Source organism: Streptomyces javensis, assembly GCF_039525925.1.
GTDB classification, from domain to species: Bacteria; Actinomycetota; Actinomycetes; order Streptomycetales; family Streptomycetaceae; genus Streptomyces; species Streptomyces asiaticus.
On sequence record NZ_BAAAIF010000027.1, the window covers coordinates 1 to 43,441 of the forward strand.

General features: G+C 72.5%; 40 protein-coding genes. 25 read left to right on the plus strand and 15 right to left on the minus strand.

Translation table 11 applies throughout. The features are described from left to right. Positions 1-398: 398 nt before the first annotated feature. A complete protein-coding gene (locus ABD329_RS23575; RefSeq protein ID WP_198282292.1) occupies positions 399-1,475 on the plus strand; it encodes a S1 family peptidase in 1,077 nt (358 codons plus the stop codon). 169 nt (positions 1,476-1,644) lie between these two features. On the opposite strand, the gene ABD329_RS23580 is transcribed toward ABD329_RS23575, so the two are convergent. Together ABD329_RS23580 and ABD329_RS23585 are read right to left on the minus strand one after the other, a co-directional pair. Beyond that, a complete protein-coding gene (locus tag ABD329_RS23580; protein WP_344316851.1) occupies positions 1,645-2,088 on the minus strand; it encodes a subtilase-type protease inhibitor in 444 nt (147 codons plus the stop codon). Positions 2,089-2,598: 510 nt separating this feature from the next. After that, positions 2,599-3,060: a PPOX class F420-dependent oxidoreductase gene (locus tag ABD329_RS23585; protein WP_246618660.1), complete on the minus strand. Its 462-nt coding sequence runs from the start codon at positions 3,058-3,060 to the stop codon at positions 2,599-2,601. Positions 3,061-3,298: 238 nt separating this feature from the next. Here ABD329_RS23585 and ABD329_RS23590 point away from each other — a divergent pair, with 238 nt between their 5' ends. The 3 genes from ABD329_RS23590 (at position 3,299) to ABD329_RS23600 (ending at position 9,092) form a co-directional block, all read left to right on the plus strand. Further along, complete coding sequence (locus tag ABD329_RS23590; RefSeq protein WP_198278684.1) at positions 3,299-6,835, plus strand: DNA polymerase III subunit alpha; 3,537 nt, start codon at positions 3,299-3,301, stop codon at positions 6,833-6,835. Continuing rightward, complete coding sequence (locus ABD329_RS23595) at positions 6,832-7,926, plus strand: DNA polymerase Y family protein (protein WP_344316852.1); 1,095 nt, start codon at positions 6,832-6,834, stop codon at positions 7,924-7,926. Before ABD329_RS23590 ends, ABD329_RS23595 begins: the two co-directional genes overlap by 4 nt. A 272-nt stretch (positions 7,927-8,198) precedes the next feature. Next, positions 8,199-9,092 carry an esterase/lipase family protein gene (locus tag ABD329_RS23600; protein ID WP_198278685.1) on the plus strand — a complete coding sequence of 298 codons (894 nt, stop codon included), beginning with the start codon at positions 8,199-8,201 and terminating at the stop codon, positions 9,090-9,092. A gap of 207 nt (positions 9,093-9,299) precedes the next feature. Here ABD329_RS23600 and ABD329_RS23605 read toward each other — a convergent pair whose 3' ends face one another. Next, on the minus strand, positions 9,300-9,716 hold the full coding sequence (locus tag ABD329_RS23605) for an organic hydroperoxide resistance protein (RefSeq protein ID WP_078559105.1): 417 nt from the start codon (positions 9,714-9,716) through the stop codon (positions 9,300-9,302). 119 nt (positions 9,717-9,835) lie between these two features. Between ABD329_RS23605 and ABD329_RS23610 the strand changes: the two genes are divergently transcribed. After that, on the plus strand, positions 9,836-10,351 hold the full coding sequence (locus tag ABD329_RS23610) for a MarR family winged helix-turn-helix transcriptional regulator (protein WP_198278686.1): 516 nt from the start codon (positions 9,836-9,838) through the stop codon (positions 10,349-10,351). Positions 10,352-10,362: 11 nt separating this feature from the next. Here the strand turns inward: ABD329_RS23610 and ABD329_RS23615 are convergent, their stop codons facing one another. Continuing rightward, positions 10,363-11,262: a LysR family transcriptional regulator gene (locus tag ABD329_RS23615; protein WP_198278687.1), complete on the minus strand. Its 900-nt coding sequence runs from the start codon at positions 11,260-11,262 to the stop codon at positions 10,363-10,365. 129 nt (positions 11,263-11,391) lie between these two features. Here ABD329_RS23615 and ABD329_RS23620 point away from each other — a divergent pair, with 129 nt between their 5' ends. The 4 genes from ABD329_RS23620 (at position 11,392) to ABD329_RS23635 (ending at position 15,345) form a co-directional block, all read left to right on the plus strand. Further along, entirely contained in the window at positions 11,392-12,228 is an 837-nt protein-coding gene (locus tag ABD329_RS23620) for an SDR family oxidoreductase (protein WP_198278688.1), read from the plus strand. A gap of 237 nt (positions 12,229-12,465) precedes the next feature. Continuing rightward, the gene (locus ABD329_RS23625; protein WP_198278689.1) at positions 12,466-13,719 is read left to right on the plus strand and encodes an MFS transporter; all 1,254 of its coding nucleotides are present in this window, start codon (positions 12,466-12,468) and stop codon (positions 13,717-13,719) included. A gap of 54 nt (positions 13,720-13,773) precedes the next feature. Then, positions 13,774-14,685 carry an MBL fold metallo-hydrolase gene (locus tag ABD329_RS23630; RefSeq protein WP_198278690.1) on the plus strand — a complete coding sequence of 304 codons (912 nt, stop codon included), beginning with the start codon at positions 13,774-13,776 and terminating at the stop codon, positions 14,683-14,685. Between the two features lie 36 nt (positions 14,686-14,721). Beyond that, positions 14,722-15,345, plus strand: coding sequence for a TetR/AcrR family transcriptional regulator (locus ABD329_RS23635; protein ID WP_198278691.1), 624 nt, complete (start codon positions 14,722-14,724; stop codon positions 15,343-15,345). Positions 15,346-15,626: 281 nt separating this feature from the next. On the opposite strand, the gene ABD329_RS23640 is transcribed toward ABD329_RS23635, so the two are convergent. Beyond that, complete coding sequence (locus ABD329_RS23640; protein ID WP_198282126.1) at positions 15,627-16,715, minus strand: lytic polysaccharide monooxygenase; 1,089 nt, start codon at positions 16,713-16,715, stop codon at positions 15,627-15,629. A 220-nt stretch (positions 16,716-16,935) separates the two neighbouring features. Between ABD329_RS23640 and ABD329_RS23645 the strand changes: the two genes are divergently transcribed. From ABD329_RS23645 to ABD329_RS23665, 5 genes are all read left to right on the plus strand, one after another. Next, positions 16,936-19,170 carry a carboxyl transferase domain-containing protein gene (locus tag ABD329_RS23645; protein WP_344316853.1) on the plus strand — a complete coding sequence of 745 codons (2,235 nt, stop codon included), beginning with the start codon at positions 16,936-16,938 and terminating at the stop codon, positions 19,168-19,170. A gap of 98 nt (positions 19,171-19,268) precedes the next feature. Beyond that, positions 19,269-20,594, plus strand: coding sequence for an ATP-grasp domain-containing protein (locus ABD329_RS23650; protein WP_344316854.1), 1,326 nt, complete (start codon positions 19,269-19,271; stop codon positions 20,592-20,594). Further along, the gene (locus ABD329_RS23655) at positions 20,591-22,714 is read left to right on the plus strand and encodes an IucA/IucC family protein (RefSeq protein WP_344316855.1); all 2,124 of its coding nucleotides are present in this window, start codon (positions 20,591-20,593) and stop codon (positions 22,712-22,714) included. Before ABD329_RS23650 ends, ABD329_RS23655 begins: the two co-directional genes overlap by 4 nt. Positions 22,715-22,804: 90 nt before the next feature. After that, on the plus strand, positions 22,805-24,670 hold the full coding sequence (locus ABD329_RS23660) for an IucA/IucC family protein (protein ID WP_198282016.1): 1,866 nt from the start codon (positions 22,805-22,807) through the stop codon (positions 24,668-24,670). Beyond that, positions 24,667-25,947 carry a type III PLP-dependent enzyme gene (locus tag ABD329_RS23665; RefSeq protein ID WP_344316857.1) on the plus strand — a complete coding sequence of 427 codons (1,281 nt, stop codon included), beginning with the start codon at positions 24,667-24,669 and terminating at the stop codon, positions 25,945-25,947. Before ABD329_RS23660 ends, ABD329_RS23665 begins: the two co-directional genes overlap by 4 nt. A gap of 7 nt (positions 25,948-25,954) precedes the next feature. Here the strand turns inward: ABD329_RS23665 and ABD329_RS23670 are convergent, their stop codons facing one another. Further along, the gene (locus ABD329_RS23670) at positions 25,955-26,398 is read right to left on the minus strand and encodes a VOC family protein (protein ID WP_198282229.1); all 444 of its coding nucleotides are present in this window, start codon (positions 26,396-26,398) and stop codon (positions 25,955-25,957) included. A gap of 5 nt (positions 26,399-26,403) precedes the next feature. Further along, positions 26,404-27,285 carry an AraC family transcriptional regulator gene (locus tag ABD329_RS23675; RefSeq protein ID WP_198282228.1) on the minus strand — a complete coding sequence of 294 codons (882 nt, stop codon included), beginning with the start codon at positions 27,283-27,285 and terminating at the stop codon, positions 26,404-26,406. 340 nt (positions 27,286-27,625) lie between these two features. Here ABD329_RS23675 and ABD329_RS23680 point away from each other — a divergent pair, with 340 nt between their 5' ends. Further along, positions 27,626-28,399, plus strand: a complete 774-nt coding sequence (locus ABD329_RS23680) for a sulfite exporter TauE/SafE family protein (protein WP_198279936.1) — start codon at positions 27,626-27,628, stop codon at positions 28,397-28,399. On the opposite strand, the gene ABD329_RS23685 is transcribed toward ABD329_RS23680, so the two are convergent. Genes ABD329_RS23685 through ABD329_RS23695 form a run of 3 tightly spaced genes read right to left on the minus strand, consistent with a single transcriptional unit; the run spans position 28,381 to position 30,124 of the window. Continuing rightward, positions 28,381-29,091: a type 1 glutamine amidotransferase gene (locus tag ABD329_RS23685; RefSeq protein ID WP_198279935.1), complete on the minus strand. Its 711-nt coding sequence runs from the start codon at positions 29,089-29,091 to the stop codon at positions 28,381-28,383. The genes ABD329_RS23680 and ABD329_RS23685 overlap by 19 nt on opposite strands. Then, positions 29,088-29,297 carry a DUF397 domain-containing protein gene (locus tag ABD329_RS23690; RefSeq protein ID WP_198279934.1) on the minus strand — a complete coding sequence of 70 codons (210 nt, stop codon included), beginning with the start codon at positions 29,295-29,297 and terminating at the stop codon, positions 29,088-29,090. The genes ABD329_RS23685 and ABD329_RS23690 overlap by 4 nt, the downstream gene beginning before the upstream one ends. Beyond that, complete coding sequence (locus ABD329_RS23695) at positions 29,276-30,124, minus strand: helix-turn-helix domain-containing protein (RefSeq protein ID WP_198279933.1); 849 nt, start codon at positions 30,122-30,124, stop codon at positions 29,276-29,278. Before ABD329_RS23695 ends, ABD329_RS23690 begins: the two co-directional genes overlap by 22 nt. 153 nt (positions 30,125-30,277) lie before the next feature. On the opposite strand from ABD329_RS23695, the gene ABD329_RS23700 reads away from it, so the two are divergent. The 3 genes from ABD329_RS23700 to ABD329_RS23710 are packed head-to-tail and all read left to right on the plus strand — an operon-like array spanning position 30,278 to position 31,124. Then, positions 30,278-30,436 (plus strand): hypothetical protein, encoded by a 159-nt coding sequence (locus ABD329_RS23700; RefSeq protein WP_166484080.1) that lies wholly within the window; start codon positions 30,278-30,280, stop codon positions 30,434-30,436. A gap of 41 nt (positions 30,437-30,477) precedes the next feature. After that, a complete protein-coding gene (locus ABD329_RS23705) occupies positions 30,478-30,708 on the plus strand; it encodes a FitA-like ribbon-helix-helix domain-containing protein (RefSeq protein WP_198279932.1) in 231 nt (76 codons plus the stop codon). Further along, positions 30,705-31,124 carry a type II toxin-antitoxin system VapC family toxin gene (locus ABD329_RS23710; protein ID WP_198279931.1) on the plus strand — a complete coding sequence of 140 codons (420 nt, stop codon included), beginning with the start codon at positions 30,705-30,707 and terminating at the stop codon, positions 31,122-31,124. Before ABD329_RS23705 ends, ABD329_RS23710 begins: the two co-directional genes overlap by 4 nt. Positions 31,125-31,152: 28 nt before the next feature. Here the strand turns inward: ABD329_RS23710 and ABD329_RS23715 are convergent, their stop codons facing one another. Continuing rightward, entirely contained in the window at positions 31,153-31,767 is a 615-nt protein-coding gene (locus tag ABD329_RS23715; protein WP_198279930.1) for a hypothetical protein, read from the minus strand. Between the two features lie 243 nt (positions 31,768-32,010). Here ABD329_RS23715 and ABD329_RS23720 point away from each other — a divergent pair, with 243 nt between their 5' ends. Both ABD329_RS23720 and ABD329_RS23725 read left to right on the plus strand, forming a co-directional pair. After that, positions 32,011-33,171, plus strand: coding sequence for a sensor histidine kinase (locus tag ABD329_RS23720; protein WP_309142857.1), 1,161 nt, complete (start codon positions 32,011-32,013; stop codon positions 33,169-33,171). Beyond that, entirely contained in the window at positions 33,171-33,830 is a 660-nt protein-coding gene (locus ABD329_RS23725) for a response regulator transcription factor (RefSeq protein WP_198279928.1), read from the plus strand. The genes ABD329_RS23720 and ABD329_RS23725 overlap by 1 nt, the downstream gene beginning before the upstream one ends. On the opposite strand, the gene ABD329_RS23730 is transcribed toward ABD329_RS23725, so the two are convergent. From ABD329_RS23730 to ABD329_RS23740, 3 genes are read right to left on the minus strand one after another with little or no spacing between them, the layout of a single operon-like run. Continuing rightward, positions 33,821-34,921 carry a LacI family DNA-binding transcriptional regulator gene (locus ABD329_RS23730; protein WP_425574373.1) on the minus strand — a complete coding sequence of 367 codons (1,101 nt, stop codon included), beginning with the start codon at positions 34,919-34,921 and terminating at the stop codon, positions 33,821-33,823. The genes ABD329_RS23725 and ABD329_RS23730 overlap by 10 nt on opposite strands. 49 nt (positions 34,922-34,970) lie before the next feature. Then, positions 34,971-36,743 (minus strand): glycoside hydrolase family 35 protein, encoded by a 1,773-nt coding sequence (locus ABD329_RS23735; protein ID WP_344316877.1) that lies wholly within the window; start codon positions 36,741-36,743, stop codon positions 34,971-34,973. A gap of 5 nt (positions 36,744-36,748) precedes the next feature. Then, positions 36,749-38,059: an MFS transporter gene (locus ABD329_RS23740; protein WP_425574374.1), complete on the minus strand. Its 1,311-nt coding sequence runs from the start codon at positions 38,057-38,059 to the stop codon at positions 36,749-36,751. Positions 38,060-38,219: 160 nt separating this feature from the next. On the opposite strand from ABD329_RS23740, the gene ABD329_RS23745 reads away from it, so the two are divergent. From ABD329_RS23745 to ABD329_RS23755, 3 genes are all read left to right on the plus strand, one after another. Next, positions 38,220-38,966, plus strand: a complete 747-nt coding sequence (locus ABD329_RS23745) for an SAM-dependent methyltransferase (protein WP_198282423.1) — start codon at positions 38,220-38,222, stop codon at positions 38,964-38,966. A 37-nt stretch (positions 38,967-39,003) separates the two neighbouring features. Beyond that, positions 39,004-40,116, plus strand: coding sequence for a methyltransferase domain-containing protein (locus ABD329_RS23750; protein ID WP_344316860.1), 1,113 nt, complete (start codon positions 39,004-39,006; stop codon positions 40,114-40,116). Positions 40,117-40,177: 61 nt separating this feature from the next. Then, on the plus strand, positions 40,178-40,768 hold the full coding sequence (locus ABD329_RS23755; protein WP_344316861.1) for a TetR/AcrR family transcriptional regulator: 591 nt from the start codon (positions 40,178-40,180) through the stop codon (positions 40,766-40,768). Between the two features lie 131 nt (positions 40,769-40,899). On the opposite strand, the gene ABD329_RS23760 is transcribed toward ABD329_RS23755, so the two are convergent. Then, complete coding sequence (locus ABD329_RS23760; protein WP_344316862.1) at positions 40,900-41,829, minus strand: GNAT family N-acetyltransferase; 930 nt, start codon at positions 41,827-41,829, stop codon at positions 40,900-40,902. A gap of 217 nt (positions 41,830-42,046) precedes the next feature. Here ABD329_RS23760 and ABD329_RS23765 point away from each other — a divergent pair, with 217 nt between their 5' ends. Together ABD329_RS23765 and ddaH are read left to right on the plus strand one after the other, a co-directional pair. Further along, a complete protein-coding gene (locus ABD329_RS23765) occupies positions 42,047-42,427 on the plus strand; it encodes a GntR family transcriptional regulator (protein WP_344316863.1) in 381 nt (126 codons plus the stop codon). A 125-nt stretch (positions 42,428-42,552) separates the two neighbouring features. Further along, on the plus strand, positions 42,553-43,341 hold the full coding sequence (ddaH, locus tag ABD329_RS23770; protein ID WP_344316878.1) for a dimethylargininase: 789 nt from the start codon (positions 42,553-42,555) through the stop codon (positions 43,339-43,341). Positions 43,342-43,441: the final 100 nt, after the last annotated feature.

A 43,441-nucleotide genomic window follows, 5' to 3' on the forward strand; every position in this document is an offset into this window, starting at 1 on the left:
ACGTGCACACACCCCGCAAAACGAAGCCAGCGAAACGGCAAACGAACAAAACGTCCAACCCACGGCCCCGCCGCACAGGTTAAAGATCAAGCTAGGGGCTCCCAGGATCCCATGGGGTGATCCGCCCGGTTTGACGGCTCGTCCGGATACCTGATTCGGTGCCCGTACACCTCGAAGGTGTGCGGGCACCGCCATGTCCGGACATGAGTCCGCAGTGTAAATTTCACGCCCATGACGTGAACGCGCCCTTGTGCGTGCCCGGTGGTGATGGGAATACTCGGCGGCGCAAATTGGCATGGACGCGCCCCCGGGTGGGGAGAAGCGCTATGCCGTTACGCCCTCCGGGCCCTGGCACCCCACTGCCGACGGGCCCAACCCCCCCACTGGAAGGCAGAGAGTTGAAGCACCGCCGCATACCCAAGCGTCGTGTCGCCATCGCCGGAGCCGGCATAGCGGCCCTGGTCGCCACGGGCATCACCCTTCAGAGCGCCAACGCCGCCCCCGGCGAGCCCCAGCCCGACACCCTCTCGGTCGGCGCCGCCGGAAAGCTCGCCAACACCCTTACCTCCTCGCTCAAGAGCGACACGGCGGGTTCGTACTACGACGCCAAGGCCAAGAAGCTTGTCGTCAATGTGGTCAACAAGGGCGTCGTGGACAAGGTCCGCGAGGCCGGGGCCGAGGCCAAGGTGGTCACCAACACCCTGGCCGAGCTGAGCAAGGCGCGCGAGACGCTGAAGCAGAAGGCCACCATCCCCGGCACCTCGTGGTCGGTGGACCCCAGAAGCAACAAGGTCGTCGTCACCGCGGACAGCTCCGTCAAGGGCACCCGGATGGCCACCCTCAACAAGGTCGCCGACGCGCTCGGCGACAAGGTCGAGGTGAAGCGCTCGGCCGGGAAGTTCTCCACCTTCATCGCCGGTGGCGACGCCATCTGGGGCGACGGTGGGCGCTGCTCGCTCGGGTTCAACGTCGTCAAGGGCGGCCAGCCGTACTTCCTGACCGCCGGTCACTGCACCGAGGCCATCAGCAGCTGGTCGGACTCGCAGGGTGGCGAGGAGATCGGGACCAACGAGGGCAGCGAGTTCCCGGGCAACGACTACGGCCTGGTCAAGTACACCAAGGACACCGACCACCCGAGCGCGGTCGACCTCTACAACGGCAGCTCCCAGGAGATCACCAAGGCCGGTGACGCCACCGTCGGCCAGAAGGTGACGCGCAGCGGCTCCACCACCCAGGTGCACGACGGCGAGGTCACCGGCCTCAACGCGACCGTCAACTACCAGGAGGGGTCGGTCGAGGGGCTGATCCAGACCAACGTCTGCGCCGAGCCCGGCGACAGCGGCGGCGCGCTCTTCGCGGGCGACACGGCGCTGGGTCTGACCTCCGGCGGCAGCGGTGACTGCTCCTCGGGCGGCGAGACCTTCTTCCAGCCGGTGCCGGAGGCGCTCCAGGCGTTCGGCGCCGAGATCGGCTGATCCAGTCGGTCCGGTCGATCCAGTCGGTCCGGTCGATCCAGTCGGTCCGGTCGATCCGGTCGGTCCGGTCGATCTGGCTGATCCCCGGTCGATCCGGCCGCGAGCGGAAGCAGGCCCCCGGACACCCGTGGACGGTGTCCGGGGGCCTTCCCCTTTCCCGGTCAGCTCATCAGAACTCGAAGACCAGCGTCGGGGCCGCGCTCTTGAAGCAGTTGTTCGCGAAGGTGTGCTCGTACGACACCCGGCGGCCGTCCCAGATCCCCTCGGCGGTGACCGTGATGGGGTGCCATTCCTTGGTGCACACCCGGCCGGACTCCGCCCCGGTCCGCAGCTGACCGAACATGCCGCCCACGGAGCGGAGTTCGGCGCAGGCCTGAGTGGGGGCCGGGTGGGTACCGGTGGGGGTGGGGCGACAGCTCAGAGTCACCGCCCGCTGGACCTCGGTGGTGGCCGCGTCGGCCCCCCAGCCGACGGTCAGGACCAGCGCGGACGGCGGATACAGGCTCTGCGGCTTGGCGGGCGCGGCGTGCGCCGCGCCGCTCGTGCCGATCCCCAGCACGGCGCTCACGGCCAGTGCGGCTCCCAGCCCGATCGCCCCAGTAGTCTTCCGCATTTCGAACACTCCCTTGCTCGTCGTTGCAGATACCGGACGGAGTTCTACGCGGTGCGCGTCAGGAACGCACGTCGATCGAGCACTTCCGGTCGCTACAAGTAGTCGTTCGGTGGCTTATTGTCGCGTGCGGTGGATGTCCGGGTGCGGAACGCCGCGTGGCGACCGGGTGCGCGGAGCCGCGCGCATTGCGCCCTTCGAGGGACCCCGTCCGCCGTCTCGCGCTCCCGCGGATGGCGTGCTCAGCGAGGTGCCGAGATGCTCAAATCGATTCAAGGTTGCTCAGGTGAGCAAGATCGAGTGATGTTTGTGATGCCTCTGGGATGAGGGCTGTCGCATGTCGCGCCAGGGCGAGAACCTGCCAGGGCAAGCCGACCGGCGGAGTGGGGTCGGAGCCCGGAATCCGCAGCTCCCTCGGGGCCGTCCCAGGGGGTGTCCGGCGGACCGCGCGGCGGAGCCGCGTGTCGATGCCTGGGAACGGCCCACCGCAGGCGTCAAGGCCCGTCGGGCCCCCTAGCCGCCCTGGCCCAGCTCTCCGCTCAGGGGGCCCGTCCGGCTCCCCCAGCCGTAGCCGCGCTCCGCGCGCAACCGCACCACCAGCCGCCGCTCGGCCACCATCGCCGCGCGGAACTCCTCCCAGTCCGGATGCTCGCCCTGGATCGCGCGGTAGACCTCCACCAGCTCATCGGCGGTGGCGTCATGGGGGTCGGCGGCGACCGGCGTCAGCTCGGCGTCGCCCTCGGCCACCAGATAGGAGTAGTGGTCCCCGCTGGTGACGTAGAAGCTCGCGCGCGGATCGCGGCGCAGATTGCGGGTCTTGGCGCGGTCGTCGGTGACGGAGATCCGGATGAGGCGCGTCGCGGGGTCATAGGTGAAGGCGACATTGGACAGCTGCGGCCGTCCGTCCCGCTTGAGGGTGACGAGCGCGCCGGTGCGCTGCTCCCGTAGCAGATCGAGCAGGGATCCCTCCGTCATGGTGATCAGCATACGCATGGGCCGGTGGCCCGCCTACCGATTCGTCCCACCCGCTTCCGCGTGCCGCGTTCACAAGGCGACACGCGGGGTTAAAGGGTGTTTTGGGTGCCTATGGTGGAGAGAGGAGTGAGAGGGAAGTGCCACCCAAACCGACTCGTACGCGTGTTCGAGAATGGGGTTATGGTGGGGCGTGGGACATGTGGGATCGGTCAGGGGGTGTGAGCAGCGGGAGGTGCGGATGCCAGGCTTTACGCATCTGCACACCGCGTCCGGGTTCTCCATGCGGTACGGCGCCGCGCATCCGGAGCGGCTGGCGCAGCGTGCCGCCGAGCGCGGCATGGACGCGATCGCGCTGACCGACCGCGACAGCCTCGCCGGAGCGGTGCGGTTCGCCCGGGCGTGTGAGCGCGCGGGGGTGCGGCCGCTGTTCGGAGTGGACCTCGCCGTACGGGAGGAGGCCCCGGAGCCGGGGCGCACCGCCCGGCGCCGTACGCCGGTGCGCGGCGGGGCGTTCATCGACGAGTCCGCGCCCCGGGTGGTCTTCCTCGCCCGGGACGGCGCGCCCGGCTGGGCCGCGCTGTGCGGACTGGTCTCCGCCGCCCACGCGGGGCTCGCCCACCCCGGAACCGCCCGGACGAACGGCGAAGGACCGCCCCTGCTGCACTGGCGCGATCTGGTGAGCGACCCCGGCGCGCTCGCCCCGCTGACCGCGCTGCTCGGCCCGGACTCCGACGTCGGCCGGGCCCTGGCCGCCGGACGCCCCGACCGGGCCGCCCGGCTGATCGCCCCCTGGCGCGAACTCTTCGGCGACGCGCTGCGGCTGGAGGCCGTGTGGCACGGCCGCACCGGCACCGGCCCGGGCTCGCTGCGGCTCGCCGCCCGCACCGTCGGCTTCGCCGCCGAGCAGGGCGTCCCGGCCGTGCTGAGCAACGCCGTCCGCTACGCCGACCCGGGGGAGGGGCCGGTCGCCGACGTCCTGGACGCGGCCCGCCGGCTCGTCCCCATCGACCCGCGCACCCCCGGGGCGCTCGACAGCGGCGAGCGCTGGCTCAAGGGCCCCCGGGACATGGCGAAGGCGGCCGAGCGGATCGTGGAGGCGGCCGGGATGCGGCGGGACGCCGCGCACCGGCTGCTGGAGGAGACCCACCGCACCGCCGCCGGGTGTCTGGTCGACCCCGAGGACCACATCGGCCTGGGCAGCGTCCACTTCCCCGAACCCCGGCTGGTCGGGGCCGGGCGGCGGAGCGCCGAGCGGGTGCTGCGGTCGCGCTGCGCCGCCGCCATGGTGCTGCGGGGGTACGACCGCGACCGGGCGCGCTGGGAGCGGCTGGAGGACGAGCTGCGCACCATCGAACGGCTCGGCTTCGCCTCGTACTTCCTCACCGTCGCGCAGGTCGTCGACGACACCCGGGAGCTGGGCATCCGGGTGGCCGCCCGGGGCTCCGGCGCCGGATCGTTCGTCAACCACCTGCTGGGCATCGCCCATGCCGACCCCGTGGCCAACGGTCTGCTGATGGAGCGCTTCCTGTCGGTGCGGCGCGCCGCGCTGCCCGATATCGACATCGATGTGGAGTCGGCGCGCCGGCTCGACGTCTATCGCGCGATCTTCGAGCGGTTCGGGGCGGAGCGGGTCGCGACCGTCTCGATGCCCGAGACCTACCGGGTGCGCCACGCCGTACGGGACGTGGGCGCGGCGCTCGGCATGGACCCGGCCGAGGTGGACCGGCTCGCCAAGTCCTTCCCGCACATCCGCGCCCGCGATGCCCGTGCGGCGCTCGCGGAACTGCCCGAGCTGCGGGAGCTACGGGAGGCGACCGCCGAGCAGGAACGTTTCGGCAGGTTCTGGGAGCTGGTCGAGGCGCTCGACGGGCTGCCCCGTGGCATCGCCATGCACCCCTGTGGGGTGCTGCTCTCGGACGCCGGGCTGCTGGCCCGTACGCCCATCGTGCCGACCAGCGGCGAGGGCTTCCCCATGTCGCAGTTCGACAAGGACGACGTGGAGGAGCTCGGACTGCTCAAGCTGGATGTCCTCGGGGTGCGGATGCAGTCCGCGATGGCGCACGCGGTGGCGGAGATCCGGCGGGCCACCGGGCGTGTCGTGGACATCGACGACCCCGAGCAGGTGCGGCCCGGCGATTCGGCCACCTACGACCTGATCCGCTCCACCGAGACCCTCGGCTGCTTCCAGATCGAATCGCCCGGCCAGCGCGATCTCCTCGGCCGGCTCCAGCCCACCTCCTTCCACGATCTCGTGGTCGACATATCGCTCTTCCGGCCCGGTCCGGTCGCCGCCGACATGGTCCGGCCCTTCATCGACGCCCGGCACGGCCGCAAGCCCCCGCGCTATCCGCATCCGGATCTGGAGGACGCGCTGCGCGAGACATACGGGGTCGTGGTCTTCCATGAGCAGATCATCAAGATCGTGTCGATCATGACCGGATGTGAGCGGGACCTCGCCGACGAGGCCCGGCGCGCCCTGTCCGACCCCGAGCGGCAGGGGCGGGTGCGGGCCTGGTTCCACGCGGAGGCGGAGAAGCGGGGCTATGCGCCGGAGGTGCTGACGCGCACCTGGGAGATCGTCGAGGCGTTCGGCTCGTACGGCTTCTGCAAGGCGCATGCCGTCGCCTTCGCGGTCCCGACGTATCAGTCCGCCTGGCTCAAGGCGCACTATCCGGCCGCCTTCTACGCCGGGCTGCTCACCCATGACCCCGGGATGTACCCGAAGCGGCTGCTGCTGGCGGACGCGCGGCGGCGCGGGGTGCCGATCCTGCCGCTGGACGTGAACCGGTCGGGGGCCGCCTATCGAATCGAACTGACGTCTGGTGAATCTCGTGACAGCCGTGATGAACGCGACGGCCGTCATAAAGCGGACGCCGGTATCCGGCTGGCGCTGAGCGACGTCCATGGCATCAGCGAGGCCGAGACCGAGCGGATCGCGGCCGGACAGCCGTACTCCTCGCTCCAGGACCTGTGGCTGCGCGCCCACCCCGGGCGGCCGGTCGCCGAACGGCTGGCCCAGGTCGGCGCGTTGGACGCGTTCGGCACGAGCCGCCGCGACCTGCTGCTCCAGATCGCCGAACTCCACCGGCAGCAGCGGGGCGCCGCCCGGCACAACGCGGAGGGCCAGCTTCCGCTGGCCGAAACCGGTCCCGCCGCCCCCGCCGGGCTCCCCGACCTCGACGCGGACGAGCGCCTCGGCGCCGAGCTCGGCATCCTCGGCATGGACGTCTCCCGCCATCTGATGGGCGACCACCGGGACTTCCTGGCGGAGCTGGGCGCGATCCCCGCGAAGCGGCTGCGCGACGCGCCGCACGGGGAGGTCGTGCTCGTCGCCGGCGCCAAGGCCGCCACCCAGACCCCGCCGATCCGCTCCGGGCGCCGGGTCATCTTCACCACGCTCGACGATGGTACGGGGCTGGTCGACTGCGCCTTCTTCGACGACAGCCACGCGGCGTGCGCGCACACCGTCTTCCACTCCTGGCTGCTGCTCGTCCGCGGCGTGGTCCAGCGGCGCGGCCCGCGCAGCCTCAGCATCGTCGGCTCGGCCGTGTGGAACCTCGCCGAACTGGCCCGGCTCAGGAAGGAGGGCGGCCTCGCGGCGGTCGCCGCCGAACTGGCGGGAACGGGCCCGGAGGCGGCCGAAGCGGACTCCGGCCGCCGCATCGAGATGCCCACCGGCTACGCCATGCACCCCTGGGCCGACCTCCGGCCCGCGGGCGACCAGGCCGCCACCGGCCGCAAACTGTGGCACTCCAGCCCGGGGAGCGCGGGATGACCGCCGACCGGCCCCCCTTCCCGACCCGCCTGATGGGCACGGCCCTGCCGGGCGGCGGCCGGACCGTGGGCCCGGAGCGGGCGGGCGAGGTGCCGCATGTGCTGTACGTGCGGTTCCACCCCGCGCCCGGGGAGGACGTCTACCAGGGGCTGCTCACCCTGCTCGGCGAGGTGACGCCGGTCGTCGAGGCGCTGCCGCCCGACGCCGCGCTCGCGGATGTGCGGGGCGCGCTGCGGTACTTCGGGCGGGACGCGGCGGGGCTGGCCGAGATCGTACGGGTCCGTGCGCTGGCCCGGTACGGCGTGGACTGCACCGTCGGCGTCGCCGCCAACCCCCTGCTCGCGCGCATGGCGGCCCACGAGGCCCAGGAGGCCCGGGGCGCTCAGGAGCCCGGCGCCGTCCGTACCGTTCCCGGCGATCCGGACGCCGTCGCCGCGTTCCTGGCCCGTAAGCCGGCCATCGCCCTGCCCGGGGTGGGGCCCGCGACCGCGCGCACCCTGAGCACGTACGGGCTGGACAGCGCCGCGCGGATCGCCGCCGCGCCGCTCTCCACCCTCCAGCGGATCCTCGGCGCGGCGACCGCGCTGCCCGTCCACGCCTGGGCGCGCGGTATCGACCCGGCGCCGGTCACCCCGAACGCACCCGCCCGTGCGATGGGCGCCGAACACCGCTTCCGCCACGACGAGTTGGATCCCGTACGCCGTCGCCGCGCGCTGCTCACCCTCGCCGACGGGCTCGGCGTCCGGCTGCGGACGAGCGGGCAGGTGGCGGCCGCGATCAGCCTCACCGTCCGCTACGCCGACCGCTCCACGACCACCCGCACCCGCACCCTGACCGAGCCGACCGCCCACACCCCGGCGCTGACCGCCGCCGCGTACGCGCTGCATGACGCACTCGGGCTCCAGCGGGCCCGGGTGCGGTCCGTGGCGCTGCGCGTCGAGGGGCTGGCGGACGCCGGACTCGCCTCCCACCAGCTGACGTTCGACCCCGTGGACGAGAAGTCACGCCGGCTGGAGGCCGCCGCCGACCGGGCCCGCGCCCGCTTCGGGGTCTCCGCGGTCCGGCCCGCCGGGTTCCTCGACGTCGCGTAGGCCGCGGCTCTCGGTCGCGTAAGCCGCAAGTCCCACCAGTCCCACTGGTTTTCCGCACTCCCACTGGTTTTCCCCGCTTCGGGTAACCCGGCGCATTCCTGGACGTCACGTGAAAATCGTGTGAACGTTCCTTCACTGACGGATGGCTGGATGGCTTTGCTACTCGCGCGTAATTTCGAGTGAGCGCACCACTCTTGTGATCCGGATCGCAGGGCGCAGCGCAAGCGCACCGTCAGCGCAACTCTCTCCCCCACCAGCGAGGAGTTCATGTGATGCTGCCCTGGAGGCGTATCCGGCGAATCCGGAAGACCCAGACCCGCACCTTACTGCCCGCCCTGGCCCTCGCGGTCGCGGCGACCGCGGCCACCCCCACCGCCGCGCTCGCCACGGACACCGCGTCGGAGGCGGTGAGCAGCGGCTGGAACGACTACTCCTGCAAGCCGTCGGCCCAACACCCGCGCCCCGTCGTCCTGGTGCACGGCACCTTCGGCAACTCCGTCGACAACTGGCTGGGCTTCGCCCCCTACCTGGTCCAGCGCGGTTACTGCGTCTTCTCCCTCGACTACGGCCAACTGCCCCTCGTGCCGCTGTTCCACGGTCTGGGGCCGATCGACCAGTCGGCCAAGCAGCTGTCCTCCTATGTGGACCGGGTGCTCGCCGCCACCGGCGCCGCCAAGGTCGACATGGTCGGACATTCGCAGGGCGGGATGATGCCCCGCTACTACCTCAAGTTCCTCGGTGGCGCGCCGAAGGTGAACGCCCTGGTCGGCATCGCCCCCACCAACCACGGAACCACCCTGTCCGGGCTGACGAAGCTGCTGGACTACTTCCCCGGGGTCGGCGACATCATCGCCAAGGGTGCCCCGGGGCTGATGGACCAGGTGGTCGGCTCGGACTTCCTGCGGCGCCTCAACGAGGGCGGTGACACCGTCCCCGGAGTGCGCTACACCGTCATCTCGACCAAGTACGACGAGGTCGCCACGCCCTACCGGGCACAGTTCCTCTCCGGTCCGAACGTCAAGAACGTGGTGATCCAGGACCTGTGCGCGACCGACATCTCCGAGCACGTGACCATCGGGCTGACCGACGGTCTGGCCTTCCACGAGGCCGTCAACGCCCTCGATCCGGAACACGCCACGCCGACGACGTGTGCGTCGGACGACTGACGCTTGACAGCGGGCGGACACCTCCTCCGTCAGGGCGCGCCCTGCCTCGGTCCTCACGAGCAGGGCGCGTCGCCCGTCGGGCTGGTCCGCCTCCCGCCGCACCAGCCCGGCCTCGACCGCCCCGGCGCCGACGGCCACGCCGCCGTGGCGGAGCGGGTCGGCGCCACCCGGCGGCGGCTGATGGACGGGCTGACGGGCGAGCTCGACTTACTCGGCGATGAGCTCGACCTCGATGTTGCCCCGCGTCGCCTTGGAGTACGGGCACACCTGGTGCGCCTGCTCGACCAGCTTGCGGCCGGTCTCGTTCTCCAGCTCGCCCGGCAGCTCGACGCGCAGGGTCACCTTGAGCCCGAAGCCGTCGTCCGCCGCGTCCTTGCCGATGCCGACCTCGGCGGTGACGGAGATGTCCTTGGTGTCGACCTTGGCCTGGCGGCCGACGAGGCCGAGCGCGGAGGCGAAGCAGGCGGCGTAGCCCGCGGCGAACAGCTGCTCGGGGTTGGTGCCCTTGCCGTTGCCGCCGAGGGCGGGCGGCATGGCCAGCGGCAGGTCGAGCTGTCCGTCGGAGCTCACGGCCCGGCCGTCGCGTCCGTTCGCCGTGGCCACCGCGGTGTAGAGCGCGTCCATGAAGACCATCCCTTTCGTGTTCCGGCAGTCGGAGGGAGGTGGGGGCTCGGGGTGCCCCGCCTCCGGCAGAAGTAGAGCACACAATTAAGTTGTGCACAACTAAAGGGTACGCTGGTGGCATGTCACACCAGCCCGACCGCACCACCGACAGCACCGCCGACCCCACCACCACCCCTGCGCCGCGGCCCTCCGACGAACTGCTCCGGCTCGACCGGCAGCTCTGCTTCACCCTGCACGCCGCCTCCCGCGCCTTCGACGGCCTCTACCGCCGGGTGCTGCGCGACACGGGGCTGACCTATCCGCAGTACCTGGCCATGCTGGTGCTCTGGGAGTACGGGGAGATGCCGGTCAAGCGGCTGGGGGAGCACCTGCGGCTGGACTCCGGCACCCTCTCGCCGCTGCTCAAGCGGATGCAGTCGGCCGGACTCGTCCAGCGCGAGCGCAGCGCGCACGACGAGCGCTCGGTGACGGTCCGGCCCACGGCGGAGGGGGCGGCGCTGAAGGAGCGGGCCCAGGGCGTCCCCCTGGCGGCGATGGAGGCAAGCGGCCTCGACCTGAAGGAGGCGGTGGAGCTCCAGGCGCGGGTCCGGCGGCTGACGGCGGCCCTGGACGCGGCGCTGGCCGACGAAGGGTGATCAGGAACGCTTCAGGAGCGCTCCGCGAGGTGGCGGTCAACGAGCCGCTCGAACGCGCGCGCCGCCGCTGAGGGGGTGCGTTCCGCCGGGGTGGCGAGGGAGATGGGCCAGTCCAGGTCGGCGTCGGCGATATCGAGAGTGGTGAGATCGTCGTCGGGGCCGACGGCACCGCGGGGCAGCAGCGCCAGGCCGAGGCGGTTGCGGACGAAGTCCACACCGGCGGCGATGTCGGTGATCTCGATGGTCACGTGCCGCCGGAGTCCGGCGGCGGTGAAGGCGCGATCGGTCACGGCCCGGTTCCCGTAACCGGACGGGAAGTCGATGAAGGGCTCGTCGGCCAGGTCCGAGATCGCCGCCGTGCCACGACCGGCCAGGGGGTGCTCCCGTGGCACCACGAGGTCGAGCCGTGTCGAGGTCAGGTGGCGCAGCCGCGCGGCGGCCGGGCCCTGCCCGGGGATCGAGACGAAGGCGAGGTCGAGCCGGCCTTCGGCCAGTGCCGTGATGAGCTCCGGCGATCCGCCGCAGGACGCCGCCGTCGCCAGGCGCACGGACACCTCGGGGTGATCGCGATGGAAGCGGCCCAGCAGGGCGGGAAGGTCGATCAGCCCGAGTGAGCTCATGGTTCCGATGCGCAGGGTGCCGCGCAGTCCGCCCTGGACGGCATGGACGACATCGCGGGCGTCCCGGACGGCGTCGAGCGCCACTCGGGCCTTGGGGAGGAGTTCGAGCCCGGCATCGGTGAGGCTGACCCGCCGGGTCGTGCGCACCAGCAGCGGGGCGGCCAGCTCCTTCTCCAGGGCGGCGATCGTGGCAGACACGGTGGACTGCACGAGGTGCAACCGGGCCGCGGCGCGGGTGAAGCTGCGTTCCTCCGCGACGGCGACGAAGCATTCCAGCTGACGTAGTTCCACTCTCCTATTCATAGCAGTCACCGATGGATGTCATCGCCAATCTTCGTTGGACTCGATGGCGAGGCCGCCGCAGGCTGGTGGCGGCCCCGTTCGCGGGCCGCATCCCAGTCATCGCGAGGAGCGGAACACATGACCCTCTTGATCACCGGAGCCCGTGGCGGCATAGGCGCCGGCCTGCTCCACCGGCTGCGCGAATCCGGGCACCGGGTCCGGGCGGCCAGCCGCGCCCCGGAAAGGCTCGAGCTGCCCGCCGGTGTATCCGCCGTCCCCCTCGATCTCGCGGACCCGACGATGTTCGCCCCCGCGCTGGCCGGAGTCACCGATGTCTTCCTCTACGCCGAACCGGCCGGAATCGAAGCGCTGCTGTCCGCCGCCATCCCGGCCGGGGTGCGGCGGGTCGTACTGCTCTCATCGGACTCGGCGGCCCGCCCCGACGCGGAGCGCGACGCGCTGGCCCGCCACCACCTGCGGGTGGAACGGGCGCTACGGGCCACACCGCTGACGGCGACCGTGCTGCGCCCGGGCGGGTTCGCCACGATGGCGCGGCACTGGGCCGAGTCCGTCCGCGCCGGCCGACCGGTCGAGCAGGCGTATCCGGACGCCCGGCTCGATGTCATCCATCCCGATGACATCGTCGACGTCGCAGAACTGGCGCTCACCGGCGACCAACTGGACGGTGAGACCATCAGCCTCGGCGGCCCGGAGGTGCTCAGCTTCCGCGATCAGGCCCGGATTCTGGGACAGCTGCTCAACCGTCCGATCGAGCTGCGCGAACCCACCCGGGACAGGGCGGCGGCGCACTTGAGCGCCCATGTGCCCGCGCCGTTGGTCGAGTCCGTCCTGGACTACTGGGCCGCGCTGCCCACCGAGCACCACGAGGCGGCACGCTCCACCGAGCGGCTGACCGGCCGCCCCGGTCGTCCGTTCCGCCGCTGGGTCGCCGACAACCTGGACCTCTTCCGGTGAGAGGTCGGTGAGGGGCCGGTGGGAGGCCGGTGGGAGGCCGGTGCGAGGCCGGTGCGAGGCCGGTGGAAAGGTGAACTGCCCCAAATTTGGATCGTTCGATCCGTAATTCATTGACGTTCGCGCGGCGCCGGGAGTACGAATTACGGCATGAACGATCCACAATTCGTCGCGAGCGGCGCGGTTCGCCCTCGCACGGCGCCCGCTCACCCTCGTACGGCGCCCGCTCGCCCTCGCGCAGTGCCCGCCGACGGGCCCGGTACCGGTCCTCCGGCCCTGAGCCGGGCGACGGTGCTGCTGCTGGCCGTGGTGTGTGGCGCGGCGGTGGCGAACATCTACTACGCCCAGCCACTGCTGCCCGTGATATCGCGGGCGCTCGGGGTCTCCCAGGGAGCCGGTGGCCTGGTGATCACCGTCTCCCAGATCGGCTACGCGCTCTCGCTGGCGCTGCTGGTGCCCCTGGGGGACGTACTGGAACGGCGCCGCCTGGTGACCGTGCTGCTGGGCCTGAGCGCCTTCGCGCTGCTCGGTGCGGCGGCGTCCCCGTCGCTCGGGCTGCTGCTCGTCGCGATCGCGGTGGTCGGGGCGACCTCCGCGGTGGCGCAGATCGTGGTGCCCATGGCCGCGTCGCTGGCGCCGGACCACCAGCGCGGGTCGGCGGTGGGCACGGTGATGAGCGGACTGCTGATCGGGATCATGATCGCGCGTACCGTCGCCGGGGTGCTCGCCCAGATCGGTGACTGGCGGCTGGTGTTCGTCTTCGCCGCGGTCCTGATGGCGGTCCTGGCGGTCACTCTGCGCCTGGTGCTGCGCCCTGTTCCGCGGTCGGAGGGCGGCGCCTACCCCCAGCTGCTGCGCTCGGTCCTGGCGCTGGTGCGCGGCGAGTCCCTGCTGCGCAGGCGCATGGCCCTGGCGGCGGTCGGCATGGGCTGCTTCACCGTCCTGTGGACCGCGTCGTCGTTCCTGCTGGCCGGTCCGCGGTACGAGTTCGGCCCCGCCGTCATCGGTCTGTTCGGCCTGGCCGGGGTCGTCGGGGCCGCTGCGGCGGCGAAGGCCGGCCGGCTCGCCGACCGCGGACACGGCCGTCGGGTGACCACGGGCGGACTGGTCCTGCTGGCGGTCAGCTGGCCCGTGCTCGCCGTCGCCGGAGTGGGCGGGCCGAGCGGTCTGATCGCCCTGATCGCCGGGATCATCGCGCTCAACCTCGCCCAGCAGGCCCTGTTGATCAGCCACCAGAGTGCGATCTACCGCCGGGTCCCGCACGCTCGGAGCCGCGTGACGACGGCCCTCATGGTGTCCGCGTTCGCCGGGGCCACCGTCGCCTCGGCGCTGACCGCGGCGCTGTACCCCATCGTGGGGTGGCCGGGCGTGTGCGGGCTCGGCCTGGTCATCGCGCTGGCCGGGGCCGGCGTCTGGATTCTGGAGTTGGTCCACCCCAGCCCCGCCGAACCGCCGACCGTGATCCGCGCGACGCCCGCCTCGGCGTCGTGCTGACGATCCCGGCCCCACCACCCCGTACGGCACACAGGAACACGAAAGGCACCACCAGTGGCAACGCATGAGCGGCACATCGCGACGAAAAGCGTCGCGGACGGCGACGGTTCGGGATTCCGGCTCCCTGCCATCTGGACCCGCACCCTGGGCGAACTCACCTTGAGCTACGTTCCCGACGCGGGCGTCGACATGATCCCGACCCGGGTCTACCCGGCCTCCGCCGAGGAGGACTGGCACGCGCACCGCGCGCATATGACCGAGGCGGGCCATCTGCCCATGGGATGCGGGGCGCTGCTCGTCGAGCGGGGCGGCGCTCGCCTGCTCATCGACGCCGGTCATGGCCGCATATCGGGCGAGGAACTGGCGCACTTCCAGCATGCCTTCGGCCATGTGCGGGACCTGCCCGAGTCACTGACGGCCCTCGGTGTGGACCCGGCCGAGCTGGAGACGGTGGCCTTCACCCACTTCCACGGCGACCACACCGGGTGGGCCCGGCCCGACGCGGTCGGGGATCCGCGTAGCCTCTTCACGAAGGCGCGCTGGATGGTCGGGAAGGGCGAGCTGGAGAGCGTTCCGCCCGGGACCGGCCCGATACTGGCCGGCCAGGACGAACGCACCGTGGTCGTGACCGACGGGACCGAGATCGCGGACGGCGTCCGCGCGTGGTCCCTGCCCGGACACACCCCCGGGCACACCGCCTGGATCCTCGACACCGGCGACGGCCGGGAGGTCGTGGCCTTCGGCGACGCCATGCACTCGCCGGTGCAGGTCCAGCACCCGGACTGGGAGGTCGTTCTCGACACCGACCGGGACGAGGCCGAACGGTCACGGCGCCGGCTCGTGGACCACCTGGCCCGGGACGGGGTCTACGGCTTCGGCGTCCACTTCGCCGACCAGCAGCTGGGAACCGTCGACGCCTCCGGCCGCTGGCGCCCCTGGAACGATGCGGGCGTCCCCGCCCACTAAACTGGATTGATCGTTCCTTTATCGAGGAGGTACGTCGTGTCCCCCGCCGGCCGCCCCCGCGCCTTCGCCATGGAGGGCGTCCTGGAAGCCGCGATGCGGCTGTTCTGGGAACAGGGCTATGAAGCGACATCGATGGCCCAGCTCCGGGAGGCCACCGGCCTGTCCTCGGCAAGCCTGTACGGGGCGTTCGGTTCGAAACAGGGGCTCTTCGAACGGGCGGTGGAGCACTACCTCGCCGGGCCGGGCAGCGTTACCGACGTCGTCGGCGACGAAGCTCTGAGCCCGCGCGAGGCCGTCGCCCGGATGCTGCACGGATCCATCGACATGCAGACCGACACCTCCCACCCGCGCGGCTGCCTCGTAGCCCTGTCGGGCACCGTCCGGGCGCCCGGGGACGACGAAGCCGCGGTGCGCCGGACGATCGCGGCGCGCCGTGCCATGGACCGGGCGCGTATCAGGGAGTGCGTCGTCCGTGGCGTCGCGACGGGTGAACTCGCCGAGGAGACCGACGTGGACGGTTTCACCTCCATGGTCCACGGCTTTCTGCTCGGCGTCTCCACGCAGGTGTGCGACGGCACGCCCGCCCGGGATCTGCACGCGGCGGCGGACGCCGTCCTCGCCGCCTGGCACGTACCGTCCGCGCGGACGGCCGACGCGTAGGCGAGCCGGTCCCGGGGGGTGCCGTCATCCTCCCCGGAACCGACTCAGTCCGATCGGCCGCGGACGCCTATGGCGTCAGCGGCGCCCTGGGTGTCCGGTGGCTCCTTGGCGCCTGCGGCGGGCTGTTCCCCTCCCCGCCCCTTCCCTCAACTGGGGCTCCGCCCCAGACCCCGGAGCCGAGGGGTGGCCCAGGGGTCCAGGGGTCTAGGGGCCGAGGGGTGGCCCAGGGGTCCAGGGGCCCAGGGGCGAAGCCCCTGCCACGCGGCGGACGCCCCACGGCCTCAGCCGCGGCCGCGCCGTACGGTCTTGCGGCGGTTGGCGACGGCGAACAGCACGGCCGCGCCAGTGGCGAGGACCGCGGCGCCGCCGATGGCCATGGGGCCGGTGGACCCGTCGCCACCGGTCTCGGCGAGGTGCTGCCCGTCGGCGGCGCTCCCGTCCTGCGCGTCCTGCGCGCCCTCCGGCCCGCTGTTCGCGGCCAGGACCTCGGCGTTCTTGGCCTCGGGGTGGTTCCCCTCCGCGCCCTCCGTGCCCTCCGCGCCCTCCGCCCCCTTCTCGTCCGCCGCCTTCGGCTGGTGGTTGGCCTCGGCGCCGCTGTCACCGCCGTGGCCGTGGTGATCGACCGTGGACTTCTCGGCGCCCGCCGCTATCTGGGCGTCATCGGGCGCGGTGGCGGTGGGTGCGGAACCCGCCTTCGTCCCGGCGCCCTTGGCCGCGGCGGCCCCTCCGCCGAAGGTCACGTCCGAGCAGGTGTAGAACGCCTCGGGGCTGTCCGAGCGCTGCCAGACGCTGTAGATCAGATGGCGTCCCGACTTGCCCGGCACCTTCCCCGAGAAGACGTAGCTCCCGTCCTTCAGCGTGGGGTCGGTGACCTTGGCGAACGGCTCCGCCTCCAGGTCAGCCCAGGTCAGCGGCTTCGTGGGGTCATAGCCGTCCTTGGTGATGTACAGCTCGAAGCTGCCCCGGTGGGGCGCGGTGGCCCGGTAGGCGAAGGTGTGCTCACCGGCCGTCATGGCGGTGGCGGGCCAGTCGGCGCGCGGCAGGTCCAGGCCCTTGTACTTGTCGCGGCCCGCGCTGCACAGCTTTCCGTCCGGGATGATCTGCTTGTGGCGCCCGGCGGCGTCCGGGATGTTGACCTCGTTCCAGTCGTAGAGCGCCTGGGTGCCGCCTGCCGCGACGGCCGCCTTGCAGGCCGCCGAGTCCGGGCTCTCCGGCCCCTCCGCGAAACACGCCGACACCCGGCTGACCGGGTCCGTCATCGAACCGTGCGCGGAGGCCGGGTCCGCGCTCAGCGCGGTGAGGGCGAGCGGCACCATGCCGAGCACGGCGATACGGGCGGTTCCGCGGGAGACGGTCGCACGAGCGGTCATCGTCGGGGACTCCTTCGGTGGGGGGTGACACGCGGTTTCCGTGGGGGTGACGCGCAGCACGCTAGCCCCGCCCACGGGCCTTCTCGCCGGTCTTATGGCGCCGTTAAGGAGCAGCTCAGGCGGAGCTGAGACTGGGCGGGCCACGGGGGTGTCCGAGGTGATCCACCTGACGTGATCGCCGATGATTGCGGGGGGTCGATGGCGTGGAAGGGTGAAACATATGACCGGTACGAACTCGCCCCGCGCCACGGGCGCCCCTGGCGTCCAGGGTGCCTCCCGCGCCTCTGGCGCCTCCCGCGCCTCCCGCCCGTCGGCCCGTGAGCTGATCGAGGCCATCGTCGACCCCGGCAGCTGGCACGGCTGGGACGAACCGGTGGAGATCACGACGGACGACCCCGAGTACCGGGCCGACCTGGAGCGGGCACGGGAGCGCACCGGGCTGGACGAGTCGGTCATCACCGGCGAGGGCCGTATCGAGGGACGCAGGGTGGCGCTGATCGCCTGCGAGTTCCGCTTCCTGGCCGGTTCGATAGGCGTGGCCGCGGGGGAGCGGCTGGTACGGGCCGTGGAGCGGGCCACGGCGGAGCGGCTGCCGCTGCTGGCGGCACCGGCGTCGGGCGGCACCCGGATGCAGGAGGGTACGGTCGCGTTCCTCCAGATGGTCAAGGTGGCCGCGGCGATCACGGACCACAAGGCCGCGGGCCTGCCGTACCTCGTCCACCTCCGCCACCCCACCACCGGCGGCGTCCTCGCCTCCTGGGGCTCCCTGGGCCACGTCACGGCCGCCGAGCCGGGCGCCCTCATCGGCTTCATGGGCCCACGGGTGCACGAGGCCCTGTACGGCGAGGAGTTCCCACCCGGCGTCCAGAACGCCGAGAACCTGATGAACCACGGGCTGATCGACGCGGTCCTCCCCCTGAGCCGCCTATCGGGCGTGGCCGCCCGGGTGTTGCGGGTCCTCTGCGCGGGCGATGCGGTGCCCGCACCGACGACGGCCTCCGGGCCCGCGACGGCCTCCGGGTCCGCGCCCGCTCCGGCCTCTGGGCCCGCGCCCGCTCCGGCTTCCGGGTCCGGGCCCGCTCCGGCCTCTGGGCCCGCGCCCGCTCCGGCTTCCGGGTCCGCGCCCGCGACGGCCTCTGGGCCCGGGCCCGCTCCGGCTTCCGGGTCCGGGCCCGCGACGGCCTCCGGGTCCGCGCCTGCGGCGGAAGCGTCGATACGGGCTTCTCGGCGGGTGGAGCGGCCCGGGGTGCGGGATTTGTTGCGGGTGGCCGCCGACGATGTGAGTCCGCTCAGTGGGACGGGGGCCGGGGAGCACGATCCCGGGTTGTTGCTCGCGCTCGCCCGGGTCGGGGGGACGCCCTGCGTCGTTCTCGGGCACAACCGGCGCAGCGCCCGTAAGGGCGAGACCGCCGAGGGGCCGGGGGAGGGGCAGGCGCTGGGGCCGGCCGGGTTGCGGACCGCTCGGCGCGGGATGGGTATCGCCGCCGAGCTCGGGCTGCCGCTGCTCACCGTCATCGATACCGCGGGCGCGGCGCTCAGCCGCGAGGCCGAGGAGGGCGGGCTCGCGGCGGAGATAGCGCGGTGTCTCGCCGACATGGTGACCCTGCCCGCGCCCACCCTCTGTCTGCTGCTCGGCCAGGGCGCCGGTGGCGCCGCGCTCGCGCTGCTGCCCGCCGACCGGGTCGTGGCGGCACGCCACGCCTGGCTGTCGCCGCTGCCGCCCGAGGGCGCGTCCGCGATCCTCCACCGCACCACCGAGCGAGCCTACGAGGTCGCCGCCCGGCAGGGCGTACGCTCCGCCGACCTCCTCGCCCAGGGCATCGTCGACCGCATCGTGGAGGAGGACGCCTTCGGGGCTGGGGATGTCCCCGGGCCCGGGGGTGCCTCCGGGGCTGGGGATGTCTCCGCGGCCGGGGCCGCCCCCAAGGCCGAGGACGACTCCCGCGCTGCCGGGGGTGCCCCCGCGACCGGGAATGCTCCCGCAGCCGGGGGTGCCCCCGCGACCGGGAATGCTCCCGCAGCCGGGGATGCCCCCGGGCCCGGGGACGCCTCTGGGGCCGGGGCCGCCCCCAAGGCCGAGGACGACTCCCGCGCTGCCGGGGGTGCCCCCGCGACCGGGAAGGCCCCCGCAGCCGGGGGTGCCCCCGCAACCGGCCCCGCAGCCGGGGATGTCTCCGAGCCCGGGGGTGCCTCCGAGCCCGGGGGTGCCTCCGAGCCCGGGGGTGCCTCCGGGCCCGGGGCCGTCCCCGCGGCCGGGGCCGTCCCCGCGGCCGGGGACGCCCCCGCGGCCGGGGACGCCCCCAAGGCCGAGGACTACTCTCGCGCGCCCGATGCCTTCCTCGGACGCCTCGGCCAACTCCTCGGTGCCGAACTCGCCGCCCTCCGCGCCCAGGACCCGGGCCAGCGGCTCGCCGCGCGCCGTGCCCGGCATCGCCGTATCGGGCTGTCCCGTTGACGCCGAGCGTTGACGATCTTGACGGCTAATCAGGGCCAAACGGGCGGACCGGAACGCCGAATTAGCGGTCTTAGGCATGCCTAACCTAATCTCGGGCCGTGAACGAGAATGATCTCGATGCGGCGTCACGGCCGTTCTCCTCCCCTGCCCTCGGCGGCCTCTCGGCCGCCCCGCGGCCGCCCCGTCTCCACCTCCTCGCCCGCAACCCCACCGACTCCGTCACCGAGGGCTTCCTCCCCGCGGCGGCCCGGCTCGGCCTGGCGGTCACCCTCCTCACCGACCAGCCCGAGGCCCACGAGCGCGCCTACGGCCGACGGGAGGGAGACGGCGCCGCCCCGCACCCCTTTCCCGCCCTCGACATCGTCCCCTGTGACGTACGGGACTACGCCGAGGTCATCAGCCGTATCGCCGCCGACGGCCCCCGCCCCCGCGCCGTCTTCACCAACAGCGACCACCTCCAGGCCCAGGCCGCCCTCGCCGCCCAGTACTTCGGCCTCCCGGGCAAGGACTGGCGCGCCGCCCTGCGCACCAAGAACAAGGCCGAGCTGCGCCGCGCCCTCGCCGCCGCGGGCCCGGACGTCGCCGACCCCGTCTGGTCCGCCGAACTCGCCACCGGACAGGACCCCGCCACCCTCGCCGGATTCGACGCGGCGCCCTACCCCTGCGTGCTCAAGCCGCGCGAGGGCGTCGCCAGTGAGGACGTCGTCCTCGTCGCCGACGCGGACGAGCTCCTCCGGCGCTGCGCCGAGATACGGGAGCGACGGCCGGGCGCGGCCCTGGTCGTCGAGGAGTTCCTCGACGGCGAGCTGCGCACCCTCGAAACCCTCGGCGACGGCCGCACCCTCCACGTCCTCGGCGCCTTCCGCACCGAGCTCTCGCCGCCCCCGCACTTCATCGAGGAACGGCTGCACCTGCTGCCCGCCCCGCCACCGCAGCCGCACACCGACCAGGTGCTGGCGCAGCTGCGCGCGCTGGGCGTCGGCTTCGGCGTGTGCCACACCGAGTACGTCGTCCAGGGGGACCGGGCCCGCCTCGTCGAGGTCAACTACCGTGCCATAGGCGACCAGTGCGACCTCGTCCTCGCCGAACTCCTCGGCATCCCCCTTTTCGAGTACATCCTGCGTACGCACATGGGCGAGCCGCTGCCGGACGACCTCGGCGCGCGCACCGACGGCAGGGTTCGCATGGAGTACGTCCTGGCCGATCGCGCCGGGCGGCTCGCCGCCGCTCCTCCGGCCGGTGTGACCGAGCACGACGGCGTACGGCTGGACTACCGGCCGCTGCGCGGAATCGGCGAGGAGCACCCGCTCCACCGCACCAACCGCGACTTCCTCGGCGTACTCCGGGCCACCGGGACCGACCAGGGGCTGATCGACGCTGCGGTGGCGCGGTTCCTCGCGGCCCACCGATGGGAGATCGTGTGACAGAGGAAGAGGAGCTTCTCGGACGGGTGCTCGACACGCTCCTCCGGGAGGACGCCTACGGGCTGCGCAGCCACGCCGTCCCGGTGCGGCGCGCCGACGGCGACTGGCTGCGCATCGCGCTCGAGGAGTTCGAGGAGCTCAAGCAGCTCGAGGGGGCTGAGGGGTTCGAGGGGGGCGAAAGCGTGCTGCTGCCGGTGGAACCCGAAGGCTTCCAGTGCGACATCCGCGCCCGCCGCCCGCCCCGGCTGCTCTGTGTGCCCGCGCACGGCGAGCGGGAACCGGCCGCCGCCGAGCAGGCCCTTGCCCCGCCGGGCGGCGCCGAGCCTGGCCCGCCCGGCCCCGGCTCCGCTGAGGACCACCCGGGCTCGGGCGCTCACGGGACGTCGGCCGTGCCCGGCCGCCCGTGTGTCGCAGGGGCGGCATCGGGCGTCGTCGGCGGGGACCGCCGGGTCCGGCCCCGGGACGGTGCGGGCGGCGCCGAGTCGCTGTCCGTACCCGGTCCGGGTCCCGGTGGCTCAGCCGGTCGTCCGCGCCGCGCCGTGCTCACCGGGCTCGATGCCGTCCTGGGACGGCTGCGGGGGGCCGTGCCCGACGAGGACCGGGCGCTCTACGACGCCTTCGTGGACGAATGTCGGCAGGCGCTCGACGCCATGCGGCTGCACACCCGCGTGCGGCCCCGCGTCGTCGCCGAGTTGGGCGCGCGGTACGGGGAGCGGTGGGGCGGGATGGGCGGAGCCCTCGCGTATGACACGCTCGCCGCCTTCCGCGACCATCCCGTCTATCCCACCAGCCGGGGGCGGTCCGTCTTCAGCGAGGAGCAATTACGCGCCCACGCACCCGAGTTCCACCCCACCTTCCCGCTGCGCTGGCTCGTCCTTCCCCGCGAGGCGGTGTCCGGGGACCCGGCGCGGCTGCCCGGCTGGTGGCCCGCGCCCGGGGACCTCGGGCCAGGGCCGAGCGACGGCCACCTCGCCCTCCCCGTGCATCCGCTCACCCTCGGCCCCCCGCTGGAGAACGCCCTCCGCGCGGCCGGGCTCCACGCCGTCGCCCGGCTCGCCGAGCGCCCCCTGCTGGACGTACGGCCCACCCTCTCCATGCGGACCGTGGCCGTGGCCGACGACCTCGCCGCCGATCCCCTCGTCCACCTCAAACTGCCGCTCACCACCGCCACCCTGGGGCAGCGCAACCGGCGGTCCGTCAAACCCGGCACCCTGATCGACGGCGAGGTGGCGCAGCGGCTCGTGGAGGCCGTGATCGAGCGCGAGCCGAGGTTCGGCGCCACGGTGCTGCTCGCCGACGAGACGACCCACCTCCACGCCGGACACGAACTGCTCGCCACGCTCGTCCGCCGCTACCCGCCCGGCCTGGAGAACGCCACCATCGTGCCGCTGGCCGGGCTGCTCGCCCCCGCCCCGGATGCCCCCGCCCCGGATGCCCCCGCCCCGGACGCCTCCGCCCCGGACGGCACGCTCGTCATCGACGGGCTCGCCGAACGCCACTACGGCGGCGATGTCCTCGCCCTGCTCGACGACTACCTCACGCTGCTGTTCGACTTCCACACCACCCTCTTCGCGTACGGCATCGCGCTGGAGTCCCATCAGCAGAACACCTCGCTGGTCTTCGAGGACGGCAGCGGGAACGGCGGTGCGGTGCCCCGGCTCCGGCTGCTCATCAAGGACCACGACGGCCCCCGCGTCCACGCGATACGCCTCGCCGCCATGGTCGGCGGAGGACCGGCCGCCGATCTGTGCGGCTTCGACGACCGCAGGATCCTGACGTCCGGCGACGGGCCGGTGACCGATGTGTTCACCACCATCACCCTCCACCTCTGCGCCGCCGCCCCCCTCTTCGAGCTCGCCCGCCTCGGCCGGGCCCCGCTCGACACCCTGCTGCGGCGGCTGCGCGACCGGCTCACCGACGCCGTCGACCGGCTCGCCGTCACCCGGCCCGGCGCGGCCGCCGCGCTGCTGCGCAGGCGGGTGCTGGACGCGGACCGGCTGCCGGTCAAGGCGATGGTCACCGCCGGCACCTTGTTCACCAAGGAGCGCTCGGGCGCGGCCGACATCAACAAGCACTACGTCACCGGGCCCAACTATCTGCTGCGGGAAAGCGGCAGATGACCGCCGTGCTCCATCGGCCCGCCTTCCCGGAACCCTCGAAGCCCCACTTCCCTCCGTACCTCTCTCCTCCGCACCCGTTGGAGCCGCCCCATGCCCATGACCTCCTCGCCCGCCGCGACCGTGGCCTCCGCCGACCACGCCACCGCCCACACCCTCCTCAACTGTCTGCTCCGTGAGGTGTCGGGACCGGAGCACCAGACCGTCGTGGCCGATGGATGGCTGCGGCTGAGGCTGCCGCGCTGCGGGGTGCTGCTGCGCGTCGGGCTGCGGCGCACCTCCCTCATCGGGGCGCACCGCTTCACCGGGCCGGTCAGCGAGGAGCGCGACGGCACCTGGGCCGAGGTGTCCTGGCGCGGGCTGGCCGAGCGGATCCACCGGGAGCTCCAGCTGCGCACGGGGGTGCACAACGACGAGTTCCTGGGCCAGGTCGCCTCCAGCCACGCGGGGATGACGGCCGCCCTGGAGGTTCTGGAGGCCATGGAGGCCATGGAGGCCATGGAGGACGGGGGCACCGTGGCGGCCCGGGGCACCGTAGTGGACCGGAGCACCGTGGCGGATCAGAGCACCGTGGCGGACCGGAGCACCGTGAGTGACACCGCCGACAGCACCGACCTCGCCCAGGACCTCTACCTCGCCTCCGAGCAGTCCCTCCTCTTCGGCCACCGCTTCCACCCCACCCCCAAGGCCCGCACCGGCAGCGCCGACTCCTGGTCGCGGTTCGCCCCCGAGGCCGGGGCGCGCTTCCCGCTGCACCACCTCGCCGTACGCCAGGAGTACGTCCGCGAGGAGTCCGCGCGGCCCGGGGCGCTCGCCGCGCTGGACCGGCAGGGCGCCGTCCCCGACGGGTACCGGCTGCTGCCCGCGCACCCCTGGCAGTACGCGATGCTGCGCGAGCACCGGCTGCTGCGGGCGGCCATCGCCCGGGGCGAGGTGCTGGACCTCGGGCCGGGCGGCGCGGAGTTCGCGCCGACCGCGTCCGTCCGCACGCTCTACGACGGCCGGGACTTCCTCAAGTTCAGCCTGAACGTGCGGATCACCAACTGTCTGCGCAAGAACGCCGACTACGAGCTGTCCGGCGCGGTCGCCCTGACCCGGCTGCTGGAGCCGGTCGCCACCGATCTCGCCGCCCGCTTCCCCGGCTGTGAGCTGCTGCGCGAACCCGCGTACCGGACGCTGGACCTGGCCGGCAAGGACGTCAACGGCGGTGCCGACGGCGGCGACCGGCAGCTGACCGAGGGCTTCGGGGTGATCGTCCGCGAGGGCCTGGCCGCCCGGCTGCGGCCCGGCCTGACCGCGCTGCTCGCGGCGGCCGTCGCCGATGAGTACCCGACCAGCGGCGCCCAGATCTCCCGGCTCCTCCCCGACGCCGGCCCCGATCGGCTCTCCGCCTGGTGGCAGGCGTATCTGGACCTTCTCGTACCGCCCGTACTCGCCGCCTACTTCGACCACGGCGTGGTCCTCGAACCCCACCTCCAGAACGTCGTCATCGGCGTCGACCCCGCCGACGGCACCCCGCGTCAGGTGCTCTTCCGCGATCTGGAGGGCACCAAGCTGGTGCCCGAGCACCACACCGCCGCCCTCGCCGCGCTCCCCGAGGCGGTGGCCCGCCCGCTGACATACGAGCGGGAGCGCGGCTGGGACCGGGTGGTGTACTGCCTGCTGGTCAACCACGTCGCCGAGATGGTGGCCGTCCTCGCCGACCGCTGCCCGGATCTTGAGCCCGAGCTGTGGTCGGCGGTCCGCCGGGTGCTGTGCGAGCACTCGGCGGCCCATGACCACCCGCCCGCGCTGCGCGCCCTCGTAGCGGGCGTGCCGCTGCCCGCCAAGGCCAACCTCCTCACCCGCTGGGGCCGTCGGGCCGACCGCCACGCGGGCTATGTCCGTATCGCCAGTCCGCTCGCCTCCGCCCTGCTGTCCGAGGCGGCCCACGTCATGCGTCCCGGGAGCAGCCGTTGATCACCTCCGCCGTCCGTACCCTCGCCACGGAGCTCACCGGCGACGACCTGCCCGCCTACGTCTACGACCTGGCCGCGCTCCGCGCACACACGCGGGCCGTACGGGAGGCGCTGCCGCCGGGCCTGGAGCTGTACTACGCCGCGAAGGCCAACCCGGCGCCCGCCGTCCTCCGGGCGCTCGCGCCCCACGTCACCGGCTACGAGGTCGCCTCCGGCGGTGAGGTGGAGCACGTCCGCGCGGCCGTGCCCGGGGCGCCGCTGGCCTTCGGCGGGCCGGGCAAGACCGAGGGGGAGCTGCGGCGGGCGCTGGCGCTGGGCGTGGAGCGGTTCCACGTGGAGAGCGAGCAGGAACTGCGGCTGCTGGCGGTGGCTGCGCAGGACGCGGGGATCGACACCGTGGACGTCCTCCTGCGCGTCAACCTCCCACTGGCCGGTGACGAACCGGTCGGCGGGGGGTCGCTTGGCGCGGGCGGTGGGGGGCCGCTTGGCGCGGGCGGCGGAGGGTCGCTCGGCGCTGCGCTGGGCGGCGCGGCGCTCGCCATGGGCGGCCGCCCCAGCCCCTTCGGGCTCGACCCCGAGGGACTGGAACGCTGCCTCCCCCAGTTCTCCCCGGGCGGCGTGGGCGGCCCCCTCCGGCTGCGCGGCATCCACGCCCACCTCGCCAGCGGCCTCGACGCCCCCACCCAGGTGGCAGTGGCCGCAGCGGTCGCCGACTGGGCGCGGAAGCTGTCCGAACGCCACGGCCTGGGGATCACCGAGGTGAACGTCGGCGGCGGGATGGGCGTGGACTACGCCCGCCCCGACCGCCGTTTCGACTGGGCCGCGTACGGCCGGGGCATGGCTGACCTCGCCCTGCGCCATCCCGGTCTCACCCTGCGGATCGAGCCCGGCCGGGCGCTGACGGTCTACTGCGGCTGGTACGTCACCGAGGTGCTGGACATCAAGCACAGCGGCGGCGAGGCGTTCGCGGTGGTGCGCGGCGGCACCCACCACATCCGCACCCCCGCCACCAAACAGCACGACCAGCCGTTCCAGGTGCTCCCCACGGACACCGCCTGGACCCGGCCGTGGCCGCGCCCGGCCGCACGGGACGAGCCGGTCACGCTGGTCGGCCAGCTGTGCACCCCGAAGGACGTGCTGGCCAGCCGGATCCCGGTCGCGGAGCTACGGGTGGGGGACCGGGTGGCCTTCGCGATGGCGGGTGCGTACGCGTGGAACATCTCGCACCACGACTTCCTGATGCACCCCCGGCCGGGCTTCCACTACCTGGAGGAATAGCCGCGCGTCAGCCGTCGGCGGGCCGGGGCTCACCGCGATAGGTACCGAAGGACCACTTGTTGCCCTCCGGGTCGGCGATGGCGAAGTCCCGACTGCCGTACTCCTGGTCCTCGATCGGCCGGAGCACCCGCACACCGGCCGCCGTGAGGCGCTCGTACAGCGCGTCGACGTGGTCGGTGACGACGTACGCCCCGAACGTGCCCGGCTCCAGGCACCAGGTCTTGGTCTCCGGGTCGTACGAGCCGAGCATGATGCCGCCGCCCTCGGGCCAGTCGAGCTGGGCGTGGGCGACGCGGTTCCCGTCCCGGTAGACGGCCGTGCGCAGGAAGCCCACCGTATCGACGAGGAAGTCGATCAGGGCGGGGGCGTCATGGGCCTGGAGCGTGGGCCAGATGGCGGGATCACGCGGTTGCTTCTGCTGTGTCTGCTGCTGATCCGGTGCGGTGTTCATGTGCTCTACTCTTCGCCGTAGAGGTGGCCCCCGGCTTGGATATTCCGGCACTCTTCGGCCAGCCAGGCGGTCGGGCTCACCCCGGTGTACTGACGGAAGTCGCGCACCAAGTGGGAGTGGTCGAAGTAGCCGCAGTGGGCGGCGACCCGGGCCAGGTCGGGCGCCCGGTCCGCCGCGACGGCCCGGACGACCGTGTTCCTGGCGTGCTGGAAGCGCATCAGCCGGGCCGCCTGCTTGGGGCTCAGCCCCGTCTCGGCCTGGAACACGCTGGTCAGCCGGCGCGGGCTGAGCGACACATGCTCGGCGAGGCCGGTCAGCGTCCCGGCCCCGCGATGCCGGGCCAGCCAGGCCCACGCCTCGCCGACCTCGCTCCGCACCGGCGTTCCGTCCTCGCCCTCGGCCGCGCGCTCCCGCAGATAGGCGCCGAGCGTGGCGAACCGGTCCTCCCACGACTGGCGCTCACACAGCCGCTCGCGGATGTCGGCGGCCCGCTTGCCCAGCACGTCGGCCCCGGAGGTGACCAGGTCGTCGTCGGAGGTGAGCGCCCCGGCCGGAAGCCCCAGCAGCGTGCGCGCCGCCAGTGGATGCACCGCGAGCTGCACTCCGGCCTCGCGGCCGGGCTGGACGATGTAGGCCGGTCGCTGGTGCAGCCCGCCCACGACGATCTCGGACCGCGAGGCGTCGGGCCCTTGCGCCTGCTCGGGTGTGCCGCCGCCGACGACGGGCCCGTCGAGGGAAAAGATCAGCGTCAGGTAGGGGGACGGCAGCCCCCTGTGCAGCGCGGGCGGTACCCCCTGGGAGCGATACCCGACGGCGGACACCACCATCCCCCCGAGCCCATGCCCGAGCCCGGCCCCGGCCCGCACGAACTCCTGGCTGCCGCTCATGCGCCCAGTATCACCCGCCCCTCCGACAGCGGGTCCGACGCCTGCGGCGGGCTGCTCCCCTCCCCGCCCCTTCCCGAAACTGAGGCTCCGCCCCAGCCCCCGCTCCTCAAACTCCCCCAGCTACCGCTGGGAGGTGCCCCCTGGAGGGGCTGGAAGGCGGGGCTCCGCCCCAGACTCCGGGGTCCAGGGGCGGAGCCGTTGCCACGCGGCGGAGCCGCATATCGATGCTGCGGGAAGGGGCGGGGAGGGGAACAGCCCGCCGCAGGCGTCACGATCCGCCGGGCACCCCATAGGTCCCTGGCTGCGGCGGGTCCACGGTGGCCTGGAATCATTCGGTGGCATGTACACCGTTACCCTCTGGGAGTTCGCCGCGCTCGCGGCGGCATCCATACTCGTCGGCTTCTCGAAGACCGCCGTCAGCGGCGCCAATACCGTCAGCCTCGCGATCTTCGCCGCCGTGCTTCCGGCCCGGGAGTCGACCGGTGTGCTGCTGCCCCTGCTGATCGTCGGCGATGTGCTCGCCGTGGGCACCTACCGTCGTCACGCGCACTGGGGGACCCTGCTCCGGCTGTTCCCCGCCGTCGCGGTCGGGGTCGTGGTGGGGACGGTGTTCATGCTGTGGGCCGGGGACGCGGAGGTGCGGACGTCCATCGGCGCGATCCTGCTGCTGATGGCGGGGGTCACCCTATGGCGGCGCCGCGCGGCCGCCCGGGCGGCGGCCCCGGAGGTCCCGGCCGCCGATGCCGCCGACGGGGCGGGCGCACGGCTCAAGGCCGGTTCGTACGGGGTGCTCGGTGGCTTCACCACGATGGTGGCCAACGCGGGCGGCCCCGTGATGTCGCTCTACCTGCTCTCCGCCGGTTTCCGGAAGCTCGGCTTCCTTGGCACCTCGGCATGGTTCTTCCTGATCGTCAACGTCGCCAAGGTGCCCTTCAGCGTCAGCCTCGGCCTGATCGACGGCCGCTCCCTGCTGCTGGACGCGCTGCTGGCGCTCTTCGTCCTGCCCGGTGCGTACATCGGTAAGGCGTGTGTGGACCGGATCAACCAGAAGCTCTTCGAACGGCTGGTGATCGCGGCGACGGTGCTGGGCGGACTTCAGCTGCTGCTGCGCTGAGCCCCACGGACCACATCGGCGAAGTTCGCCGCCAGCCGCCGCGCCGTACGCACGGACTCCGGCTCGACCCGCTCGGTCTCGGCCCGAAGCGCGCGCAGATCCAGGCCCGCGTCGGCCAGGGCGGCTTCGTCCCAGCCGTCGAGGCGGTCCGCCCCCACCTCCGGATGAAACTGCACTCCCCAGGCCCGCTCGCCCATCCGGAACGCCTGCACCGGACAGGCGGTCGTCGATGCGAGCCATACGGCGCCGGGGGGAAGCGCGGTGATCTGGTCACGATGGTTCTGAATGGCCCGGAACTCACGCGGTACCCCGGCGAACAGCGCGTCGGCGTCGGCCTCGGGCCGCAACTGGACGGCACATGAGCCCCGTTCGGGCCGACCGTGATCGCCGAGCACTGTCCCACCCGCCGCGACGGCGAGCACTTGAGCCCCCAGACAGATCCCCAGCAACGGGACGCCCTCGGCGATGGCGCGCCGGGTGAGTTCCCGTTCGGCCGGTAGCCAGGGCGCGTACGTGTCGGCGTCCGGCAGGAAGCCACCACCGAGCAGGACCACCGCGTCGAAACCCTCCGGGGACGCGGGGGCCGACGCGCCATCGGTTTCGACGACCGTCAGCCCCATCTCCTCCCACCACGGCCGCAACCGCCCCGGCCCACTGCGGTCCGCGTTGCGGACGACGAGGAGGCGGCTCACATCGCTGCCTTCTTCTTCAGGCTGGCTATGAACGTGCTCCACGAGTTGTTGGCGAATATGAGGACGGGCCCGTCGGGGTCCTTGGAGTCACGTACGGGAACGATGCCGGGGAGGTTGTCGGCGACCTCGACGCAACCGCCGCCGTCGTTGTTGCTGTAGCTGCTCTTGCGCCACGAAGCGGTTCTCAGATCTGGGGCGGTTCCCATGAGGTCAAGTCCTTCATCACGGCTCGGATCATCGCCTCGGAGTCCCGTGGCGAGAGGGCCATGGCCCTGAGCAGATCGTAGTTCCTCCGATGCTTCGCAACCTGATCCCGCTCCTCGATGAAAGCCCCGGAGCGGCTGCCTTCTTCGTAGGCCAGCAATGGCTCGTTCGGCAGCGTGAAGAGCATCAAAGAGCCGCCCGCCACCGGGTGCTGACCTGCGCTGAAAGGCAGAACCTGGATGGTCACGTGCGGTTGTGTCCCGCGCTCGATCAGAGACATCAACTGGTGGCGCATTACCTCTGGCTCTCCGGCGACGCGGTACAACGCCGCCTCGTCCACGATGAACCAACAGTCAGGCGGCTGGACTTGGTGCAGCCGGGCTTGCCGGTCGATCCTGGCCTTCGTCATCGCGTCGATCTCCGCCTCGGGTGCGTATCGGTTCCCGATTCGTAGAGACGCCCTCGCGTGTTCGGGGGTCTGAAGCAGACCGGGGATCGTGGCGCAGGTGTACTCCTCAATAGTCACCGCGCGCTTCTCAATCTCCATGCGTTCCCGGTACTTGGACTTGAACGGCTCATTCTTCGCCAGTGCATACAACCGCGCGAACATCCCATCCGTCCCAAAGCACGCATCCAACTTCGCCGGAAGGTCGTCGTACGGCAGGGACTCCGCCGCCTCGATCCGCGCCAGATGCGATTTGCTGTAGTTCAGCACCTCGGACAGTCGCCGTAACGACATGTCCGCCTTCTCTCGGTGGCGGCGGATCTCCGCGCCGAAGAGGTCTCGTGCGGAGCGGTCCGGAAACAGTTCACGCGGCTGGAACGGCATCGTGGATCCCCTCTTGTCCCGCGATCTTGGCTGGGACGTATCGCCTCTTTCCAGCCTACGCGCCGGAACGCAACGGTATGTGCACTCAACGTAATTGACCGACCGGAAAGACAGGTCAACGTGTTCTCACACACCGAATCCACCGCTCCACGGATGACGATGCGCGTCTACCGCGTCTCGCCGGACGGTGCCGTCGTCACGCAGGAGCTCGGCAGGGTGGTCGTCGTGGTCAAGGACAAGCTCGAACCCTTGCGGTCCAGCCAGTTCCCGCCCTGCCGCTGCCCGCGCCACCGCGACACCGCGGACCTGTGATGCAGCTGCATTATGCATGCGGCGCTGCTAAAATGCAGCACATGACTGCTCTGACCATCCGCGATGTACCGGACGACGCCCTCGCCACGCTGAAGGCCCGCGCCGCGCAGGCTGGCAAGTCACTCCAGGCGTATGCGCTGGACGTCCTCGTCGGCGAAGCCTCCAGGCCCACCCTTGCCGAGGTCGCGGCTCGTGCCGAAGCCGAGGCCAGTGCCAGCCTGAGCGCGTCGGACGTGCTGACCGCTATCGACGACGCAAGGGCGGGCCGTTGATCGTCATCGATTGCTCCGCGCTCGTCTTCTTCCTGACGGACGAGGGGCCCACCGGGCACGGGGTGCGTGAACGTGTCGCGAAGGAGGATCGGCTCGCCGCACCCCACCTGCTCGACTACGAGATCATGTCCGCGTTGCTCGGCCTGGCGCGCGGGCGACGCGGTGGTGATCCCAAGCTGGGCGAGAAGCAGCTCCGCAAGGCCGTGGCGACGTATCGGGACCTGCCGATCGACCGGCATGAAACGCTGATCCTGTGGGAGCGGGTCAAGGGTCTGTCGAGCAACCTGTCCGCCTATGACGCCCAGTACGTCGCGCTTGCCGAAAGCCTGGGTGTCCCGTTGATCACCAGTGATGCCAGGATCAGCAAAAGTGGTGCGGGGCGGTGTGAAGTCGAGACGTTCGACGCACGTTTCTGAGACTGTGCGGACCTGTGACGCGGCCGCGTCACGCACCCAGTCCCACGGCTCGTCGGCCGCGCATGCTCAGGGCGATGACGGAGACGAGGAACCAGAAGGCACCGAAGGCCGAGTATCCGGCGACGGTGGACAGGCCGCTCGTCGCCGAGGCGGACGTGGCGGCGATGGTGGCACCGGCGAGGACGGACTGGCCGCCGCTGATGACCATGGGCCACTGGGCGCCGACCGCGCGCCGGCGCCGGACCGCCACGATGAGCTGGACCGCTCCGGCGGCGAGGGCCCAGATGCCGAACACGAGAAGGGCCCTCCCGATCGTGGAGAAGACGGCGGTGATCATTCCGATGGTGGTGGCGAGGCCGAGAGCCATGTTGATGGAGCTGACGCGGTTCGTGGCGGAGCCGGTGCCCGCCATACGACGCTCGAGCAGCGTGGCGATGACGTCCCACAGGGGGTAGACGATGAGCAGCACGGCCGAGATCGCCGAGGGCTTGTCCTTCGCTACGAGCGAGGCGGAGGTCGTGAAGAGGAGCGCCACCCAGATCAGGGAGAAGGCGATCCGGATCAGGTAGAGCGATCGGAGCCCGGAGGGCGTGGGCGTCGTCGTGGCCGTCGTCGTGGTCGGAGTTACCGTGGTCTGAGTCATCGGGCGTCCCGTTGTGATCGAGATGGGGTGAGGCGGTCGCCTCGATGAGGAGTCTCAGCCGCCTCGGGAGGGGCCGCGTACTTCGATCGAAGTACTTCTGCCATCCATTTCGATCGACATGAGTTCTGCCGTCTCCATCGGCCGAAGCAGATTCGCCGTGTACTTCGTTCGAAGTACACGGCCGCAGCACTTGGGAACGAGAATCAGGCCATGGTCAAGGCGCGGAACGATCAAGACGGGCCCGTGGCACCCCTGTGGGTCCGCCGCCCCGAGGTGCTGCACCGAGCCGCCTATTCCGTGGCCGCGCTCGTGTTCACCGGACAGATCGTGGCCGTGGTACTGAGAGGGTCGGATGGGCCGACGGCCCTCTCCGTGTTCCTCGCCGGTGGCGGTGTCGCCCTCTCCTGGTGGAAGCCGTGGGCCGGGCTGGTCGTGACGAGCGCGGCCTCCTTCGCCGTCACGGCGGTGGGCCACGACCCCCTCTCGGTGTGGATGATGGCCGTGCTCGTGCTGTTCTCGGTCACCCTCAGGGGAAAGCAGCCGCTGGTCGGAACCGGCGTCGTCGCGGCGTTCTTCCTGGGGGCGTTCATGACGCTGGGAGGATTCCGCGGCGGCGCGATCGTGGGAGCCGCCGCCCTCTTCTCGGCGATAGCGGGAGGTGCGACAGGGGCCGCGCTCCGCATTCATCGGGACCACTGGTGGATCCTGGAGGAACGGGCCGAAAGCGCCATCGCCACCCGCGAGATCGAGGCCATCCGACGCGTGACCGAAGAACGGCTCCGCATCGCCCGGGACCTCCATGACGTCATCGGCCATCAAGTCGCGATGCTGAGCCTGCATCTCGGTGCCGCGGAGATAGGGCTGCCCGAGGACGCCGAAGCTTCCCGGCAGGCCCTCGTCTCGGCCAGGTCCAGCGCCCGTACCGTCGTTGTCGAAACGCAACGGATCCTCGCGCTCCTCCGCCTCGAAGGCGACGCTTCCGGCGACGAGGCGCTCCGGCCGACCCCGTCGCTCAGCGGGCTGGAAGGACTGATCGCCTCCTTCGAGAGCATCGGCCTCGACGTCCAGCCCGCCATCGACATCCCCACCGGTTTCGTGGAGCCCAGTGTCGGCGTGACGGTCTACCGGGTCGTTCAGGAAGCACTCACCAATGCCTACCGGCATGGGGAGGGGACGGCGACGGTGGAGGTGCGCGAGCGCGACGGCAGGATCTGCGTCACCGTGGAGAACCGCGTCGGTCATTCACATTCGCATTCACTCCGCGGCTCCCACGCGGGCAGCGGACTCGGACTCGTGGGGATGCGCGAACGCGTCGAGTCCTCCAGCGGGCGGCTGACGATCGACAGTGACGACGGACGGTTCCGGGTCCATGCGGAGTTCAGCCCCCTGGGAGCCGTCGTCTGATGACGCAGATTCTGATCGTCGACGACCAGGACGACATGAGGGCGGGCATCCGGACGATGCTCATGCTCGACCCGGGTCTCGTTGTCGCGGGTGATCTCTCCGATGGGCTCCAGGTCGTGCCCTTCCTCCGGGACCACCCCGTCGACCTGGTCCTGATGGACATCCGGATGCCCGGCATCGACGGTGTCGAAGCCACTCGCCGGATCCGCAAGGAGCACCCACCCGAGAAGCTGCGGGTGATCGTGCTGACCACTTTTGACCAGGACGACATCGTTCTCGCCGCTCTTCGCGCGGGCGCCAACGGCTTTCTGAGCAAGACCGTGAGCCCTGCTGAACTCGTCGCCGGGATCAATGAGGTCGTCGCCGGTGGCGGTGCGCTGTCGGCCGCCGCGACGGCGGCGCTCATCGGCCATATGACCGACAGTCCGCCCCCGGTGATCGACCGGGAACTGCTGCGCCGCTTCGACGCCCTGACACCCAGGGAACGCGACGTGGTCGTTCTCGTCGCGAGCGGTCTCGGCAACGATGAGATCGCGGCCCAGATGTCCGTGTCGCCGTTCACCGTGAAGACGCATGCGGTGCGGGCCATGACGAAGGTCGGCGCGCGTGATCGGGCGCAACTCGTCTCGTTCACCTTCCGGGCCGGGCTCTACCCCTGAGTCTGCCGGGCAGAACCCCGGAACAGGTGGCCACAGCTCTCGCGCACGACCAGCTCGGTGGGGATGGTGACGCGCACCCCCGGTTCGGGGGTGCGTTCCAGCTGGTCGAGCATCAGGCTCAGACAGCGGCGGCCGATCTCCGTGAAGTCCGTACGGACCGTGGTGAGCGGCGGGAGCAGATGCGCGGCCTCGGGGATGTCGTCGTAGCCGATCACGCCGACGTCCTCGGGGACCCGGCGGCCCGCCTCGTGGAGGGCGCGGAGGACGCCCACCGCCATCTGGTCGTTGGAGACGAACACCGCCGTGGCGTCCGGGTCGTGGGCGACGCTGCGGCCTAGGTCGTAGCCCGAATCCGCGCTCCAGTCGCCGAAGAGCGGCTCGTGCGCCGCCGCGCCCGCGTCCCTGAGGGCGGCCCGCCAGCCGTCCACCCGGGCCTCGGCGGCGATCCAGCCCACCGGGCCCGCGATATGGCGGACCGTGCGGTGGCCGAGGCGCAGCAGGTGTTCCGTGGCCTGGCGGGCGCCGGACGCGGAGTCGCCCGCGACGACGGGGAAGCGGGCGCCGAAGCTCTTGTCCAGCGTGACCATGGGCCTGCCGTGGTCGGCCTCGACCAGGGCCTCGCCCACCGAGCGCTGCGGGGCGATCGCGATGATGCCGTCCGCGCCCTGGCCGAGCAGCCGGTCGACCGCGCCCCGCACCGCCGCCTGGTCGGCGGCGGTGAGCGCGATCGTGCTGACCAGGTAACCGGCCTCCTGCGCGGCCTCGTTGATGCCCGCCAGGGTGGCGGCCGGGCCGAAGCGGGCCGCGTCGAAGGAGATCACGCCAAGCGTCCGGCTGCGGCCACTGGCCAGGGTGCGGGCGCTGGCGGTGGGGCGGTAGCCCAGTTCGCGCATGGCGGCGCGGACGCGTTCGCGGGTCTCGGGGCGGACCCGGGGGTGGTCGTTGAGGACGCGGGAGACGGTCTGGCCGGAGACCCCGGCGCGGCGGGCGACGTCGGCCATCACGGCCCCGCCGCCCGCCGTGGCCCGGCGCCGCCGGACGCGCTGGGGCCCGCCTGCTCCTGGCTCCGGCTCCGGCTCCGGCTCGCCCATGTGCGTCCCCTCGTCCATCTCGGCCTCGTCCAGCTCGGCCTCGTCCGTCTCAGCCCTCGTCCGTCCAGCCCAGGTCCGGTTCGTCCGTCAGCCTTACCGTCCGCGTCGTCGCCGCGTGGAGCTCCAGCAGGACCAGCTCGTTCGTCCCCGGCCGCAGCACCGGCGCGGGCACATAGAGGCGGCGCTGCGGGCCGCGCGACCAGTAGCGGCCGAGGTTGAAGCCGTTGATCCAGGCCACGCCCTTGGTCCAGCCGGGCAGGGCGAGGAACGCGTCGGCGGGGGTGTCCACCGTAAAGGTGCCACGGTGGAAGGACGGACCGGCGACGGGGGTGTCCGTGCCACGGAAGGGCAGTTCGGGGAGGCGGTCCAGGGGGAGCGGGTGGCAGGTCCAGTTCTCCAGGGGCTCGCCGTCGAGGGTGACCGGGCCGGTGATGCCCTTGGGGTCGCCGATGCGCGGGCCGTAGTTCGCCCGGCCCATGTTCTCGACCAGGACGTCCAGCCGGGCCCCGTACTCCGGGCTCCGTACGTGCAGCGTGTCCTCATGGCGCTCGCGCTCCAGGACGCCCGCCGGGGCGCCGTTGACGAAGACCTGCGCCCGGTCGCCCACCCCGCCGGTGAAGCGCAGGACGCGGTCGCCGAGCGCGGGCAGCTCCGTGCCGTAGAGGACGAAGCCGTACGCCTGGCCCAGCCGCTCCATGGTGGGCGGGTCGGTGAACCGCTCGCCGGGGGACAGGAATTCGGCGCAGACCAGGGCGTTGGCCGAGTCCGTCAGCGTGACGTCGGTCGGCGGCAGCTTGGGCGAGGGCTCCGGTACGGGCTCGTCGGGGACGGCGGCGTGGCGGGCGATGACATCGCGGAACGCGGCGTACTTGGGGCCCGGGTCGCCGCATTCGGTGAGCACCGCGTCGTAGTCGTAGGAGGTGACGGCGGGGGTGTAGGCGTGGTCGTGGTTGGCGCCGGCCGTGAAGCCGAAGTTGGTGCCGCCGTGGAACATGTAGATGTTCACCGAAGCGCCCGCCGACAGGAGTGTGTCCAGGTCAGCCGCCGCGTCGTCCGCCGCCCGTATGTGGTGCGGCTCGCCCCAGTGGTCGAACCAGCCGATCCAGAACTCCGCGCACATCAGCGGCCCGCTCTCCTGGTGGGTGCGCAGCACCTCCAGCGAGTCAGCGATCCGGCCGCCGAAGGTGCCGGTGGCGAGCACTCCGGGCAGGCTCCCGGCCGCCAGCTTCGACTTGTCCGCCTGGTCGCAGGTGAACAGCAGCTCCTCGACGCCACGGGTGCGCAGCGCGTCGGCCAGCTGGGCGAGATAGGCGGTGTCGTCGCCGTACGCCCCGTACTCGTTCTCCACCTGTACGGCGATCACCGGACCGCCGCGCGCCGCCATGTGTGGGGCGAGGGGCGGCAGCAGCAGATCGAGGTACGCGTCCACGGCGGCGGTGAAGCGGGGGTCCCGGCTGCGCGGGCGCAGGGCCGGCTGGGCGGTCAGCCAGGAGGGCAGCCCGCCGCCCTCCCACTCGGCGCAGATGTACGGCCCGGGGCGGAGCAGTACGCGCAGTCCCTCGGCGTGGGCCAGCTCGAGGAAGCGGGGGAGGTCCAGCAGGCCGTCGAGGTCCAGGGTGCCGGGGGCGGGCTGGTGGAGGTTCCACGGGACGTAGGTCTCCACGGTGTTGAGTCCCAGCAGCCGCGCCTTGCGCAGCCGGTCGGCCCACTGGTCGGGGTGGGTGCGGAAGTAGTGGAGGGCGCCGGAGAGGATCCGGAAGGGCTCGCCGTGCAGCAGAAAGCCGTCGTCGGAGAGCGTCAGGGCGGGCGGGACGGCGGGCATGGGCGTCAGGGGGTCCTTTCGGCGGCGGGTGCGGGTGCGGGTGCGGGTGCGGATGCGGGTGATGACGTCGGTAGTACGGACGGGGACGCGGCGCGGATCAGCCATCCGGTGGTGATCAGGCACACCGCGGAGATGGCGCAGAGGATCAGCGGTACGGCGCGGACGCCCGCGAGTTCGATCGCCTTGCCGAGCGCGGGCGGTGCGGCGACCCCGCCGACCATCGAGGCCGCCATGACCAGCGCCCCGGCCCGGTGGGCGCGCGGCGCCGCCCGGAGCAGCCAGGGGAGTCCGGTGGGGAAGATCGGCGCGATGAACAGCCCGGCGCCCGCGTAGGCGTACGGGGCCGCGGCGGGGATCGCGGCCAGCAGCAGACACCCCGTCATCCCCGCGCAGCTCACGGCGATGATCGTCTGCGCGGACCAGCGGAGGGCGAGCGGGGCCACGAGGAAGCGGCCGACCGTCATCATCAGCCAGAAGGCGGAGGTCGCGGAGGCGGCGGCGGTCGCCTCGTAACCGATGGCCTCCAGGTGGGTCGGCTCCCAGCCGCCGACGCCGGACTCGATGCCGACGTGGAGGACGTAGAGGACGACGAAGGCGCCGAGGACGGTGGCGAGGCCGCGGGCGCGGACGCGGCGGCGTGCGCCGGTGTCCGCGGCCGTGTCCTCGCTCGCCCCGGTGTCCCCGCCGCGCGGCGGGGCCTCGTCGCGCACCCCGGCCAGGCACAGCAGAAGCGGCAGCGTGAGCGCGGCGAAGCCGAGGAAGACGGCGGGGTAGTGGGCGGACCCGACCAGGCCGATGAGGGCCGGGCCGAGGACGGCGCCGATGCCGAAGTGGGCGTTGAGGATGTTGAGCATGGCGGCGCTACGGTGCCCGAAGCCGACGGCGAACAGCTGGTTCAGCCCGTAGTCGATCCCGCCGAAGCCCAGCCCCGCGAGGAGCGCGAGCCCCAGGGCGAGCGGCCAGCTGGGCGCGAGCGCGAACCCGGCGGCGCCACCCGCCATGAGCAGGTAGGACCAGCCCAGGAGGCGGCGGTTGCCGATCCGGCCGAAGAGCCGGTCGAAGACGAGGACACCCGCCACCGCGCCGATGAAATGCGCGCTCAGACCCATCCCGGCCGCCGAAGGCGACAGCCCGTAGGTGTCGCGCAGGGCGGGGATCGACGGCCCGTAGAGCGCCTGGAGCGCGCCGATGAGGACGAAGCCGACGCAGGAGGCGGCCACGGCGGCGCGGCTGAAGAGTTGGTGGGGAGGTGGGGGTGAGGGGGTGCTCGTTGGCTGCTCCAAGGAGTCCACGAGGGGGAGTGTTACCGCTAACATGCGGGCCGTCAAGGGCGTTTGGCGGCGGTTGGCCGGGGCGCTGCGGGGGCCGGCGGTTCGTTCCCCTCCCCGCCCCTTCCCGTTACCGGGGGCTCCGCCCGCCGGAACCGAGCCCGGAAAACCACCTGCGGACCGGGACGGGTCTTGCGACGCTGTGCGGATGGACCGTCAACGGAGATCCCAACTCGCGCACGCCGACCATCCGATCGCCGCCCCGATCGCCGACGACTCGGTGGCCCGGCTGCTCGACCGGGCGGTGGCGGACGAGGCCGACCGCGCCCTCGACCTCGGCTGCGGAGGCGGCGAATGGCTGCGGCGGCTGCTGGTCCGCTATCCGTGGATGCGTGCCGAGGGGGTGGACATCCACACCGCGGCCCTGGAGCAGGCGCGCGAGGGCGCGGAGGAGTCCGAGGTCGCGGACCGGCTGGTCCTGCACGAGATGGACGCCGCGGTCTTCGCCTCGGCGCACCGCTTCGACGTGGTGCTGAGCGTTGGCGCCGCGCACGCCTTCGGCGGCCTGCTGCCCACGCTCGCGGCGGCGCGCGAACTCCTCGCCCCGGACGGCCATGTCCTCGTGGGCGACGGCTTCTGGGAGCGCGAGCCCGACGCCGCCGCCCTCTCCGCGCTGGGCGCCGCATGGGACGACTACGCGGACCTCGCGACGACCGTGGACCGCGTCGTGGCGGACGGCTGGACGCCGGTCTACGGCCATGTCAGCACGGCCGGGGAGTGGGACGACTACGAGTGGTCCTGGACCGGCTCCCTCTCCCGCTGGGCCCTGGACCACCGCGACGAACCCGACGCCCTGGACGCGTACAAGGCCGCCGCCGAACACCGCTCCCAGTGGCTGTCCGGCTACCGCGGCACGCTGGGCTTCGTCACGCTCGTGCTGCGACGGAGTCCCTGAACCGGGCGCTGTCAGTGGTCGATGCGACCATCTCGGCATGAGTGCAGAGAGCTCGACCAACGCCTACTGGGACGCCGCCGCCGCGGGCTTCGACGATGAGCCGGATCATGGGCTGCGGGACCCGGCCGTGCGGGAGGCGTGGGCCGGGCGGCTGCGGGGGTGGTTGCCCGGGCGGGCCGTGGATGTGCTCGACCTCGGGTGCGGCACGGGGAGCCTCGCGTCGCTCGCGGCCGAGTGGGGGCATCGGGTGACGGGGGTGGACCGGTCGCCGCGCATGGTCGAGCTGGCGCGGGCGAAGCTGGCCGGGACGGGGGCCGGTGTGCTCGTGGGGGACGCGGCGGAGCCGCCCGTGGGGGACGGGCGGTTCGATGTCGTGCTGGTGCGGCATCTGCTGTGGATGCTGCCGGACCAGCGGGCGGTGCTGCGGCGTTGGGTGCGGCTGCTGCGGCCGGGTGGTCGGCTGGTGCTGATCGAGGGGCGGTGGGGCGAGTCCGAGCCCGTCGGGCTGACCGCCGCCGAGCTGTCGGCGATGGTCGGGCCGTTGACGGAGCGGCTGTCGGTCGAGGAGCTCGGGCCGGACGCGGCGCTGTGGGGCCGGGCCGTGCGCGACGAGCGGTATGCCCTGGTGGCGGACCTCGCGCCGGTTCGGCGGCATCGAGAGATCGTCGATGTGCATCTGATCCTGCGCCGGGGCGGCGACGTCCTGCTCGCGCGCCGGGCGAACACGGGGTATGCGGACGGGCTGCTGCACGCGCCGTCCGGGCATGTCGAGGACGGCGAGGACGTGCGGGCCGCGATGGTTCGGGAGGCGGCCGAGGAGATCGGGGTCGGCCTCGGTCCGGACGATGTGCGGGTCGTGCTCGTGCTCCAGCACAAGGCGCCGACCGGGGACGCCCGTACGGGGTGGTTCTTCGAGGCGGAGCTGGGGGAGAGGGGCGAGGGCGGGCTTGAGCCCGTCAATCGGGAGCCGGAGAAGTGTTCCGAGCTGGGCTGGTTCCCGCTGGACGCGCTGCCGGACGACATGGTGGCGTACTGCCGCGCGGGCCTCGAGGCGTATCGCGCGGGGCACCGCTTCGCCCTCCACTGGCATGAGTCGGACGACTCCATCGCCTACGCCCCCGAGGGGCCCGACCGGCTGACCCCGCTCTGATGGTCGGAGGTTCTGGGACGTTGTCCCGGTTAGCTAGACTCGAGCGCGAAGGGAGGGTGTGGTGAACGACGACGACCGAGACGCGGAGCGCGCGGCCCGGCCCAAGCGGGCGGACGCGCGGCGCAATGAGCAGGCGCTGCTCGAGGCCGCCGCCGCGGTGTTCGTCAGCTCGGGCGTGGAAGCGCCGATACGTGACATCGCGGCCAAGGCCGGGGTCGGGACGGCCACGATCTACCGCCACTTCCCGACCCGGGCCGACCTCATCGTCGCCGTATACCGGCACCAGGTCGAGGCCCTCGCCGAGGCCGGTCCCGCGCTGCTGGCGAGCGGCGAGACCCCGCACACCGCACTGGGTCAGTGGATCGACCTCTTTGTCGACTTCCTGGTCACCAAGCACGGCCTCGCCGCCGTGTTCCAGTCCGACGACCCCTGCTTCGACCCCCTGCACTCGTACTTCATCGACCGGCTCCTGCCCATCTGCGACCAGCTGCTCGACGCCGCCGTCGCCTCGGGCGAGATCCGCTCCGGCCAGGACGCCTATGAGCTGATGCGCGGCGTCGGCAGCCTCTGCGCGGGCGCCGGCGACAACCCCCGCTACGACGCACGCCACCTCGTCGGGCTGCTCATCTCGGGGCTACGCCAATCGCGCTGAGGTGCTCGCCGTCCCGGGCGTGGTTATGCGCTGACGCAGATGCGCTGACGCAGATGCGCTGACGCAGATGCGCTGACGCGGTTGCGCTGACGCAGATGCGCTGACGCGGTTGCGCTGACGCGGTTACGCCGTTACGTCGAGAGCTCCCGTACGTAGCGCCACTCCGTGGCCGCCAGTTCGTAGCCGAACCACTTGTTCACCGCCAGCATCGGCCCGTTGTCGCCGTCGTTGCCGGTGAACGCCTCCCGGCAGCCCGCGGACCGGGCGCGGTGGAGCGAGTCGTTCTTGGCCAGCTTGGCCAGGCCGCGGCCGCGGAAGGCGCGGCGGGTGCCGGTCATCCCGGACCAGTAGCGGCCCCGGCCATCGGTGTGGGCCACGCTGAAGGCGGCCACCGCGCCGTCCACCACCGCCACCGACGTCAGCTCGCGGTCCAGCGCGGGGTGCTCCCAGTACCGGGCCAGCCACTCGGCGTACGGCGGCGCGGCCATGTCCACGTCGCCCGGCTCGTCCACCGTGCACTCCGCGTCCGCCTCGTACAGCGGACGCGGATCGTCCGCGAAGTCCGCCGCCGTACGCAGCTCCACCCCGTCCGGGAGACCGCCCGCGCTCAGCGGCGGCAGCGCCGCCGCCGTCAGGTCCAGCCGCTGCACACGGGAGGAGCGGCTGCGCCGGTAACCGCGCCGCTCGGCGAAGGTCACCGAAGACGGCTCGTCCAGCGTCCAGACGAAGATCTTGGCGGTGCCCAGCCCGGACAGATACTCCTCCGCCGCGGTCACCAGCGCCGAACCCGCGCCCCGCCCGCGCGCCCCCGCGATCACCGACGTATTGGCGAAGGCCAGCCCCGGCTCGTCGCTGTCGTGGAAGACGCCCATCTCGCTCGAGCCCACCACCTGCCCGTCCGCCTCGGCGACCAGCAGCCGGTAGTGCTGTTCGACGGGCGCGTTGTCCGACTGCCAGACCACCGTCCGGGGCGTGGTCACCAGATAGGGGAAGGCGGAGCGCCGCGCCGCCGCCACGGCCTCCGCGTCGGTGGCCCGGAAATCGCGCACAGTCATGGTCATGGTTGCGCAGGTTACGGCCTGTCAGCCCGGCTCGCCCCCCAATTTCCGCAGCTCGTGGGCTAGATCACCGAGGCCGTGCGGTTCCTCTCGGCCCGGCACACCGGTTCCCCTCGGCCCGGCACGCGGTTCCTCTCCGCCCGGCACGCGGTTCCCCTATGCCTGACACACAATGGGTGCCACAAACACCGTCCCGCACCCATTTCCCAGGAGCCCCAACGTGGCCTTGCAGATCACCGTCGACCAGGACACGGCGACCGCCCCCTTCGAGCAGATCCGCGCGCAGATCGCCGAGCTGGCCCGCTCCGGCGCGCTTCCCGTCGGCTACAAGCTGCCCACCGTACGCGGCTTCGCCGAGGAGCTGGGGCTGGCCGCGAACACCGTCGCCAAGGCGTACCGGGCCCTGGAGGCGGACGGTGTGATCGAGACCCGCGGCCGCCACGGCACCTTCATCGCGGCGGCGGGCGACGCGACCCTGCGCCGGGCCGCCGAGGCCGCCCAGACCTACGCCCAGCGGGTGCGGCGGCTGGGCCTGGACCGCGCGGCCGCCCTCGCCACCGTCGAGGACGCCCTGCGCGCGGTCTACGGCGACTCCGAGTGACGCGGCCGGGGTGGCTCCGGCGGTGACGTGGCCGTGGTGGCTCCGCCTGTGACGCGGCCGGGGCGGCTCCGCCTGTGACGTGGCCTGACATGCTGTCCCCCATGACCAGCGCGCTGCCCAACCCCATGACCGGCCGTACGACCAGCCGCAAAGCCCTCGTCCGGCGCCCCAGCCCCCGCCTCGCCGATGGGCTCGTCACCCATATCGACCGCACCCCGGTCGACCCCGCGCTGGCCCTGCGGCAGTGGGAGGTCTACGTCGTGGCGCTGCGCGCGCACGGTTGGGAGACGGTCGAGCTGCCCGCGCTGGACGACTGCCCGGACGGGGTGTTCGTCGAGGACACCATGGTCGTCCACCGGAACGTCGCGGTGATCGGCCGCCCCGGAGCCGAGTCCCGCAGGCCCGAGACCGCGACCGCCGAGGAGGCCGTGACCGGCCTCGGCTGCTCGCTGAACCGGATCCGCGAGCCGGGGACGCTGGACGGCGGGGACGTCCTGAAGATCGGCGACACCCTCTACGTGGGACGCGGCGGACGCACCAACGGCGACGGCATCCGCCAGTTGCGCGCCGCGCTGGAGCCGCTGGGCGCGCGGGTGGTGGCCGTACCGGTCAGCAAGGTGCTCCACCTGAAGTCGGCGGTCACCGCGCTGCCGGACGGCACCGTCATCGGCTATCCGCCGCTCGTCGAGGACCCGGCCGCGTTCCCCCGGTTCCTCCCCGTCCCCGAGGAGTCCGGCGCCCATGTGGTGCTGCTCGGCGGCGGCAAGCTGCTGATGGCGGCGAGCGCGCCGCGCAGCGCCGAGCTGTTCGCCGACCTCGGTTATGAGCCGGTGCCGGTGGACATCAGCGAATTCGAGAAGATGGAGGGCTGTGTGACCTGCCTGTCGGTACGGCTGCGGGAGCTGTACGGCTGACCTGCGGCCGCGGGGCCGTACGGCCGAGCCGGGCCCCCGGTGGGCGTCTCACGGACGCCCCTGGTGGGCGGCTCAGGGATGCCCCTGGTGGGCGGCTCAG

Bases quoted from the DNA above. Each gene is read 5' to 3' on its own strand.
- ABD329_RS23580 (WP_344316851.1), bottom strand. From the start codon at position 2,088: ATGCGGAAGACTACTGGGGCGATCGGGCTGGGAGCCGCACTGGCCGTG.
- ABD329_RS23585 (WP_246618660.1), bottom strand. From the start codon at position 3,060: ATGACGGAGGGATCCCTGCTCGATCTGCTACGGGAGCAGCGCACCGGC.
- ABD329_RS23590 (WP_198278684.1), top strand. From the start codon at position 3,299: ATGCCAGGCTTTACGCATCTGCACACCGCGTCCGGGTTCTCCATGCGG.
- ABD329_RS23595 (WP_344316852.1), top strand. From the start codon at position 6,832: ATGACCGCCGACCGGCCCCCCTTCCCGACCCGCCTGATGGGCACGGCC.
- ABD329_RS23600 (WP_198278685.1), top strand. From the start codon at position 8,199: ATGCTGCCCTGGAGGCGTATCCGGCGAATCCGGAAGACCCAGACCCGC.
- ABD329_RS23605 (WP_078559105.1), bottom strand. From the start codon at position 9,716: ATGGACGCGCTCTACACCGCGGTGGCCACGGCGAACGGACGCGACGGC.
- ABD329_RS23610 (WP_198278686.1), top strand. From the start codon at position 9,836: ATGTCACACCAGCCCGACCGCACCACCGACAGCACCGCCGACCCCACC.
- ABD329_RS23620 (WP_198278688.1), top strand. From the start codon at position 11,392: ATGACCCTCTTGATCACCGGAGCCCGTGGCGGCATAGGCGCCGGCCTG.
- ABD329_RS23640 (WP_198282126.1), bottom strand. From the start codon at position 16,715: ATGACCGCTCGTGCGACCGTCTCCCGCGGAACCGCCCGTATCGCCGTG.
- ABD329_RS23645 (WP_344316853.1), top strand. From the start codon at position 16,936: ATGACCGGTACGAACTCGCCCCGCGCCACGGGCGCCCCTGGCGTCCAG.
- ABD329_RS23660 (WP_198282016.1), top strand. From the start codon at position 22,805: ATGCCCATGACCTCCTCGCCCGCCGCGACCGTGGCCTCCGCCGACCAC.
- ABD329_RS23670 (WP_198282229.1), bottom strand. From the start codon at position 26,398: ATGAACACCGCACCGGATCAGCAGCAGACACAGCAGAAGCAACCGCGT.
- ABD329_RS23675 (WP_198282228.1), bottom strand. From the start codon at position 27,285: ATGAGCGGCAGCCAGGAGTTCGTGCGGGCCGGGGCCGGGCTCGGGCAT.
- ABD329_RS23680 (WP_198279936.1), top strand. From the start codon at position 27,626: ATGTACACCGTTACCCTCTGGGAGTTCGCCGCGCTCGCGGCGGCATCC.
- ABD329_RS23690 (WP_198279934.1), bottom strand. From the start codon at position 29,297: ATGGGAACCGCCCCAGATCTGAGAACCGCTTCGTGGCGCAAGAGCAGC.
- ABD329_RS23695 (WP_198279933.1), bottom strand. From the start codon at position 30,124: ATGCCGTTCCAGCCGCGTGAACTGTTTCCGGACCGCTCCGCACGAGAC.
- ABD329_RS23700 (WP_166484080.1), top strand. From the start codon at position 30,278: ATGACGATGCGCGTCTACCGCGTCTCGCCGGACGGTGCCGTCGTCACG.
- ABD329_RS23705 (WP_198279932.1), top strand. From the start codon at position 30,478: ATGACTGCTCTGACCATCCGCGATGTACCGGACGACGCCCTCGCCACG.
- ABD329_RS23715 (WP_198279930.1), bottom strand. From the start codon at position 31,767: ATGACTCAGACCACGGTAACTCCGACCACGACGACGGCCACGACGACG.
- ABD329_RS23725 (WP_198279928.1), top strand. From the start codon at position 33,171: ATGACGCAGATTCTGATCGTCGACGACCAGGACGACATGAGGGCGGGC.
- ABD329_RS23730 (WP_425574373.1), bottom strand. From the start codon at position 34,921: ATGGGCGAGCCGGAGCCGGAGCCGGAGCCAGGAGCAGGCGGGCCCCAG.
- ABD329_RS23735 (WP_344316877.1), bottom strand. From the start codon at position 36,743: ATGCCCGCCGTCCCGCCCGCCCTGACGCTCTCCGACGACGGCTTTCTG.
- ABD329_RS23740 (WP_425574374.1), bottom strand. From the start codon at position 38,059: ATGTTAGCGGTAACACTCCCCCTCGTGGACTCCTTGGAGCAGCCAACG.
- ABD329_RS23745 (WP_198282423.1), top strand. From the start codon at position 38,220: ATGGACCGTCAACGGAGATCCCAACTCGCGCACGCCGACCATCCGATC.
- ABD329_RS23750 (WP_344316860.1), top strand. From the start codon at position 39,004: ATGAGTGCAGAGAGCTCGACCAACGCCTACTGGGACGCCGCCGCCGCG.
- ABD329_RS23760 (WP_344316862.1), bottom strand. From the start codon at position 41,829: ATGACCATGACTGTGCGCGATTTCCGGGCCACCGACGCGGAGGCCGTG.
- ddaH (WP_344316878.1), top strand. From the start codon at position 42,553: ATGACCGGCCGTACGACCAGCCGCAAAGCCCTCGTCCGGCGCCCCAGC.